Source organism: Micromonospora halophytica, assembly GCF_900090245.1.
GTDB lineage: Bacteria > Actinomycetota > Actinomycetes > Mycobacteriales > Micromonosporaceae > Micromonospora > Micromonospora halophytica.
On the sequence record NZ_FMDN01000023.1, the window covers coordinates 1 to 57,671 of the forward strand.

Annotated in this window: 50 protein-coding genes and 5 pseudogenes (1 of these 55 running past the window's edge); 26 read left to right on the forward strand and 29 right to left on the reverse strand. The window is 71.4% G+C overall.

Annotated features, from left to right (window positions below):
- The 4 genes and pseudogenes from GA0070560_RS28365 to GA0070560_RS28870 all read right to left on the reverse strand — a co-directional run.
- Positions 1-173, reverse strand: a pseudogene (locus GA0070560_RS28365) (IS1380 family transposase); the annotation flags it as partial.
- 1,127 nt (positions 174-1,300) lie between these two features.
- Positions 1,301-1,438, reverse strand: a complete 138-nt coding sequence (locus tag GA0070560_RS28865; protein ID WP_170839548.1) for a hypothetical protein — start codon at positions 1,436-1,438, stop codon at positions 1,301-1,303.
- A 277-nt stretch (positions 1,439-1,715) separates the two neighbouring features.
- Positions 1,716-2,540, reverse strand: coding sequence for a transposase family protein (locus GA0070560_RS23425; protein WP_091301505.1), 825 nt, complete (start codon positions 2,538-2,540; stop codon positions 1,716-1,718).
- Positions 2,541-2,966: 426 nt separating this feature from the next.
- Positions 2,967-3,257 (reverse strand): hypothetical protein, encoded by a 291-nt coding sequence (locus tag GA0070560_RS28870; RefSeq protein WP_170839549.1) that lies wholly within the window; start codon positions 3,255-3,257, stop codon positions 2,967-2,969.
- Between the two features lie 408 nt (positions 3,258-3,665).
- Here GA0070560_RS28870 and GA0070560_RS23435 point away from each other — a divergent pair, with 408 nt between their 5' ends.
- A complete protein-coding gene (locus tag GA0070560_RS23435; protein ID WP_139131577.1) occupies positions 3,666-4,067 on the forward strand; it encodes a hypothetical protein in 402 nt (133 codons plus the stop codon).
- A 225-nt stretch (positions 4,068-4,292) separates the two neighbouring features.
- Here GA0070560_RS23435 and GA0070560_RS23440 read toward each other — a convergent pair whose 3' ends face one another.
- The 5 genes from GA0070560_RS23440 to GA0070560_RS23460 form a co-directional block, all read right to left on the reverse strand.
- The gene (locus GA0070560_RS23440; RefSeq protein WP_091301511.1) at positions 4,293-5,756 is read right to left on the reverse strand and encodes a nitronate monooxygenase; all 1,464 of its coding nucleotides are present in this window, start codon (positions 5,754-5,756) and stop codon (positions 4,293-4,295) included.
- Positions 5,753-6,379: a biotin transporter BioY gene (locus GA0070560_RS23445; protein ID WP_091301513.1), complete on the reverse strand. Its 627-nt coding sequence runs from the start codon at positions 6,377-6,379 to the stop codon at positions 5,753-5,755. The genes GA0070560_RS23440 and GA0070560_RS23445 overlap by 4 nt, the downstream gene beginning before the upstream one ends.
- Positions 6,380-6,582: 203 nt before the next feature.
- On the reverse strand, positions 6,583-6,864 hold the full coding sequence (locus tag GA0070560_RS23450) for a sulfurtransferase TusA family protein (RefSeq protein ID WP_091301515.1): 282 nt from the start codon (positions 6,862-6,864) through the stop codon (positions 6,583-6,585).
- Positions 6,865-6,893: 29 nt separating this feature from the next.
- On the reverse strand, positions 6,894-7,823 hold the full coding sequence (locus GA0070560_RS23455) for a F510_1955 family glycosylhydrolase (RefSeq protein WP_091301518.1): 930 nt from the start codon (positions 7,821-7,823) through the stop codon (positions 6,894-6,896).
- A gap of 34 nt (positions 7,824-7,857) precedes the next feature.
- Positions 7,858-8,970: a multicopper oxidase domain-containing protein gene (locus tag GA0070560_RS23460; protein ID WP_091301520.1), complete on the reverse strand. Its 1,113-nt coding sequence runs from the start codon at positions 8,968-8,970 to the stop codon at positions 7,858-7,860.
- A 354-nt stretch (positions 8,971-9,324) separates the two neighbouring features.
- Between GA0070560_RS23460 and GA0070560_RS23465 the strand changes: the two genes are divergently transcribed.
- From GA0070560_RS23465 to GA0070560_RS23485, 5 genes are all read left to right on the forward strand, one after another.
- A complete protein-coding gene (locus GA0070560_RS23465; protein ID WP_245675680.1) occupies positions 9,325-12,957 on the forward strand; it encodes a nitrate reductase subunit alpha in 3,633 nt (1,210 codons plus the stop codon).
- The gene (narH, locus tag GA0070560_RS23470) at positions 12,957-14,576 is read left to right on the forward strand and encodes a nitrate reductase subunit beta (RefSeq protein WP_091301524.1); all 1,620 of its coding nucleotides are present in this window, start codon (positions 12,957-12,959) and stop codon (positions 14,574-14,576) included. The genes GA0070560_RS23465 and narH overlap by 1 nt, the downstream gene beginning before the upstream one ends.
- Complete coding sequence (gene narJ, locus GA0070560_RS23475) at positions 14,573-15,247, forward strand: nitrate reductase molybdenum cofactor assembly chaperone (protein ID WP_091301526.1); 675 nt, start codon at positions 14,573-14,575, stop codon at positions 15,245-15,247. The genes narH and narJ overlap by 4 nt, the downstream gene beginning before the upstream one ends.
- Complete coding sequence (gene narI, locus GA0070560_RS23480; protein WP_091301528.1) at positions 15,244-15,990, forward strand: respiratory nitrate reductase subunit gamma; 747 nt, start codon at positions 15,244-15,246, stop codon at positions 15,988-15,990. Before narJ ends, narI begins: the two co-directional genes overlap by 4 nt.
- A gap of 82 nt (positions 15,991-16,072) precedes the next feature.
- Entirely contained in the window at positions 16,073-16,402 is a 330-nt protein-coding gene (locus GA0070560_RS23485; protein ID WP_091301530.1) for a carboxymuconolactone decarboxylase family protein, read from the forward strand.
- A 65-nt stretch (positions 16,403-16,467) separates the two neighbouring features.
- Here GA0070560_RS23485 and GA0070560_RS29840 read toward each other — a convergent pair whose 3' ends face one another.
- Positions 16,468-16,953, reverse strand: coding sequence for a putative zinc-binding protein (locus tag GA0070560_RS29840; RefSeq protein ID WP_091301531.1), 486 nt, complete (start codon positions 16,951-16,953; stop codon positions 16,468-16,470).
- Positions 16,950-18,548: a benzoylformate decarboxylase gene (mdlC, locus tag GA0070560_RS23495; protein WP_091301533.1), complete on the reverse strand. Its 1,599-nt coding sequence runs from the start codon at positions 18,546-18,548 to the stop codon at positions 16,950-16,952. The genes GA0070560_RS29840 and mdlC overlap by 4 nt, the downstream gene beginning before the upstream one ends.
- Before the next feature lie 259 nt (positions 18,549-18,807).
- On the opposite strand from mdlC, the gene GA0070560_RS23500 reads away from it, so the two are divergent.
- From GA0070560_RS23500 to GA0070560_RS23535, 8 genes are all read left to right on the forward strand, one after another.
- The gene (locus tag GA0070560_RS23500) at positions 18,808-19,257 is read left to right on the forward strand and encodes a pyridoxamine 5'-phosphate oxidase family protein (RefSeq protein WP_091301535.1); all 450 of its coding nucleotides are present in this window, start codon (positions 18,808-18,810) and stop codon (positions 19,255-19,257) included.
- A gap of 146 nt (positions 19,258-19,403) precedes the next feature.
- Complete coding sequence (locus tag GA0070560_RS23505; RefSeq protein WP_091301537.1) at positions 19,404-19,688, forward strand: ArsR/SmtB family transcription factor; 285 nt, start codon at positions 19,404-19,406, stop codon at positions 19,686-19,688.
- On the forward strand, positions 19,685-20,782 hold the full coding sequence (gene arsB / locus GA0070560_RS23510) for an ACR3 family arsenite efflux transporter (protein WP_281185021.1): 1,098 nt from the start codon (positions 19,685-19,687) through the stop codon (positions 20,780-20,782). Before GA0070560_RS23505 ends, arsB begins: the two co-directional genes overlap by 4 nt.
- 67 nt (positions 20,783-20,849) lie before the next feature.
- Positions 20,850-21,260, forward strand: coding sequence for an arsenate reductase ArsC (locus tag GA0070560_RS23515; protein ID WP_091301540.1), 411 nt, complete (start codon positions 20,850-20,852; stop codon positions 21,258-21,260).
- A 284-nt stretch (positions 21,261-21,544) separates the two neighbouring features.
- Entirely contained in the window at positions 21,545-23,020 is a 1,476-nt protein-coding gene (locus GA0070560_RS23520; RefSeq protein ID WP_245675674.1) for a phenylacetate--CoA ligase family protein, read from the forward strand.
- A gap of 3 nt (positions 23,021-23,023) precedes the next feature.
- The gene (locus tag GA0070560_RS23525; protein ID WP_091301657.1) at positions 23,024-23,464 is read left to right on the forward strand and encodes a DUF4188 domain-containing protein; all 441 of its coding nucleotides are present in this window, start codon (positions 23,024-23,026) and stop codon (positions 23,462-23,464) included.
- Entirely contained in the window at positions 23,461-24,543 is a 1,083-nt protein-coding gene (locus GA0070560_RS23530; RefSeq protein ID WP_091301544.1) for a GNAT family N-acetyltransferase, read from the forward strand. The genes GA0070560_RS23525 and GA0070560_RS23530 overlap by 4 nt, the downstream gene beginning before the upstream one ends.
- The gene (locus GA0070560_RS23535; RefSeq protein WP_091301546.1) at positions 24,544-25,527 is read left to right on the forward strand and encodes a nitroreductase family protein; all 984 of its coding nucleotides are present in this window, start codon (positions 24,544-24,546) and stop codon (positions 25,525-25,527) included.
- 95 nt (positions 25,528-25,622) lie between these two features.
- Here GA0070560_RS23535 and GA0070560_RS23540 read toward each other — a convergent pair whose 3' ends face one another.
- Positions 25,623-28,490, reverse strand: a complete 2,868-nt coding sequence (locus tag GA0070560_RS23540) for an AfsR/SARP family transcriptional regulator (protein WP_091301548.1) — start codon at positions 28,488-28,490, stop codon at positions 25,623-25,625.
- Positions 28,491-28,745: 255 nt separating this feature from the next.
- Here GA0070560_RS23540 and GA0070560_RS23545 point away from each other — a divergent pair, with 255 nt between their 5' ends.
- Entirely contained in the window at positions 28,746-29,345 is a 600-nt protein-coding gene (locus GA0070560_RS23545; RefSeq protein WP_139131578.1) for a hypothetical protein, read from the forward strand.
- A 153-nt stretch (positions 29,346-29,498) separates the two neighbouring features.
- Here the strand turns inward: GA0070560_RS23545 and GA0070560_RS23550 are convergent, their stop codons facing one another.
- Entirely contained in the window at positions 29,499-29,933 is a 435-nt protein-coding gene (locus tag GA0070560_RS23550; protein WP_170839550.1) for a hypothetical protein, read from the reverse strand.
- Between the two features lie 90 nt (positions 29,934-30,023).
- Between GA0070560_RS23550 and GA0070560_RS23555 the strand changes: the two genes are divergently transcribed.
- Together GA0070560_RS23555 and GA0070560_RS23560 are read left to right on the forward strand one after the other, a co-directional pair.
- Positions 30,024-30,434, forward strand: coding sequence for a MerR family transcriptional regulator (locus tag GA0070560_RS23555; RefSeq protein ID WP_091301552.1), 411 nt, complete (start codon positions 30,024-30,026; stop codon positions 30,432-30,434).
- A 97-nt stretch (positions 30,435-30,531) separates the two neighbouring features.
- Positions 30,532-30,909 (forward strand): nuclear transport factor 2 family protein, encoded by a 378-nt coding sequence (locus tag GA0070560_RS23560; protein WP_091301554.1) that lies wholly within the window; start codon positions 30,532-30,534, stop codon positions 30,907-30,909.
- Positions 30,910-30,936: 27 nt separating this feature from the next.
- On the opposite strand, the gene GA0070560_RS23565 is transcribed toward GA0070560_RS23560, so the two are convergent.
- The 9 genes and pseudogenes from GA0070560_RS23565 to GA0070560_RS23600 all read right to left on the reverse strand — a co-directional run bounded on the left by GA0070560_RS23565 (position 30,937) and on the right by GA0070560_RS23600 (position 39,662).
- Positions 30,937-31,464, reverse strand: a complete 528-nt coding sequence (locus GA0070560_RS23565) for a dihydrofolate reductase family protein (protein WP_091301557.1) — start codon at positions 31,462-31,464, stop codon at positions 30,937-30,939.
- A gap of 109 nt (positions 31,465-31,573) precedes the next feature.
- A complete protein-coding gene (locus tag GA0070560_RS29620; RefSeq protein ID WP_245675675.1) occupies positions 31,574-31,840 on the reverse strand; it encodes a tetratricopeptide repeat protein in 267 nt (88 codons plus the stop codon).
- Between the two features lie 249 nt (positions 31,841-32,089).
- Positions 32,090-32,179: pseudogene (locus tag GA0070560_RS30130) on the reverse strand (hypothetical protein); the annotation flags it as partial.
- Positions 32,180-32,294: 115 nt separating this feature from the next.
- Positions 32,295-34,727, reverse strand: a pseudogene (locus tag GA0070560_RS29625) (tetratricopeptide repeat protein); the annotation flags it as partial.
- A gap of 20 nt (positions 34,728-34,747) precedes the next feature.
- Entirely contained in the window at positions 34,748-35,104 is a 357-nt protein-coding gene (locus tag GA0070560_RS29630) for a hypothetical protein (protein ID WP_170839552.1), read from the reverse strand.
- A 221-nt stretch (positions 35,105-35,325) separates the two neighbouring features.
- Positions 35,326-36,194, reverse strand: a pseudogene (locus tag GA0070560_RS23585) (DUF817 domain-containing protein); the annotation flags it as partial.
- A 66-nt stretch (positions 36,195-36,260) separates the two neighbouring features.
- Positions 36,261-37,112 carry a pyridoxal kinase PdxY gene (gene pdxY, locus GA0070560_RS23590; protein ID WP_091301561.1) on the reverse strand — a complete coding sequence of 284 codons (852 nt, stop codon included), beginning with the start codon at positions 37,110-37,112 and terminating at the stop codon, positions 36,261-36,263.
- Between the two features lie 95 nt (positions 37,113-37,207).
- On the reverse strand, positions 37,208-39,292 hold the full coding sequence (locus GA0070560_RS23595; RefSeq protein WP_091301665.1) for an amylo-alpha-1,6-glucosidase: 2,085 nt from the start codon (positions 39,290-39,292) through the stop codon (positions 37,208-37,210).
- A gap of 13 nt (positions 39,293-39,305) precedes the next feature.
- Positions 39,306-39,662 carry an SCP2 sterol-binding domain-containing protein gene (locus GA0070560_RS23600; RefSeq protein WP_170839553.1) on the reverse strand — a complete coding sequence of 119 codons (357 nt, stop codon included), beginning with the start codon at positions 39,660-39,662 and terminating at the stop codon, positions 39,306-39,308.
- Between the two features lie 241 nt (positions 39,663-39,903).
- On the opposite strand from GA0070560_RS23600, the gene GA0070560_RS23605 reads away from it, so the two are divergent.
- Entirely contained in the window at positions 39,904-40,452 is a 549-nt protein-coding gene (locus GA0070560_RS23605) for a hypothetical protein (RefSeq protein ID WP_139131580.1), read from the forward strand.
- Between the two features lie 35 nt (positions 40,453-40,487).
- On the opposite strand, the gene GA0070560_RS23610 is transcribed toward GA0070560_RS23605, so the two are convergent.
- A complete protein-coding gene (locus GA0070560_RS23610) occupies positions 40,488-41,444 on the reverse strand; it encodes a helix-turn-helix domain-containing protein (protein ID WP_091301567.1) in 957 nt (318 codons plus the stop codon).
- 106 nt (positions 41,445-41,550) lie between these two features.
- Between GA0070560_RS23610 and GA0070560_RS23615 the strand changes: the two genes are divergently transcribed.
- Positions 41,551-42,693: a saccharopine dehydrogenase family protein gene (locus tag GA0070560_RS23615; protein ID WP_091301569.1), complete on the forward strand. Its 1,143-nt coding sequence runs from the start codon at positions 41,551-41,553 to the stop codon at positions 42,691-42,693.
- On the opposite strand, the gene GA0070560_RS23620 is transcribed toward GA0070560_RS23615, so the two are convergent.
- Together GA0070560_RS23620 and GA0070560_RS23625 are read right to left on the reverse strand one after the other, a co-directional pair.
- Positions 42,608-43,033, reverse strand: coding sequence for a DUF6463 family protein (locus GA0070560_RS23620; RefSeq protein ID WP_211565965.1), 426 nt, complete (start codon positions 43,031-43,033; stop codon positions 42,608-42,610). The two genes, GA0070560_RS23615 and GA0070560_RS23620, sit on opposite strands and share 86 nt — an antisense overlap.
- Before the next feature lie 132 nt (positions 43,034-43,165).
- Positions 43,166-43,936, reverse strand: a complete 771-nt coding sequence (locus GA0070560_RS23625) for a TioE family transcriptional regulator (RefSeq protein ID WP_211565967.1) — start codon at positions 43,934-43,936, stop codon at positions 43,166-43,168.
- Positions 43,937-44,016: 80 nt separating this feature from the next.
- Here GA0070560_RS23625 and GA0070560_RS23630 point away from each other — a divergent pair, with 80 nt between their 5' ends.
- Positions 44,017-45,207, forward strand: a complete 1,191-nt coding sequence (locus GA0070560_RS23630) for an erythromycin esterase family protein (protein ID WP_091301575.1) — start codon at positions 44,017-44,019, stop codon at positions 45,205-45,207.
- 156 nt (positions 45,208-45,363) lie between these two features.
- Here GA0070560_RS23630 and GA0070560_RS23635 read toward each other — a convergent pair whose 3' ends face one another.
- Positions 45,364-45,807, reverse strand: coding sequence for a DUF6223 family protein (locus GA0070560_RS23635; RefSeq protein WP_091301577.1), 444 nt, complete (start codon positions 45,805-45,807; stop codon positions 45,364-45,366).
- Positions 45,808-46,034: 227 nt separating this feature from the next.
- Here GA0070560_RS23635 and GA0070560_RS23640 point away from each other — a divergent pair, with 227 nt between their 5' ends.
- From GA0070560_RS23640 to GA0070560_RS23665, 6 genes are all read left to right on the forward strand, one after another.
- Complete coding sequence (locus tag GA0070560_RS23640; RefSeq protein ID WP_091301580.1) at positions 46,035-47,159, forward strand: sensor histidine kinase; 1,125 nt, start codon at positions 46,035-46,037, stop codon at positions 47,157-47,159.
- Entirely contained in the window at positions 47,156-47,818 is a 663-nt protein-coding gene (locus tag GA0070560_RS23645) for a response regulator (protein WP_091301582.1), read from the forward strand. Before GA0070560_RS23640 ends, GA0070560_RS23645 begins: the two co-directional genes overlap by 4 nt.
- 190 nt (positions 47,819-48,008) lie before the next feature.
- Positions 48,009-49,934, forward strand: a complete 1,926-nt coding sequence (locus GA0070560_RS23650) for a hypothetical protein (protein ID WP_091301584.1) — start codon at positions 48,009-48,011, stop codon at positions 49,932-49,934.
- The gene (locus GA0070560_RS23655) at positions 49,931-52,978 is read left to right on the forward strand and encodes an ATP-binding protein (RefSeq protein ID WP_091301586.1); all 3,048 of its coding nucleotides are present in this window, start codon (positions 49,931-49,933) and stop codon (positions 52,976-52,978) included. Before GA0070560_RS23650 ends, GA0070560_RS23655 begins: the two co-directional genes overlap by 4 nt.
- A gap of 3 nt (positions 52,979-52,981) precedes the next feature.
- Positions 52,982-53,533 (forward strand): hypothetical protein, encoded by a 552-nt coding sequence (locus GA0070560_RS23660; protein ID WP_091301588.1) that lies wholly within the window; start codon positions 52,982-52,984, stop codon positions 53,531-53,533.
- Positions 53,534-53,731: 198 nt separating this feature from the next.
- A complete protein-coding gene (locus GA0070560_RS23665) occupies positions 53,732-55,054 on the forward strand; it encodes a low temperature requirement protein A (protein WP_245675677.1) in 1,323 nt (440 codons plus the stop codon).
- A gap of 62 nt (positions 55,055-55,116) precedes the next feature.
- On the opposite strand, the gene GA0070560_RS23670 is transcribed toward GA0070560_RS23665, so the two are convergent.
- The 3 genes and pseudogenes from GA0070560_RS23670 to GA0070560_RS23685 all read right to left on the reverse strand — a co-directional run.
- Positions 55,117-55,728: a TetR/AcrR family transcriptional regulator gene (locus GA0070560_RS23670; protein ID WP_091301592.1), complete on the reverse strand. Its 612-nt coding sequence runs from the start codon at positions 55,726-55,728 to the stop codon at positions 55,117-55,119.
- Positions 55,725-56,291 carry an SRPBCC family protein gene (locus tag GA0070560_RS23675; protein WP_245675678.1) on the reverse strand — a complete coding sequence of 189 codons (567 nt, stop codon included), beginning with the start codon at positions 56,289-56,291 and terminating at the stop codon, positions 55,725-55,727. Before GA0070560_RS23675 ends, GA0070560_RS23670 begins: the two co-directional genes overlap by 4 nt.
- A 54-nt stretch (positions 56,292-56,345) precedes the next feature.
- A pseudogene (locus GA0070560_RS23685) lies at positions 56,346-57,671 on the reverse strand (lanthionine synthetase LanC family protein) (it continues 1,050 nt past the right edge of the window).

The window sequence follows — 57,671 nt, forward strand, 5'->3', positions numbered from 1 at the left end:
AGCATCACCGCCAGATCCACGGCGATGCGGCCCGGGTCGTGGCCGCTCTGCCGTTGCCGCAACTTCGTCAACGCGAGGCTGAACGCGCTGGTCAACCCTGTTACGTCGGCCAGATCGGCGAGCAGGCGGGCGCCGACGTGCCCGACTACGCCCCGCCCGCCGCCGGTCACCATGATCTTCGGACGTGTTGCGGTAACCTTCACCCAGCAAGTGCCTTCCGTGACAGGAACATCGGACCCTCAGCAAGTCCCATTTTCCCTGATCAGAAGGCACTTCATTGCTTTCAGACCACTCCTTGGACAGCCCTTAACGAAGGGCCGAGGCTAGACGGCAAGAGATGGTGCTGGAAGGTCTGCGGGTGGGGGCGGAATTCGGTGTGGCGGATGACGTTCTACGGGGTCCGGATGGCTGCCCACATCGGCGGTTGGGTCGGCGGCTTCGGTCTTTTCCGTAGCGGTTACCGCTCGATCCGGTCGGCGCACAAAGTGTACAAATCGTACAAGAATAAGGGGATGAAGGCAACATTCCACCCTCTCAGGGGCAAGGGTAGGTGGAAGTTCATTGGTGGCGCGGTTTCCATGTGGATGGGCTACCACGACTTCAAGAACGACTCGGCTGGTTTCCGACGAGCAGCAGGCGACACTTGGAGAGCCGGGAATCGGAAGCTCTGTTCAGGAGTCCGCCACGTGAAACGCTGGGTCGAGGGCGTCTCCCAGGGAAGGTATTATGCGGGCCGTCACACCTGCAGGTAGAGGGGGTCGGGTGACTGATGGGAAGAGGATCAGGACGAAGGTGTCCGAATTTTTCGATCCGGGGGGTGTGAGTCCTGCCCTGGTCGTCATCTGGTTCCTCATCGCTGCCATGTTCTACGCAAACAACGAGGAATTGCACTTCCGAGTGTTGGCGGTAGCCATGATGCTGATGTCGGGGACGCAGCTGCTCCGGATCACCCGGGCACGTTGGGCCCAAAGGGGCGGACGGCGGGGCGCGGGCGTACCGGGAGACCAGAACGGCCTCCCGGTACGCCCGGATACCCGGGACGACAACCAGTAAGACCCGGCGGAGGGTGTGGGGGTGGGCCCGGTCCGGCGACTAGGCTCACCCGCTCCCGCCGTACGGCGGCGACCCGACAGCTCAGCCCTGTCGGGTCGCCGCCAGCGACCCCGTTCGGGTTCGTCGGCGCGAGGCACTGCTGGGCGGGGCGGGGCCACCGACCACCCCGGGCCGATGGTGAGCGTGGCCAGCAGCCCCGGATGGTCGGTCGCTCCATGCATATCCACCGGCCTGTGCGCGCCAGCGGTCACGAGTCGGTCGCCATGAGCTGTTGCAGGGCACCGTCGTCGACGCGCTGGTGGCCTGGTGGCACGCACGAGCGTACGTCGGGTGAGCCGCCGTGCCGGACGTTGAGGTCGCCGCTGACCACGGTGGGCGCGTACACCGCGCTCTGCGGATCGTCGGCACGACCGTGTCGAGTAGATGGCCGCACTGGGCGAGCGCGACGTGCACGCAGAGCCGGGCCCGCTGCTCGGGGTCGACGACGTCTGCGCCGGGGTGCACCCCGCTGTGCAGGGTGAGCCCGATGCGGCCCGGGAGGCGGATCAGCAACCCGGCCTCGGCTCGCGGGCCAGGCGTTCCCCCAGTCGACTGCGGCCGCTGTCACCGAGGCCGCGACGGCGGGCCAGCCGACAGACCTGAGTTTGGTCACTGAGCTGATCTCAGCGACTTTCGGGTAGGTATCGGTATTCGAAGTGGGTCAGGTGTAGAGCAGCGGCGACGATGTCACCGATCCCGCGGGGACTGCTGGTGGTGTGATGTAACGCTTTCCAGCGTCCGTGGAGGATGGCGAAGCCGCGTTCGCCTTGCCAGCGCAGGCCGCGTAGCAGTCGGTTGGTGGTGCGGTTGGCCAGGGCGAGCCGCCGGCCGTCGGTGGGTTGCTTGACCGGGGTCTTGATGCCGTGACCTGCGCCGTCGTAGCCGGCGTTGGCCAGGGCGGGTAGCTCAAGCTCGGCGGCGGACCAGTTCAGTGCGGCGGTGATGCCCTGCTGCTGGGCGCAGGTCAGGTCGTGCAGATGCCCCGGCATCGCGTCGGAGGTCCATATCGGCAGCCCGTCCGGGCGCATGATCGCTTGGATGTTTGCGCCGAAGTCGCGGTGCTTTCCAGAGTACCACGCGTCGATGGTGTCGCCCTTGACGCTGAGTGTGGTCTCCGCGAGGCGGTCACAGTCGAACAGCTTGCCGTCCAGAATCACGTACGACCAGCCGTCGTCGGCGACGCGCCGCAACGCCTCGTGCAGACCGGGCGTCTGCGCAGCGAGGACCGCGACGCCCTCGGCCACGTACCGGTAGGCGGTCGCCCGAGAGACGCCGAACCCAGCACCCAGCAGCGTCTTGTCCTCGGCCTTGCGGAACCAGATCAGCACCAGCAACGCCTGGTAGAAGCAGGACAACGCCCGTGTCCCGCGTCGGGTGCCCCGGGCGCGGCGCTCGGCGGCGAGCAGCCGGGCGAGGTAGCGCACCAGTTCCCTGGGCACGTCGACCATGGCACGATAGGCAACCACGTGGAGCCCTCTCGAAGACGGAATCTTGCCGCCTAGGACACAGGACATAGATCCGCAGCTCAGCAAAGTTATCCACAGACAGGCGTGTCACTAGGAGATTTCCGCGGCTTCCACCAGGACACAACGCGCTGACCTGCACCTTCAGGCCGACGTGCCGACTATATCGACGCGAAGCTGCGGAACGCGGGTTGCGCTGGTTGATCTGGGGCGCCTCGATCTTTGGCCTCATGTACCTTGCGCAGGTGCTGGGAGACTGGTTGAACAGCCGGGCAATTCAGTCTCTGGTGATGGCGCTGGTAATCGGACTGGCGTTCATGACTGCTCCCAGCCGTCGGAGGAGGGACGGCTATTGCGTCAGGAGCGGGCCGGCGCCGGGATGCGGAACCACCGAACCAACAGTGGCGCGGGTCAGGGTCGGCGACGTCCTGCGTCGGGTGCATCCCGCTGTGCACGGGGTGAGCCCGGTGCGGCCCGGGAAGGCGGATCAGCAAACCCGATCCCGTACGGCCGGCCGTTGCGGCACCGGGTGGCGTCGCCGCTCGGGCGGTTACCGGCGGCCGTGAACGCCGACGCGATGCTGCCGCCGCCGTGCACGTCGGCGAACGTGCGCTCCAGCACGGCTGCGTCGTCCTGACAGATCTCGTTGAGGGTGACCAGGCCGGGCGTCCCAGCGCGGATCACCTCGGCGGCCTCGGTCACCGACCGGACGGTGTAGCAGCTGGCGCGGCCGCTGTTGCAGAGGTTCATCTGGAGCACCCGCAGACTCGTCGACCCGGGTGGGTCGGCCACGGACGGACCGGCCGGCAACGCGGCGGCGGCCAGCCACGCGACGGCCAGGGCTCGACGCAGACCCCGCCTTCGGCCGGCACGGGTGTCGGCGCCGGATGGCTGCTCGGACATGAGGGCTCCGGGGTGGCGGAGGTGGCGGTGCCGCCGGCCGTGATCCTACTGCCCGCCGGACGGGCGCCGTCCATGATCTTGGTGGCCCTCCATTGTGGGATCATGGTGGCTCGACAGCGCGATCTTCGCGTCGGAGCATTGGGGGAATGTGTGCGCGGATCAGCACGACGACTGGCCGTCTCGACTCTCGCCGCGACCGTGGCGGCGGTGACGCTCGCGTCGCCCGCACAGGCGGCGACGAATCCGTTCACCGCGGCGCAGGCGTGCAACAACGACTTCGGTGGCTCGTGGGCCTACGCCAGTGACGGCCACCGGTCGATCTACGCGTCGAACGGCACGAAGGTGGGCGACGTCTACCTGATGTACAACAGCGCCACCGCGTACAACTGTGTCGCCACCCTCAAGCGGGTGGCCGTCGGCTCGACGACCGGGGTGTCCGCCGGGATCCGGGTGGAGGGTGGTTCCTGGGTCTACGACTCCGGCAGCTTCAAGTACTACGCCGCCATCCAGCGCTCCGCCCGGGACCGGTGCGTGATGTACAGCGGCGAGGTCCTGTACGGCACCAGTTGGCAGGGCGCCGGCCGGTACAGCTGGGGCAACTGCGGCTGAGCCGTCTCTCGACGGTGCGCTCACCGAAAGCCGCGGTGCCGGACCGGCCCGACCGCCCCGGTGACCTCGGCGGCGGCGTGCAAGGCGCACCCGAGCCGGCGGCCGTGACCAGCAGAATCGCCGGTCACGGCCGCCGCCCTCCGCGGGACCGCTGCCGCCTGCGCGGTGGGTGCGGGTTGGACACCGACCTGACTCGAACCGGGTGGGTCGCAACGCCTGCCGTGTTCAGGCGTGTGCCGCTGCCGACGCGCCGAGCAGGTAGCTGACGACGTCGGCGGCACTGTAGTCGTCCCCGCCGCCCATCAGCGGGGGCAGGAACGACAGATCCTGCCCCAGGGTCAACAGCGGTGGTTCGCGGTAGCCGTCCGGCCGGCGCTGTCCCAGACCGACGGCGGCGACCAGGCCGTTGCACAGGCACCGACTGCCCACGGTGTCCTCGACCGCCCCGCCCTTGCGCAGGTAGTCGTCCACCGGCTCGGCGGGACAGCGGTACCCGACCCTGCCGTCCGGGCGCTGGTACGGCGTCCGGAGGTAGCCGAGGTCGCAGTGGCGCGGCCGGTCGGCGTAGACGTCGTCGTCCGCGGCCGTGCCGGGCAGGTGCACCAGCTTGAAGGGAAAGCCGGTGGGCGACACACCGGCGTGGTTACGTACCACCAGGGCGCCGGGTGCCGCCCGGGCCAGCATGCGCCGGCGCAGCGCCGCGTCGAGGCCGGACTCCCGGCACAGCGCGAACGCCGTGCCCACCTGCACTCCGGCGGCGCCCGCGTCCCGAGCCGCGGCCAGTTGCTCCGGACCGCACTGACCGCCGGCGATCCAGAACGGCAGACCCAGCGCGGCCATCCTGGCCAGGTCGACACCGTCGCGGGGGCCGTACACGGGCTCGCCGTCGGCGCTGAGCCGCAACGCTCCCCGCGGACGGGCGCTGTGGCCGCCGGCCAGCGGTGACTCCACCACGAACCCGTCCGGTCGCGTGGTGTCGTCGCGGGCGAGGTAGGCGGCGAGCGTGGCCGACGAGACGATGGCCAGCAGCCGGGGACGTCGTACCGGTGCGGGCGTCGCCTGGAGCAGGTCGGCGGGGTCGAACGTGACGTCGAAACGCTGACCCGCCGTGGCCGCCTGCACGGCCACCGACAGCCGAGCCGGGCGGTGCTCGGCCAGGGTGTCGAGCAGGCCCGGGATCTCGGTCGGCAGTCCGGCGCCCATCAACACGTGGTCGACGCCGGCCAGCATCGCGCCGTACACCGCCGCGGGGGTGGCCAGCTGGATCTTCTCCAGGTAGTTCACTCCGACCGGCCCGTGGTGGCCTTCCTTGGCGAGGAACACCTCGACGAAGTTGCCCAGCACCGCCAGTTCCTGCCCGTGGCGGTGCGAGCGCAGCCCGAGCCGGGGCACCGGTCGGTACGGCTGGTTCCGGTCGGTGCCGCCGGACACGAAGTAGCGGCGCAGCGTCCGATGGACCAGCGTGGGGTCGGGGAAGTGTGCCAGCGCCCGTCGGACCTGCCCGTCCGGGTCGCCGTCCTGAAGGCGGCGGGCGAGCAGCGCGTCGAGGGCCACCCCGGAGACCACGCCCAGCTGGCCGGTGGACGCCACGGCCCGGGCCAGCCGCCACCCGGAGACGCCCACCCCCATGCCGCCCTGAATGATCGCGGGCGTGCCGAAGTCGCGCCCGGCGGCGTCCGGGCGGGTCATCGGGACGCCCGCGTCGGGTCCGGCCCGGCGGAGAGCCGGCCCACCAGGCGCCAGGACCCGGGCAGCAGGCCGGCCGCCAGCAGGGCCTTGAGGAGATCGCCGGCCAGGAAGGGCAGCACACCCACGGCCACCGCCCGGGACAACGGCATCCCCGTCGTGGCGGCCAGCCATCCCACACCGGTCAGATAGATCAGCGCGTTGCCGGCGGCCATCATGCCCAGCGCGCGGGTCGGTCGACGGTCGGCCCCGGCCGCGGCCAGCCGACCGACCAGCGCCGCGGCGAGCACGAAGCCCAGCAGGTAGCCCATGGTCGCGGTCGGCCAGCCGGCCGTACCGCCGGCGAACCACGGCACGCCGAGGCCGCCGGCCACGACGTACAGCAGCATGCTGGCCGTTCCCCGGGCCGGGCCCAGGGCCGCGCCGGCGAGCAGCACGGCGAACGTCTGTCCGGTGACCGGCACCGGCGAGCCGGGCACCGGCAGCGTCAACTGCGCGGCGACGCCGACACCGGCGGCGGCGCCGACGATCATGACCGTGTCGCGTGCCACGGAACGCCCCCACACGTCCGCCAGCACACCCCTGCCACGGCCGGGCACCGCTGCCTGCACGACCCCGTCTGTCATCTCGACCCTCCCTTGCCGGCGTGCGCCGATCAAGGCGCCGCCGGTGTACCGACGTGCTCCGACCGCCTGCCACTGTCCAGCGGTGATCGGGGCAAGCCTGTGCCCGTGCTTCGTGCCGGGACAGAGCCTTAGGTCCCGCCCCGGCGGCGCGGTACGGGTCATGGCCCGGCTGCCCGCCGCCGATCGCTGCCCGTTTCCCGGGGTCACCGGTGCGGGGCCGGACGCCACGGGTTGTCGGGGTCGGTGCCTGCGCCGGCGACCCGGTGGGTGCGGATGCCGTATGTGGGGGTGCCGCTGTGCGGGATCGGCCCGAGGTAGCTGTGGCCGGTCAGGTGGCACCAGGCGGGCAGGTCGAGCGGCGCGGCGGGGTCGGTGGTGCGCAGGTGGATGACGGTGCCCGGGGCGACGTCGGCCACCAGCGCGCGCAGTTCCAGCAGCAGCTGTACGCAGCCGCGGTCGCCCCCGTCGAGCATGACCGTCGACATCGTCGGCTCCTTACCGCACGGCAGGGGTGTCATACCGGCTCGTAGTGGGTTCGCCAGGAGGCGCCCGCGTCGTCGCTGACCAGGATCCGGTCGTCCGCGGTCGCGAGGTACAGCGACATAGCGTGCCAGGTCATCGCGTGTGCGGGTGCGCCGGCGTGGCCGCGTCGTTGCCAGGTCGTCCCGGCGTCGCCCGAGCGCCAGACGACGCCCTCGGCGTCGGCGCCGAACAGCTCCTGTCCGGCCTGCCAGGTGAGCACGACCAGCGGCGGTGTCTGCGCCAGCGGGTGCCAGCTGCGGCCACCGTCGGGGGAGCGTTGCAGCCCACCGCGCCCCACGGCGAGCACCTCGTCAGGGTTGGCGGGGTTGACGTCGAACGCCCCGATCGCGGTCAACGAGCGGTGTTCCCAGCTTCGGCGGTCGGCGCTGACCATGAACGCGCCGTCGGTGGAGTTGTACCCGTACAGCGCCCCGTGCGCGGCGCGCAGGCCGTGGAAGTCCGCCCTGCCGGACAGCGAGGTGGCCGTCCAGGTGGCGCCGGCGTCGGTGGACTCGACCAGGCCGAGGTTGCCGGGTCCGTCGTCGTTCCCGCCCGGGTGGCCGGAGGCGACGAAGTGCCCCGGGCCGGCCACGGCGAAGCCCATCAGGTCCGACGTGTGCGCCGACACCCGCACCGCCGAGGCGGCGCCGTCGACGCGGTACAGGCCGTGGTGGGTCGCGAGGTGCACGCGGCCGGTGCCCGGGTCGACGGCGAGGGCGTGGACGTGGCCGAAGTCCCCGGCGCGGGCCTGCCGGTCGTCGTCCGCGTCGGCGTCGGAGAGCAGGACCGTCGCGGCGACGACGGCGGCGATCACCGCGACCGCGGCCACCGCACCGACCGTCGCCCGCCGGCCGCGCGGGCGGGCCTGACCAGCGGTCGTCCGGGCCGACGGGGTGGTTCTGTTGCGTGTCCTGGCGGTCATCGGAGGGCTCCTGGGCGCTCGGGTGGTGGGGACGTCATCGGGGTGCCACCTGGAACAGGCCGCTGGCGCCGCGGGTGGCGTCGGCGAACCGGTGGGTGAGCATCGGGTACTCCCCGGGTGCGGGGAAGGCGAACTCGACGAAACCGCCCTGGGCGGGGGCCAGGTCCAGCGACTGCGCGCCGCCGCTGGTGTCGTCCGGGCGCAGGACGTAGGCGCCTTCCTTGTACACGGTGTCGAAGACGGTGCCGACCACATGGAACGAGGTCGGGGCCGACGGTCCGGCGTCGACGACCCAGATCCGGGTGCGGGAACCGGTGGTGGCGGTCAGCGGCGCGAAGCGGTACTGCCCGGCGTAGCCGTTGAAGGTCACCGCGTCGTATTCGGCCCGGTACAGCTTGCCCAGCCGGGCCAGCCCGTCCTGCGGGCCGAGCGCCAGCTCCGACTGCACCAGGACGAACTCCTGGTCCACGGGCGCGAGGCGGGGCGGGTCGATGATGATCGCACCGAACATGCCGTTGCCGATGTGGTGCACCGCCGGGGCGCTGCCGCAGTGGTACATGAACGCGCCGGCCCGCTGCGCGGTGAAGGTGTAGGTGAGCTGCTCACCCGGCTTGATGCTGCGCATCTGCGCGTTCGGGGCCACCTGGGAGGCGTGGAAGTCGACCGAGTGTCCGGTCGAGCCCTCGTTGACCAGCGTCACGACGAACCGGTCGCCGACCCGGCCGCGCAGCGTGGGACCCGGCAGCATGTCGTTGTACGTCCAGGTCCGCTGCCGTACGCCGGGGGCGACCTCGCGTACCGACTCCCGCACGGTCAGGGTGATCCGGTGCTCCCGCCCGGGCGGGGTGGGCGTCAGCGTCGCATCGCGGGCGCGGAACTGCGGGCCGGGTGCCGCGCCCGGGTCGTACACCGCCGGCTCGCCCTCGGTGCCCTCGTGGGCGCCGTGATCGTGCCCGTCCTCGGTGTCCAGGTGCGGATCTCCGGATGCTGTGGGTCCCGGGGCGTGTGCCGTCGCGGGTTCGCCTGCGAACCGGTCACCGGCGGCGTAGGCCGCCCCGAGCAGCAGGACGAGGGCCAGGCCGCCGGCGACCATGCGCCCGGGGCGGCGGGCACGGGGCGGTGGGTCCTGGGTCTGCTCATCTGTCATTCGTTCAGCGTTCGTGCGGAAAATGCGGTTTTGCAGGGACCGGGGACCTGCGTGGCGGCCCGATGGTCCTGTGCGGCGCGCGGTCGCCGGGGCAGCGATCTCCGCCGGCTCGGGCCGGCGTACCACACAACCCCGTTTCAGTACGGACTTTGGTCCCCCCAGCTCGGGACCGCCGCCTCCCGACCTGGGGACTTCGAGGGCGGAGGCTGAATGGGCCTGACGTGCCCCTGCGCGTCACCGACGGGGTGACCCGTCGACCCGCTCGACTTCGAAGGAGTGACCGCCGTGTCGCCACAGCGTTCGCCGGACGCCGCCAGGACTCCCGCGACGGACCAGGTGCCCGGGGCGGCGCCGCTGCTGGCCGCTCGCCGGTTCCTCACCAAGGAGACCGTGGGCGACCACGGCCGGACCCTGCACGAGGTCGACAGCAACGGGTGGGAGTCGTTCTACCGGGACCGGTGGCGCTACGACCGGGTCGTCCGGTCCACCCACGGGGTGAACTGCACCGGCTCGTGCTCGTGGAACGTGTTCGTCAAGGACGGGTTGATCACCTGGGAGCACCAGGCCACCGACTACCCGACCACCGGCCCCGACGCGCCCGACTACGAGCCACGCGGCTGCCCGCGAGGCGCGTCGTTCTCCTGGTACGAGTACTCGCCGTCGCGGGTGCGCCACCCCTACCTGCGGGGCGTGTTGGCGGAGATGTTCCGCGACGGGCTGCAGCGACTCGGCGACCCGGTGCTGGCCTGGGCCGAGATCGTGGAGAACCCGCTGAAGGCGCGCGCGTACAAGAGCCAGCGCGGCCGCGGCGGCTTCGTCCGGGCCAGCTGGGAGGAGGCGATCACGATCATGGCGGCGGCGCACGTCTACACCACCAAGACGTACGGGCCGGACCGGGTGGTCGGGTTCTCGCCGATCCCGGCGATGTCGATGGCGTCGTTCGCCGCCGGCACCCGCTACCACGCGCTGCTCGGCGGCACCCTGCTCAGCTTCTACGACTGGTACGCCGACCTGCCGATCGCCTCGCCGCAGATCTGGGGGGACCAGACCGACGTGCCGGAGGCCGGCGACTGGTGGAACGCCACCTACCTGATGATGTGGGGCTCCAACATCCCGGTGACCCGTACGCCGGACGCGCACTTCCTGGCCGAGGCCCGCTACAAGGGCACCAAGGTCGTCGCGGTCAGCCCGGACTACGCCGACAACGTCAAGTTCGCCGACGACTGGTTGGCCCCGCACCCCGGCACCGACGGCGCCCTGGCCATGGCCATGGGACACGTCGTGCTCACCGAGTTCTTCCGGGACCGGCAGGTGCCGTACTTCACCGACTATGTGCGCCGCTACACCGACCTGCCGTTCCTGGTCACGCTGCGCCGCGGCGCGGGCGGCGCCTGGGCGGCGGACCGTTTCCTCACCGCGGCCGACCTGGGCGAGGCCGACGGCGCGCACAAGACCGTCCTGCTCGACGAGCGCACCGGTGAGCCGGTCGTGCCGAACGGCTCACTGGGGTTCCGGTACGGCGACGCCGGTGAGGGCCGCTGGAACCTGGACCTCGGTGACGTGGTCCCGGCGCTGGGCCTGCTCGGTCACAGCGACGAGACGGTGGAGGTCGATCTGGCCCGGTTCGACGTGGGTGACACCGAGGGCGGGGCCACCATGCGCCGCGGCGTGCCGGTGCGGCGCGTCGGCGAGCACCTGGTCACCTCCGTGTTCGACCTGCTGATGGCGCAGTACGGGGTGCGCCGCGGTGACCTGCCGGGCGACTGGCCCACCGGCTACGACGACGCGGACGCGCCGAACACCCCCGCCTGGCAGGAGCGCATCACCGGGGTGCCGGCCGCGCTCGCCGCCCGGATCGGCCGTGAGTTCGCCCGCAACGCCGAGCGCAGCCGGGGCCGCTCGATGATCGTCCTGGGCGCCGGCGCCAACCAGTGGTTCCACTCGGACATGACGTACCGGGCGTTCATCGCGCTGGTCACCCTGACCGGCTGCCAGGGCGTCAACGGCGGCGGCTGGGCGCACTACGTCGGCCAGGAGAAGGCGCGGCCGATCACCGGGCAGCAGCACATGTCGTTCGCCTTCGACTGGCAGCGTCCGATGCGTCACCAGGCCAGCACCCCGTTCTGGTACCTGCACACCGACCAGTGGCGCTACGAGCGGGTGCCGGCCGACGAACTGTCCTCACCCCTGGGCACGGGCCGGTTCGCCGGCATGGCGTTCGCCGACACGGTCGCCGCCGCGCAGCGGATGGGTTGGAGCCCGGGCCATCCGGCGTTCAACCGCAACCCGCTGGACCTGACCGACGAGGCGGCCGCGGCCGGGATCACCGTGCAGGAGCACATCGTCGCCGAGTTGACGGCCGGCCGGTTGCGGGCGACGGCGGAGGACCCGGACGACCCGGCGAACTTCCCCCGCTGCCTGACCCTGTGGCGGGCCAATCTGCTCGGCTCGTCGGGCAAGGGCAACGAGTACTTCCTGCGCCACCTGCTCGGGGTGGACTCGTCGGCGACCGCGAGCGAGTGCGACCCGGAGCACCGGCCGCGGGACGTGGTGTGGCGCGACGAGGCGCCCACCGGCAAGCTCGACCTGCTCACCGCGATCGACTTCCGGATGACCAACACCGGCCTGCACGCCGACCTGGTCCTGCCCGCCGCCACCTGGTACGAGAAGCACGACATCTCCACCACCGACATGCATCCCTTCGTGCACGCGTTCAGCCCGGCCGTCGAGCCGCCCGGCGACGCGCACACCGACTACGACACGTTCCTGGCCCTGGCCGACCGGGTCAGCGAGCTGGCGGTGGAGCACCTGGGCGTGCGCCGCGACGTGCTCGCCGCGCCGTTGCAGCACGACACCCCGGACGAGCTGGCGATGCCGAGCGGCCGGGTGCGCGACTGGAAGGCCGGCGAGTGCGAGCCGGTGCCGGGACGGACCATGCCGAAGCTGGTCGAGATCGAGCGGGACTACACGTTGATCGGCGCGAAGATGCGCGCCGTCGGCCCGCTGCTGGACACGCTGGGCACCACCACCAAGGCGCTCACGGTCGACGTCACCGACGAGGTGGCGTACCTGCGGCACGAGAACGGGGTCATCACCGAGGGTCCGTTCGCGGGTCGGCCGTCGCTGGCCACGGCCGACCGGATGTGCGAGGCGATCCTGGCGCTGTCCGGCACGACCAACGGCCGGGTGGCCGCGGCCGGCTTCGCGGCCCTGGAGAGGCGCACCGGGCAGCGGTTCGCCGACCTGATCGAGGGACACGAGAGCGACCGGATCACCTACCCGGAGACGCAGGCCGCGCCGCAACCGGTCTTCACGAGCCCGGAGTGGTCGGGGTCGGAGAAGGGCGGGCGCCGCTACTCACCGTTCACGCTGAACGTGGAGCGGCTCAAGCCGTGGCACACGATCACCGGCCGCCAGCACTTCTTCGTCGAGCACGACTGGGTGGCCGAACTGGGTGAGCAGCTGCCGGCCTTCCGCCCGCCGCTGAACATGGCCCGGCACTTCGGCCGGCCGGGTGAGCTGGTCGACGGTGGGGTGACGGTGCGCTTCCTCACCCCGCACGCGAAGTGGTCGGTGCACTCGATGTACCACGACAACGAGCTGATGCTGGCGCTGTCGCGTGGTGGCCCGGTGATCTGGATGAGCGTCGAGGACGCGGCGAAGATCGGCGTCCGGGACAACGAGTGGATCGAGGCGCACAACCGCAACGGCGTCGTCGTGGCCCGCGCGGTGGTCAGCCACCGGATGCCCGAGGGCACGGTGTTCCAGTACCACTCGCCGGAACGCACGGTGAACGTGCCGAAGGCGGAGAAGAGCAACCGCCGCGGCGGCTACCACAACTCGATGACGCGGCTGCTGGTCAAGCCGACCCACCTGGCCGGTGGGCACGCCCAGTTCACGTACGCGTTCAACTACTACGGCCCGATCGGCAGCCAGCGCGACGAGATCACGGTGATCCGCCGCCGCACGCAGGAGGTGGAGTACTGATGCGAATCCGTGCGCAGGTCGCCATGGTGATGAACCTGGACAAGTGCATCGGCTGCCACACCTGCTCGGTCACCTGCAAGCAGACCTGGACCAACCGGGAGGGCACCGAGTACGTCTGGTTCAACAACGTCGAGACCAAGCCGGGTATCGGCTACCCGAAGCACTACGAGGACCAGGACCGCTGGCACGGTGGCTGGAAGCTGGACGGCAAGGGCCGGCTGGTCCTGCGCTCCGGTGGCCGGGTCAAGCGGCTCACCCGGCTGTTCGCCAACCCGGACCTGCCCTCGCTCGACGACTACTACGAGCCGGCCACTTTCGACAAGGACATCCTGGTCAACGCGCCCGCCGGTCTCAAGGACACCCCGGTCAAGCGGCCGCACTCGGCGCTGACCGGCGAGCCGATGGCCGTCACCTGGGGCGCCAACTGGGAGGACAGCCTGGGCGGGGCGCACGAGCACGCCGGCGCCGACCCCAACATCGCCCGGATGCCCGCCGAGGCCGCGGCGAAGGTGAAGTTCGAGTTCGAGAAGACCTTCATGTTCCACCTGCCGCGCATCTGCGAGCACTGCCTCAATCCGGCGTGCGTGTCGGCGTGCCCGTCCGGGGCGATGTACAAGCGGGCCGAGGACGGCATCGTGCTGGTCGATCAGGACAAGTGCCGGGGCTGGCGGATGTGCGTGTCGGCGTGCCCGTACAAGAAGGTCTACGTCAACCACGCCACCGGCAAGGCCGAGAAGTGCACCCTGTGCTTCCCGCGCATCGAGGCCGGGCAGCCCACCATCTGTTCGGAGACCTGCGTCGGGCGTCTGCGCTACCTGGGCATCGTCTTCTACGACGAGGACGCGGTGCTCGCCGCCGCGTCGGTGCCCGACGAGCGCGACCTGCTCGACGCGCAGCGCGCCGTGTTCCTCGACCCGAACGACCCGGCGGTGCAGCAGGCCGCCCGCGACGCCGGCATGCCGCAGGAGTGGCTGGACGCGGCCCGGCGCTCGCCGGTGTGGCGGCTGATCAGCGAGTACCGGATCGCGCTGCCGCTGCACCCGGAGTACCGCACGCTGCCGATGGTGTGGTACGTGCCGCCACTGTCGCCGGTGCTGGACGCGGTCGGTGCCGCCGGCCGCGACGACACCGACGCCGACGACGTCTTCCACACCATCCGCGACCTGCGCATCCCGGTGGAGTACCTCGCCGAGCTGTTCACCGCGGGCGACGCCGACGCCGCCGCCGGGGTGCTGATGAAGCTGGCCGTCATGCGCTCCTACATGCGGATGCGGACCCTGGACGGCACTGTCGCCCAGGAACTGCTGGACAGCATCGGCATGACCGCCGAGCAGGTCGAGGCGATGTACCGGCTGCTGGCCATCGCCAAGTACGACGAGCGGTACGTCATCCCGAAGGCCTACAGCAAGGACGCCGCGGCTCTCGAGGCGCAGGCCGCCACCCAGGAAGGCTGCTCGCTCGACTGCGAAGGGGGTCCGGGCATGAGCGCGGAGGCCACCGTGCAGAGTTTCCACCTCGTCGCCGGTGACGAGGTACGCCCCGGCCGGCCGGGGCTGTTGTCCCGACGGTCGGACGGTCGGCGAGGGCTGACCATCAACCCGCTGCGGAGCCGGTCGTGAGCGCCCCGCCGGTCGACCGGGCCCGCATCTTCGAGCTGGTCTCGGTGCTGCTGACCTACCCCGACGACGAACTGCTCGGCGCGGGCGCGGAACTGCGCGCGGCCGCCGACCGGATCGAGTACGAGCCGGCGCGGCAGCAGGTCGGGCAGTTCCTGGACTGGCTGTCGGGCACCGCGCCGGTCGACGTGCAGCGGCACTACGTGCAGACCTTCGACCTGCGCCGCCGCAGCGGGCTCTACCTGACGTACCACCTGCACGGCGACACGCGTAAGCGCGGCATGGCGCTGCTCGTGCTCAAGCAGCGCTACCGCGCGCACGGTCTGCGGCTGGCCGACGGTGAGCTGCCGGACCTGCTGCCGGTGGTGCTGGAGTTCGCCGCCACCGTCGGGGCCGGCGACGGCGAGGCGCCGCTGCGCCAGCACCGCAACGGCATCGAGCTGCTGCGCAGCGCGCTGGCGGAGTCGGGCACGCCGTACCGGCTGCTGCTCGACGCCGTCTGCGCCGTGCTGCCCGAACTCACCGATGCCGACCGGGCCGCCGTCGCCGCGCTCGCCATCGACGGACCGCCGGTGGAAACCGTCGGCCTGGAGTCGCTCGGGCACGGTCCCGATCTGCACGGTGCGACCCTCGCCCCGTACCCCGTCTGCTCCTCGTCGGAGGCTGTGCGATGAACACCCTCGTCTGGATCGTCCTGCCGTACCTGTGCCTGGCGGTGTTCGTCGCCGGCCACGTCTGGCGGTGGCGTCACGACCAGTTCGGCTGGACCACGCACACCAGTCAGCTCCTGGAGAGCCGGCTGCTGCGTCTCGGTTCGCCCCTGTTCCACCTCGGCGCGTTCGGGGTCATCGGCGGACACGCCATGGGTCTGCTCGTGCCGGCGTCGGTCACCGAGCGGATCGGGATCAGCGAACACGTCTACCACCTGACCGCGGTGTGGGGCGGCACGGTGACCGGTCTGATGCTGGTGGTCGGCCTGGTGCTGCTGATCGCGCGTCGGCTCGTCAGCGGCCGGGTCCGGCGGGTCACCACGACGATGGACAAGGTCCTGTACGTTGCGCTGGCCGCCATGGTGGCGCTGGGCATGACCGCCACGGTCGGCACCAACCTGCTCGGCGACGGGTACGACTACCGGGAGTCCGTCGCGGTCTGGTTTCGGGGGATCTTCTGGTTCCAGCCGCACACCGAGCTGATGACGGGTGCGCCGCTGGTCTACCAGCTGCACGCCATCGGCGGGTTCCTCTTCCTGGCGCTCTGGCCGTTCACCCGGCTGGTGCACGTCTGGTCGGCGCCGCTGGCGTACCTGTGGCGGCCGTACGTCGTCTACCGCAGCCGGCGGGGAGCGCCGCCGGCTGCGCAGCCCACCCCGGCGGCGGTCCGCGACGACGCCCGCCACCCGGTGTCGTCGGGGCGCTGACCGCGACGCCCGTACCGTGGTCAGGGCGCGACGGTCCCGACGCCCTGACTACGGTATGGGCATGACCGGTACTGGAGGGAAGATGGGCGAGGACTACCTGCCCGGCATCTATGTGCAGTTCCTGGAGCGTTTCCCGGACGTCGCGCAGGCCCAGGGCGCGCTGGCGCGCACGGTGCGCGAGTGCAACCCGTTCGACGACCGGACCGACCGGCTGATCAAGTTGGCGATGGCGATCGGCGCCGAGGCCGAGGGGGCGGTGCGCTCCAACGTACGCAAGGCGCTGCAGCACGGGGCGACCCTCGACGAGGTGCGCGCGGTCGCACTCGCTGCCATCACCACCTGCGGCTTCCCCACCGCGATCGCGGCGCTGGGCTGGATCGAGGAGGTCGCCGCGGCGTCACCGACCTCCTAGGTGGCAGGCGGGTGCCACGGCAGGACGGTGGCGGGCGGCGCGACGCGTCGCCCGCCACCGTGGCGTCACCGCCGGGCCGTCACCGGGCCGCCCGAGGTGGGTGTGGCGCCGGAGGCCGCCGGGTCGTGGCCGCCGGCACGACGCGTCGACCGCGCGGCCTCGACCGCCAGCGGCAGCAGCCGGCGGACGTCGCCGTCGTCGTGGTCGGCGTGCCGGCGCTTGCGTACGCCGTGCTCGCTGAGGACCACGTGGGCGTCCGGGGTCAGCCCGTGACGGCGGAGCGTGGCGACGACGCACACCAGCGGGCAGCCGTCCAGCGCGACGATCGGGCGGCCGGAGCGGGCCAGCCGCAGCAGCGGCGCCACGTCGCCGCCGAGTCCGGCGATGCACGACATCTCGGCCTCACCCAGCCGGTCGAGCTTCAGCGCCAGCGCGTTGGCGGTCTGGGCGGCGCTGGAGCACCCGGAGCAGGAGTAGACGACGGGCTGATCCGCCCGCGCGCTGCGACGCTCCCGCGTCGGGGCGGGCGTGCCGGCCTCGTCCCCCCTCACCAGTGGCTCCCGGAGCAGCCGCCCACCGGCACCTCGATCAGTGTCGGCCCCGGGCGGGCGAGGCTGTCCCGCAGCGCCGTGGCCAGCTCGTCGGCTCCCTCGACCCGCAGCGCCGTCACCCCGTAGCCGCGGGCCAGCGCCACCGTGTCGATGCCGGGCACCCGCAGCCCCGGCACTTCGGCCAGCCCGAGGAAGTCGCGGTAGTCCTCCAGGACCGCGTACCGGTCGTTGCGCAGTACGACCACCGTCAGCCCCACCTCGTAGCGGGCGGCGCTCCACAGCGCGGGCACGGCGTACTGGAAGGCGCCGTCACCGACGACCGCCACCACCGGCCGGTCAGGTTCGGCCATTCGTACCCCGATCGCCGCCGGGACACCGAAGCCGAGGCTGGCCCCGGCCGGGCTGTAGTACCCGCCGGGCCGGGCGATGCGGATCTGGTCCTGGCAGTCCCGCATGCTCGACACTGCCTCGCAGACCAGGGCCGCATCGGGCGGCAGCACCCGGGCGATCGTCGCGTACGCGGCCGCCGTGGTCATCGGCCGCCTGCTCAGGTCGACCGGTTCGGGTCGGGGCCCCGGTGCGGGTGTCGGCCGCCGCGTCGTCGTAACCTCGTCGGCCAGCCCGGCGAGGGCGGCCACCGGGTCGGTCAGCACCGCTTCCCCGATCTCCGCCCGGGCCGCCTCGTCCGGGTCGTCGGTCAGCAGCACCAGCTCCGCCTCGCTGCCGAGGAGTTGTCCCGGCACGTACGGGTACCAGCGGAAGGCGGTGGCGCCGGCCACCAGGATCAGGTCGTGGCCTCGCAGGGCCTTGCCGACCCGTTCCTGGCTCGGCGGCAGCACTCCCTGGAAGGCCGGGTGGGTGGTCGGGAATCCGCATCGCGGCTCCAGCGGCGCCCAGTACACCGGCAGCCGGCACCGCTCGGCCACCGCCACCGCCGCGGCCCAGCCCGCCGGGTTGTCCAGTCCCGCGCCGACCAGCAGCACCGGGGAGCGGGCGGCGGCGATCCGGGCGGCCAGCCTCGCGACCACCTGCGCGGTGGGCGCGGCGCTGACGGCGACCCGCCGCGCGGCGAGCGACCGTACGCTGTCCTCGTCGACCTCGGCGGCCCAGTCGTCCATGGGCAGTGAGACCAGTACCGGCCCGCGCGGCGGCAGCGTGGCCAGGTGCACCGCCCGGGCGAGGGCGGCCGGCACGTCCTGTGGCCGCGGGGGTTCGACGCTCCACTTCACCAGCGGGCGGGGCAGCACCGTCGGCTCGGGGTTGGTCAGCATCGCCGGACCGGTCAGCAGGGCGCGGACCTGTTGACCGGCGGTGAGCACGAGCGGGCTGCGGGCGGCCGCGGCGTTGACCAGCGCCCCCATGGCGGTCGCCACGCCCGGAGCGCTGTGCAGGTTGACCAGGGCCGGGCGGCCGGTGGCCTGGGCGTACCCGTCGGCCATTCCGACCACCACGCCCTCCTGGAGCCCGAGGACGTAGCGGAAGTCGGTGGGAAAGTCGGCCAGCATCGGCAGCTCCGTCGACCCGGGGTTGCCGAACACGGTGGTGAGTTGGTGCGACCGGAAGATGTCGAAGGCCGCCTGGCGTACCGAGATCATGGTTGAGCGTGACCCGGGGAAACCCGTGGCGGCAGCCCGGAAGGTCCTGTCGGATCGGGGCCGGTCGGCCGTGGCAGATCAGATTTCGGTGCCCTCCCGGGCGGGGCGCCGGGCACGCAACTGGCCGCAGGGTCCCGCCGCCGGTCGGGCCCCGGGTCGGGGTGACAGAGGACCTTAGGCCCTACCCGGGCCGAGTGAGCGTCGGCATCGTGGCCTTGACCTGCTGATCGCACACCTGAGTTGCCGAGGAGGAACCGGCGTGGAGGACCGACGCAGTCTGCGGGAGTTGTCCCGGTCCGATGCGCTGCGCCTGTTGGCCTCGGTGGCGGTGGGCCGGGTGGTCTTCACCCAGCGGGCGCTGCCCGCCATCCGTCCCGTCAACCATGTGGTGACCGACGGCCTGGTCGTGTTCGGCACCCACGACGACTCCGCGGTGTCGGCGGAGGTCGGCCGGGCCCGGGGGATCGTGATCGCCTACGAGGCCGACGAGATCGATGTCGCGAGCCGTACCGGCTGGAGCGTGGTCGTGACGGGGTTGGCGACGAGGGTCGGCGAGTCCGCCCTGGCCGACCGGTACCGGCAGCTGTTGCATCCGTGGGTGGGTACGCCGAACCACGTGATCACGCTCCAGCCGCGCCTGGTCACGGGTTTCCGGTTGGTGCCGGATCTGCCGCCGGCGGCTCTGTCGGCGCCGCGCCCGACCTCGTAGCGACCTGCCGGTAGGCAGTGGGCCCGCTGCCCGGGGCTGTCCGGACGAGGTGCCTGTCGCATCTCGTGTGACTTGTCCCGGCCGGTTGGACGGGCCCCGGCTCGGCGTGGTTTCATCATGCCGTGCTGATATCACCGTCGCCTGATGTGATCAGGTTGCTGGCGGACCCGTTGCGGGCGCAGATCGTGGCGCTGCTCGCCGAGGGGCCTGCCTGCACCTGCCACCTGGTGGAGGACACCGGGGCGAAGCAGCCGAACATCTCCAACCACCTTCGGTTGCTGCGCGACGCTGGCCTGGTGGTCAGCGAGCCGCACGGCCGGTTCACCTACTACCGCCTGGTCCCCGAGGCGCTCGAAGCCGCGGCCGGACACCTGGCCGACATGGCGAGACTGGCTCGCGCCCGATCCGAGGCTCGCAGGGAGTGCCCATGACCCACATCGACCAGCGCGGGGCCGAGTCGTCCGCCGTGATGGCCCGGCTGTCCCGCCTCGACCAGTTCCTGCCGATCTGGATCGGCCTGGCGATGGTGGCCGGCCTGCTTCTCGGACGTCTCATTCCCGGCCTGAACAGCGCCCTGGAGGCGGTGAAGATCGGCGGCATCTCCCTGCCGATCGCCCTCGGCCTGCTGATCATGATGTACCCGGTGCTGGCCAAGGTGCGCTACGACCGCCTCGACACCGTCACCGGTGACCGGCGGCTGCTGTTCTCGTCGCTGCTGCTCAACTGGATCGTCGGCCCCGCGCTGATGTTCGCCCTGGCGTGGATCTTCCTGGCCGACCAGCCCGAGTACCGCACCGGCCTGATCATCGTCGGGCTGGCCCGCTGCATCGCCATGGTGATCATCTGGAACGACCTGGCGTGCGGGGACCGGGAGGCCGCCGCGGTGCTGGTCGCCCTCAACTCGGTGTTCCAGGTCCTCGCGTTCGGCCTGCTCGGCTGGTTCTACCTGACCCTGCTGCCGCAGTGGCTCGACCTGCCCGGCGCCGAGCTGGCCGTCTCCGGCTGGGACATCGCGGTCAACGTCCTGATCTTCCTGGGGATCCCGCTGCTCGCCGGTTACCTGACCCGGCGGCTCGGGGAGCGGGCCAAGGGCCGCCAGTGGTACGAGGCGACGTTCCTGCCGAGGATCGGCCCCGTCGCCCTGTACGGCCTGCTGTTCACCATCGTGATCCTCTTCGCCCTGCAGGGCGACGCCATCACCTCCCGGCCCTGGGACGTGGTGCTGATCGCGGTGCCGCTGCTGGCCTACTTCGCCATCATGTGGGCCGGCTCGTACGCGCTGGGTCGGGCCATCGGGCTGAACTACGAGCGGACCACCACCCTCGCGTTCACCGCCGCCGGGAACAACTTCGAACTGGCGATCGCCGTGGCCATCGGCACGTTCGGGGTGACCAGCGGGCAGGCCCTGGCCGGTGTGGTCGGCCCGCTCATCGAGGTGCCGGTGCTGGTCGCACTGGTCTACGTCAGCCTCGGCCTGCGGCGTCGGCTGTTCCCCGGCGTCATCCCGCCGTCGGCCGTGCGATGAAGCGCCCCGACCGGACCGTCCGCCCAGCCGCCGCCCACCCGGCCACTCGCTGAGAAGGAGCCTGAGAATGAGCGACAAGCCCAGCGTCCTGTTCGTCTGCGTCCACAATGCCGGCCGTTCCCAGATGGCCGCCGGCTGGCTGCGACACCTCGCCGGCGACGCGGTCGAGGTGCGTAGCGCCGGCTCCGCCCCCGCCGAGACGGTCAACCCGGCCGCCGTGGAGGCGATGCGGGAAGTCGGCATCGACATCACCGACCAGACCCCCAAGCTGCTGGAGTACGAGACGGCGGAGTCCTCCGACGTCATCGTCACGATGGGCTGCGGCGACGCCTGCCCGGTCTTCCCGGGCAAGCGCTACGAGGACTGGAAGCTCGAAGACCCGGCCGGGAAGGGCGTCGAGGCCGTGCGACCCATCCGCGACGACATCCGCGACCGGGTGCAGCAGCTGGTCCGCGAACTCGTTCCCGGGAGGGCGTGACGATCGGTCGTCGTCGTCGGCGGTGCCGCCGGGATCCGCGCGCCCCACGGGCCGGCCGAGAATCCCGGCGGCACCCCGCTGCTGATCGCCGTCGACCTGTCCACCTAGGTCCGGATACTCAGCACGGGATCGGTGTGACGGCTCAGGTGCACCCGGCCTGACCCGTCGAGGATCGTGGCATGGCCGAGACGTCGCATCGACACTCCGATCCCTCAACGGTCGCGTCACCGGGCCCGACAGCCGGTGACCGCTGGCGTCGGGCACACCTGTCGATCCTCACCAGGGTGTGTGGCGCGGCGGTCCGGCTGGCCGGTCGCCGCCCGGCGGTATGGCGGTGGTCGGCCAGGCTCCACCACCCGCTGCTGGACCGGCTCGCCGCGGCGAACGCGCGTGCGGTCTGCGCGCTCGCCGCCCTGGACGTCCCGGCGTACCGCGACTTCCTGCACACCCGGCCGGGACGGGTTCGCCGTCGACTCGGCGACTTCCCGGAGACCGACAAGGAAAACTACGTCGTCGCCTACAGCGCCGCCCTTCGCTGCCGGGCGGGACGACTGCCGGCGCGGGGCGTGGTGGTCGACGAGTCGGCCGGCTCGTCGGGCCGCCCGTTCAACTGGCCGCGCGGCGAGCGGGAACTGCGTGCGGTGCACCAGGACATCGCCGGCTACACCAGCCTGGTATTTCCGATGCGTCGGCCGTTCGTCATCAACGCCTACTCGATGGGCGCGTGGGCGACCGGCACGACGACGGGTACCGCGATGGCGCGGGTCGCGGTGGTGAAGAACACCGGCCCGGACCTCGGCAAGATCGTCGACACGCTACGCGAGTTCGGCCCGGACTTCGACTACCTGGTGACCGCGTACCCGCCGTTCCTGAAGCATCTGCGCGACCGGCTCGACGCCGAGGGCTTCGCCTGGTCGCGCTACCGCATCTTCGCCAGCTGCGGGGGAGAGGGGATGACCGAGGCGCTGCGCGGCTACCTGGAGGAGCGGTTCCTGCGGGTACGGTCGGCCTACGGCGCCTCGGATCTGACCATCGGCGTCGGCGCGGAGACCCGGTTCACCGTGTGGTTGCGGCGACGCCTGCGCACCGATGCCGCGCTACGGGCGGCGCTGCTCGGCGCGGACGAGCAACGGCTGCCGATGGTGTTCCAGTACAACCCGTTGACCACGTACCTGGAGACCAACGAGCGGCGGGAGTTGCTCTGCACGGTCACCGGTCCCGACGTGCTGCAGCCGCGGCTTCGCTACAACGTCGGCGACGAGGCGCTGCTCGTCAGCTATGCGCGGATCCTCGAACTGGCCCGGGCCGAGGCGGGACGCTGGGCCGAGTGTCGCGCCGCAATGGCCAGCGAGCGGATGACCCTGCCGGTGCTGCTGCTGTTCGGCCGACGCGACTCGACGGTGTCGTACCTCGGTGCCAACCTCTACCCGCAGGACGTCGAGTATGGCCTGTACACCGGCAACCCGTACGCCGCCGAGATCAGCCGGTTCTGCCTGACGCTGGTCGAGGACGCCGCGTTGGAGACCCGACCGGTGATCCACCTCGAACTGCGACGCCCGCTGCCCGAGGCGGACCGCGACGCCCTCGCCGCCGCCTGCCGGACCGGGGTGCGGCGGCACCTCGCGGCGGTCTCCCGTGACTTCGCGCAGTCGCTGACCGAGGACCCGACCGCCGGCGACCTTCGTGTCGAGCTGCACGAGCCGGGCAGCGGCCCGTTCGCCGGACAGCAGAAGATCAAGAACGTCTACCTGGTGGGCTGAGTGATGCGTACCCGTGATTTCTCCCAGGCCCCGGCGCAGGCCCGGGCCGGCGCCATGTTCGTCGGCGCGACCCGCTACCGCGGCCCACTGGCGATCCTGCGGCTTCTCCCGGCCTGGCTGCGGATGGTCCGCGACCTGCGCCGCATGCGCGGATACCGCTGGCACACGGTCTACTGGCAGTTCCCGTTCACCCTCGGCACGATCGCGTTCTTCGCCGACCGCGACGCCATGCTGCGGTTCGCGCGGTCCCGGCAGCACCGCAGGCTGATGGTCTGGGTCACCGACGGCAACCGCAATGCGACCGGCGGCTTCATCCGGCTCTACACCGCCGAACCCGACGGCTACTCCAACGGGGTGTGGCGGGCCGAGTCCCCCGACATGGCGCACATTCCGACCTTCACCCCGCTGGCCTCGGAGACCACCGGACCGGCGGTGCGGCGATGACCACCCACCGCTTCGAGCGGGTCGTCGACCGGCGCGGCCTGCGCGAATTCGTCGCGCTCACCGACCGGGTGTACGCCGGCGAGCCGCGCCACGTGCCCACCCCGCGCCAGCAGATCCGGCGGTGGTGGCGCGACGGCGTGCCGATGTACGTGCTGCGGGACGCCTCCGGTGCGGTGGTGGGCCGCAGCACGCTGCACACCGACGCCGCCTTCGACGCGAAACTCGGCCGCCGCTGCCAGTTGTTCGGGCTCACCGAGTTCACCGCGCCGGCGGCGCGGCCGCTGTTCGAGGCGCTCACCGCCCGCGCCGCCGACGACCGCCAGGCGCTCTTCGGTCCGGTGGCGTTGCTGCCCAACCAGGCCGGCGGAGTCATCACCTCCGGGTACGCCGACCGGGGCTTCATCGACAGCGCCTGGAACCCGCCGCGGTACGTGCCCGCCTACGAGTCGTACGGATTCCACCGGCGGTTCGAGTCGGACACCTGGATCTGCCCGGTCCCCGCCGACGGCGGCGAGGACTCCGTCGGGCGAACCGAGCCGGACGGTGCGGAACTACGGGTGCACCGGGGCGACGTCCGTCGGCTCGACGAGCAGCTCGACCTGTTGCGGGAGCTGCTGAACGCGTCGTTCGCCCAGCTCGGCTACTACACCGAGATCTCCGCCCGGCAGCTGCGCCGGCAGACCGACGGGCTGGCGTACCTGTTGGACGAGTCGTTGCTGCTCTACCTGACCAGGGCGGGACAGCCGGTGGCGTTCGTGTTGTGCGTCCCGGACATCAGCGAGTACGTGGTCGGTGTCCGGGGCGACCTGCACCCGGTCAACCAGCTGCGGCTGCTGGCGACCCGGCGTCGCTACCGGCGGGAGGCGGTGCTGATCGTCAAGGGTGTGTCGCCGCGGTACCAGGGGCGCGGATACCAGCGGCTGCTCTCGGCCGAGCTGCGTCGCAACCTGCACACCGGTGGCTACACCACGCTGCGCAGCACCTACGTCGGGCGGGACAACCCGGCCTCGGCCGCGCAGTACCGGGCGCTGGGCGGCCGACCGTTGCACGGGTACACCTTCTACGAGAAGGCGCTGTAGGTGGACGTCGACGCACTGCGCATCCTGGAGCCGCTGTGCTGGCGGGCGCCGAGCGCACACAACACCCAGCCCTGGCGGCTCGACTACCGGCCCGGGACTGTTCGGGTCGGGTGGGACCCGGCGGACACCCTGCCGGCTGCCGATCCCACCGGCCGGGACCTGAGACTGTCCCTCGGCGCGTTCGTCGAGACCTGTCTGATCGTCGCCGCCGACCTCGCAGTGCCGATGGAGTTCGTCGCGGACCACTGCGCCCAGGACCGCTGGGTCGGCTGGCTGCGCGCTGCCCGGCGCCGCTACGACAGTCCCTTCAGCGCGGCGCAGGTGCAGGCCCGGCGCACCCACCGGGGCCGATTCTCGGCCGGCCCGGACGCCCAGGTGATCGAGACCGTCGACGCCGTCGCCCGGCAGGCGGGCGGATCGGTCCGGGTCGTCCCGGACGCCGACCTGCTGGCGCGGCTGCTCAGAGTCGCGGACCAGCAACTGTACGCCGATCCGGCGGTGGTCGGCGAGCTGCGGTCGTGGCTGCGGCTCACCCCGGCGCACCCGGACTACCGGGCCGACGGGCTGACCGGACGGTGCCTCGGCCTGTCCCCGGTCGAGGCGACCGGACTGCGGGCGGCGTTGGCGGCGTACCCGGCGCTGCGCCGGCTGGGGTTGCCCCGGCTGCTCGCCGCAGCCGCCGGCAACCCGCTCGCGCTCGGCGGCGCGGCGATCGTCCTGGTCGGGCCGCCCGGGATGGACGACGCGGCGCAGATCGGGTTCGGCCGGGTGTTGATGCGGGTCTGGCTGACCCTGCACGCGGCCGGGCTGGCGGCGCATCCGCTGAGCCAGCTCATCGACGCGCCCGCCACCCGTACCGCGTTGGGCGCTCTGCTGGACGTGGCGCCGCAGCGTCTGCTCCACATCGCCCGCGTCGGCCGGCCGACGGGCCCGGCGGCGCGCTCGGCACGCCGGATCGGCGGGTTCGGATACAGCGGTCGCTGAAGAGCACGTAGGCCTCGACGTCGGGGCCGCAGGAGTTCGCGGCCACCACCAGAGATGTGAAGGGCCGACAGCACAACGTGCGGCCGGGGCGGCTGTCAGGACCGGTTCACCACGGTCGTCCTGCCGGAGTCGTCCGTCGGCCGGGTTGCCACCGCGAGCTGGTGAAGTTTGGTGCGGACCGCGGCGGCGTCCTGGTGCTGGAGCTCGTCGAGGATGGTCAGAGCGTGTCGCCAGGCGAGGCGGGCCCCGGGGACGTCCCCCGCGGCGTGGCGTGAGTCGCCGAGGTGGGTCAGCACGATGGTCTCGTCATAGCGGATACGCAGTTGTCGGATCAGGTCGAGTGCCCGCTGATAGCAGTCGGCTGCCTGATCGAACTCGCTGAGGTTGGTGTGGACGTAGCCGAGACTGTCCCAGGCCTGGGTGATTCCGCGCTGGTCGCCGGTCTCCTCGTGCAGGGTGAGTGACTGCCGACAGTAGGTGAGCGCCTGCTCATGCTCGCCGAGGTGGGTCAGGTACCAGCCGATGGCGTTGTGACCGTCCGCCTGCCCGGCCAGGTCGCCGATGGCCTCGTAGAGCGCGGTCGCCTCCCGTGCGTGAAGAAGTGCCTGCGCGTAGCGGCCCTCCCGGTCGTTGGCCCAGGCGAGGTTGAGCTGGGTGTGTGCCTGACTGGTCCGGTCGCCGGTCTGCTCGAACAGTGCCAGGGCGTGCTGGAAGTGGGTGAGGGCCTCGTCGTTGCCGGTCAGTTGCGCGTGGGCGCGGGCGAGCCCCCAGTGGGCGTGCGCCTGCCCGCGGCCGTCGGCCAGACGTCGGGCGGAGGCGAGCGCGACGCTCTGGACCGTGATCAGGTCGTGCCAGTAGCCGTGGATGTCGAGGAAGTCGAACAGGGTCCAGGCCAGCCGCCAACTGTGTCCGTCGAAGCCGCAGCGGGCGGCCTGCTCGATGGTGGCGGTCAGGATCGCCTTCTCCGCGGTGTACCAGGCGAGTGCGGGCCCGTAGCCGGCGAACGTCTCCGCAAGCACGTCCGGGTGGGGCGGGCCGGGGATGATCGTTTCCCGGTGCGGGTCCAGCCGGCGGGCGGCGGAGTCGGCGCTGTGCAGGTAGTGGTCGAACATCCGGTGCTGGGCGTGGTGGCGGTCCTCGGCGCTGTCGCGGATGCCGGCCAGTTCCCGCGCGTACGCGCGGAGCAGGTCGTGGAAGGTGTACCGGCCGGGCGCGTGTTCGGTGAGCAGGTGTGTCCGGGTCAGCTCGGTCAGCAGCTCCCGGATCTGCGCCGTGGGAAGTCCGGCCAGGCTGGCCACGGCGGGAACGGTGATGTCCGGTCCAGGGTGCAGACCCAGGAGTCGGAACAGCCGGGCTGCCCGAGGGGACAGGGTGCGGTAGGACCAGGAGAAGACGGCCCTCATGTCGGTGGCCGGGTCACCGGCGTGGAAGGGGCCGAGATCGGTGTCCGGGCCGTCCGCGGCCTGGCGGAGTTCGGCGGCCAGGGCAGCGAGTGGGAAGGCGGGCCGGGTGGCGGCGCGCGCGGCGACGATGGCCAGTGCCAGGGGCAGCCGCGCCGACTGGGCGATGATGTCGTCGACGGTGGCCGGCTCGGCGGCGACCCGGGCCGCGCCGATGCGCCGGGCCAGCAGGTCCCGCGCGTCCTGCGGGGGCAGCAGGTCCAGGACCAGCGGATGGGCGCCCTCGCTGGCGACCAGAGGGGTGAGCTGATTACGGCTGGTGATCAGCACCAGGCACCCGGGCGCGGCGGGCAGCAGGGGACGGACCTGTTCGGCGTCGCGCGCGTTGTCGAGGACGACGAGGGTCCGTTTGCCGGCCAGCACGCTGCGGTAGAGGGCGGATTGAGCGGCCAGCCCGGCGGGGATCTGCTGCGCCGGCACCCCGTACGCGTCCAGGAACCCGCGGATCGCGGCGGCCGGAGAGGTCAACGCTCCGTTGGCGTCGAATCCGTGAAGGTTGACGTACAGCTGCCCGTCGGGGAACCGCCCGGCTGTCTGGTGTGCCCAGTGCGTGGCGAAGGTGGTCTTACCGACGCCGGCGGTGCCGGACAGCACGACGACGACCGTGGTGGCGGACCCGGTTCGGTGTGCTGCCTGCGCGGCCCCGAGCAGTTCGTCGAGTTGGGCGAGCTCGCGACGGCGCCCGGTGAAGCCCCGTGCCGGCACCGGAAGCTGTGCCGGCACCGGACCTGCCGTCGGCGTGGAGGTGAGGCGCACCGGTGCCGCCGGCGGGTCGAGGGTGGCGTCCTGCCGGAGGATGGCGGCGGCGAGCTCGCGCAGCTCCCGGCTCGGATGGATGCCCAGCTCGTCGGCGAGTGTGGTGCGCAGCCGCTGGTAGGTGTTCAGGGCCTCCGCCTGGCGTCCGCTGCGGTACAGCGCCAGCATCAGCTTGTGGTGTATCTGCTCGTGGTACGGATGCCGGCCGGCCAGGCGCTCCAGGTCGGGTACGAGCGGTGCGTGCTCACCCAGTGCGAGGCGGGCGTCGACGAGTGCCTGGACGGCTTCCAGCTCGATGCGGGTCAGGCGTTCGGCCTGTTCGTTCATCCAGCTGAGGCTGCTGACATCCGCCAGTGGCCGACCCCGCCACAGTGCGAGAGCCGTGCGTAGCCGGGCGGCGTTGCCGGCCGGGTCCCCGGGGTCTCTGCTCTCGCGCACGAGGCGCTCGGCGACGTCGACATCGGTGCCCTCGCCGGGCAGGTCGAGGACGTAGCCGTGCAGGGAGGCCGTGATCGTCTCCCGGGCGCCGAGGTCGCCACGCAGGTAGGACACGTGGCGTTGCAGGGAGTTCGACGCTGTCGAGGGCGGCCTGCCGTCCCAGACGATCTCGATGAGCCGGTCGGCGTCGACGGGGTGACCGGCGTGCAGCGCCAGTGCGGCGAGCAGTGCCTTGCGTCGCAGGCCGCGCACCGGTCGGACGACGTCGCGCACGGTCACGTCGACCGGTCCAAGCAGCCGTACCTGCATCCAGCCACCCCCCTGACCTGGCCGCGGGAGCAGAGGCTACCGACATCGCCTGCGGGCAGGTGTCGAGAATCCGGGCCAGAACTGTCGGATTTCCGACGTTTCCGTCTGGGCCTGCGGGTTCGGACGAGTGACGGCGACCCCGGTCCGGCCGGGCGTGTGTGCGCGTCTCAGGTCGACATCAGCTTCACCTCAGGCCGTGCGGTGATGGTGGCCGCAGCGGCCGGGCGTCGCCCGGTCATGAGCAGAGGAGGCAACATGGTCGGTAGGCTGAGAGCAGGACTGGTGGCGCTCGGCGTGGTCGCTGCGGTGCTGTTGTCCGCGCCGGGCGTGGCGTTGGCTCAGGACGACAAGCCCACGCCACCGAACCCGGGCGACTGTGCCGTGGAGAACACCGACGACAAGGGCAACGTCACCATCACCTACGTGCCCGAGGGCAGCACGTTCGGGCTGTTCCACTGCCGCGACGGGGAGTGGCGCTTCGGGTGGTTTCCCTTCGACTCCGAGGCCGACGCCGTCGCCGACGTGATCAGTGTCGACGCCGCCGGCGTGGCCACGGTCGACGAGGCGGTGATCGACGGACGGGCGGGGGACCTGCGGACCGGGGAGGTCAAGTACATCCTCGAGGCGGCCGGCATGTCCGAGCCGGTGGCCCCGGACCAGGCCGCGGTCTCCGTGGACGGCAAGCCGCTCTACGTGACGGAGGACCTGACCGACGAGACGACCATCGCCGACCTCGCCGATAAGGCCGGCACCGAGACGCCCACGGTGGAGTTCACGAGCCGGAAGAGCTCGGTCACCATCACCTTCAGGTGCAAGCTGTGGCCGCCGTCGTGCACGATCACGATCCGGTGGTGACCCTCTCCGCGTGAGGGACGCCGGCTCGTCCCCGTCGCGTGGCCGGACGGATCGGCATCGGTGACGATCGGCCATGGCGTGTCCCGCTGGTGATGTCTCGCGGGAACGCCATGGCCGGTCGTTCGTCCCAGGCCGCGGCAGCGACCGGACCGGTCAGCTCGTCCGACGGGCCGGTCGCCGGAACCTCCACCAGGGCAGGAGTTGGACGAGGCCGAATGCCGCCTCGACGACGAGGAACAGCCACAGCATCCGGGTGGCGCCGTGCGCCAGCGCGTACGCCTGCCACATCGCGAACAGCGCACGCGCGATGCCATCGAACAGTCCGTGCACGGGCTGCGTATGGAGGATGCGCAACAACGCCCAGACGACCACGACCGATCCCATCAGGTTCGCGTACAGGGTCTGCATCGGATCAGGGGTGGGCAGGGCGCCCAGTCCGAGTGCGTCACCCAGGTGGGACAGCGCGTCGTGCAGCAGTACGTACGTCCACGGTGTCACGAAACCTGCCGTGACGACGAGGTCGTACCAGGCGCTCGCGCGGACGAGGCGCAGGTAGGCGGGGCGGGAGGGGAGGAGACGTGGAATCACGACGAGGGCTCCTGGTGTCCGACTGCGGGGCGCCTGACGGTAAACCTTGGAGTAAGCTCCAAGGTCAAGCCCACGAGCCTGCGGAGCGTCATGCGTATCGGGGATCTGGCCGCGCAAGCGGGCATGAGCACGGACACCATCCGGTTCTACGAGAAACTCGGCCTCGTCGAGGGCCGACGGCTACCCAACGGCTATCGCGACTTTCCACCCGAGGTGGTGGCGTGGCTGCACTACATCCGCACGGCGCAGACGCTCGGCTTCTCGCTGGCGGAGATCGCGGCCAACTGCGCGCGCCTGCGCGACGCGCCCGACACCGCGCAGGCGCTGTCGGCGCTGTTCAGGGAGAAGATCGACGTGATCGACGCCCGGATGGCCGAACTCGCCGCGCTGCGGGCCGACCTTGTCGCGCGCGTCGACACGGGCTGCCCGTTGCGGGTGGCGAGCCGAGACGGGAACAGTGAGGCACCCGTCGGGTCGTCCGCGTTCCCGGCGACGGGGTGAGGCGCACGCCGGTCAAGCCGGATGTGTCACCTGCCTCCGGCAACCGGCCTGCCACGCAGGGCCGCGCCTTGTCGGTGGGCCCTGCCACGATGCGCTCATGGAACCGACGAAGATCGTTCAGGAGTTCTGGGATCGTATGCAGGCCCGTGACTGGGTAGGGCTCGGCGAGTTGCTGGCGGACGACCTGGCGGTGGAATGGCCGGTCAGCGCTGAGCGGATCGTGGGTCGCGACAACTACGTGACGATCAATGCCGAGTATCCGGAGGGGTGGGCGATCAGAGTGCTCCGGATCGTGGCAGACGGCGAAACCGTGGTGTCCGAGGTGGAAGTCCCCCACGACACGATGGGGGTCCACCGAGTGGCCTCGTTCTGGACGGTGCGCGACGGGAAGATCGTCGACGGTCGGGAGTACTGGACGGCTCTGGGTTCGGACCCCTCGCCGCAGTGGCGGGCTGCCTACGTGCAGCGGTGGTGAGCAGGAGCCGCCGACCAGGTTGTGTACTCAGTAGATGACGCGGTACCAGTGCGCCGTCTCGTCGGCCACCGGTGCCAGCCGCACCCTGGTGCCGCCGGGGTGGTCGAAGATGCGCACCCCGTCGCCGAGCAGCACCGGGGCGAAGAAGATCAGGATCTCGTCGAGCAGTCCGGCCCGGATGCACTGCTGGGCGACGTTCGCGCCGAGGATGTTCACGTACCTGTCGCCGGCGGCTTCCTTGGCCTGGGCGACGGCGCTGTGCAGGTCGCTGACGAAGGTGACGCCCTTCGGTGGCTCGGCCGGTGGCCGGTGGGTGAGAACGAACGTCGGGCCGTGGTACCGGCCGCCGAACGCGCCCTCGCTGTCGGTGCCGCGGTTCGGGTCGTCGCCGCCGAAGGTGGCGTTGCCGGCCAGGATCGCGCCGACGGCGGCCAGCAGACGCTCCGCCGTCGGGTTGTCGCCCGTGAGGTGCTCGGTCAGCCAGGACATGTCGCCGCCCGGGCCGGCGAGGTAACCGTCGAGTGACGCCGTCGCCGAGTACAGCAGCTTGGCCATGGGCCTCCTTCAGCTGAGGATCAGTCTGGTAGACCGCCGACGAGCCGAAGAGTCATCGGCACGTCCGGGAGGGGAGGTGGGTCTGAAGAGTTCCACCTGCGGGCACGTCTCACCTCTCTGACGTGCTGCTGGGCGGCCCGTTCAGCGCAGCGCGCCACTCGGCGAGGTAGGTCCGGGTCACCTCGGTGTCGCGATGGTCAGGGCCGAGGAGGCGGACCTGGTCCTTCAGCACCTCGGTCAGGATGGTCACAGCGGTCGCGGGGGCGCCGGCCTTGCCGTGGAAGAAGCCCAGGTTGCGGCGGGAGGTGAGGACGCGGGGGTGATCAGGGCCGAGAACCCGTTCCAGGTCGCGCAGAAGGTCGGTGAAGGCGGTCACGGCGCCTGCGGCGTCCCCGGAGCGCCCCCGCCAGTGGGCGAGTTCCTTGCGCGCCTGCAGCGTGTCGAGGTGATCGGGACCGTTGACGGCGATGCGGTCGTCCACCAGGTCGGCCATGGTCTTCAACGCGGCGGCGATGTCGCCGCTGCGGGCCTGCCAGTGGCCGAGGTCCTTGCGTGTCTTCATGGTGTCGCGGTGCCGGGGCCCGAGCAGGTCTAGCTGGAGTCGCAGGAGTTCCTCGAGGACTGTGACCGCTGCCCGGCCGTCGCCCGCGCGTCCGAGCCAGTCGGCGAGGTTCCTCTGGGTGGACAGGGTGGTGCGATGTCTGGGTCCCAGCACGCGCTGCTGATCGGAGAGAACGTCGGCGTAGGCGTCCGCCGCGCCGCGCGCGTCCCGTGCCCGGCCGCGCCAGTAGGCCAGGCTCGCACGACTGGACAGCGTCGTCGGGTGATCGCGGGCCGAGGGTCCGCGTCCGGCTGTCCACCACGTCCGCGAGCGCGGCGGCCGCGCCTCGTGAGTCGCCGGCCTTACCCCGCCACGACGCCAGGTTGTTGCGTGCGGTGAGCGTGTCGGGGTGGTCCGGCCCGAACAGGACGACCAGGTCGGAGACGAGATCGGCAAGCTGCTCCGCCGCAGCCGAGGCGTCCCCGGACTTGCCGCGCCAGTGAGCCGCGGCGCTACGAGTGCCCAGGGTGTCCGGGTGGTCGGCACCGAGTACCGCTTCCTGGTTCGCGGCCAGGTCGGCGAGCGTGGCCGCGGCGCCTGCGGCGTCGCCGGAACGACCGGTCCACATCGCCTGGGTGCCTCGCACCGACAGGGTACGCGGATGGTCCGGGCCGAGCACGCGGGCGCTGACCGCCGCCAGCTCGGCAAGTGTGGACGCCGCAGCTCCGGCGTCGCCGACCATGCCCTGCCAGTGCGCCAACTCGATCCGGGCGATCAACGTGCGGGGGTCGTCCGGGCCCCACACGCGTGACCGGTCGGCGACGAGGCTGCGGAGGGTCGCGATCGCGCCGGCCGCGTCGCCTGCGCGGCCCTGCCATCGGGCGAGGTTGCCCCGAGTGGTCAGGATGTCGGGGCGGTCCGCGCCAAGCACACGGACCTGGTCGGCCAGCAACTCCTCCAGCGCGTCCCGGGCGCCGGCGGCATCACCTGCGAGCCCTTGCCAACGGGCCAGTTCGTGACGGGTGGCCAGGGTGTCGGGGTGGTCAGGGCCCTGCACCCGGACGCGGTCGGCCAGCAGGGCGCGGAACGCTTCGCGGGTCACACCGGCGTCTCGCAGGCCACGTCCCTGCCAGCGGATCAACTCGTGCCGGGCGGTGAAGGTGTCGGGGTGGTCCGGTCCCAGTGCCGCGGCGGCCCGCGCGGCCACTCGTTCGAAGTACGCGCGGGCGGAGTCGCTGAGTCGGGCCTCACCGAGCGCGCGGCCGGAGCTGAGCACCGCCGGGTGTACGCCGTCCACGTACAGCGCGCTCTCGCTGTGCTCGGCAAGCGCGTCGAGGTTGGCCCGCAGTACGTGGGCCAGGGGCAGGTCGAGACCCGGCTGCGGCCACGCGTGTGCCAGGGCGTCGGCCGTGGCTCGGGCGAGCCGGACGCGGTTCTGGGCGCCGACACCGTCGCGCACGGATCTCTGAAGGACCCGGTGGACGCGTAGGGTGTGCCGGACCGAGCCCGGCGAGTACTCCACCAGACTGAGCTGATGCAGGTTCAACAACGCGTCGGACAGGTCGTCGACCGGCAGGTCCGGACCGTCCAGGTACCGCAGAACGGGCTCGCTGGTCAGAACGGCAGCCGGGATCCCGTCCGGGCTGAGCATGGCGGCCACATCGAGCAAGGGTCGGGCGAGACCGGCCGGCTCCAGTTCGTCGGCGAGTTCGATCGACAGCGACCACGCCGCCGCGAGGGTGATCTTCTGGTCGTCGGGCAGGGCGCGTGGGCCGGGCAGCAGCCGGGTGAGGGTGCGTCCGTGGTCGGCGAGGCGCGCGCGGTAGGCCGTGCAGTCCAGTCGCTTGTTCACCATGTAGGGCACGGCCTGCGCCAGGGCGAGCGGCAGGTAGCCGAAGTCAGCCGCGAGCAGAGCGACCTGGTGGAGGTCGTCGGTGCGGCCGTAGTACGCGAGGCGTGACCGCAGATAGGACACCGCCTCGTCCGGGCTGTACACGCTGAGGTCGATGCGCTGGCGGCCGGGACCCAGCAGGGCTGCGTCCCGGTTGCGGGTGGTGAGCACCGTCTGGCCGAGCGGGGTGGACGGCGGCCACAACGCGGACAGGTCCGACGGGTGGGTGACGTCGTCCAGGACGATCAGCCACCGCTTGCCGTGGTCCTCGCTCAGCCAGCGGAGGAACCGGGTCGCGGCCTCCGCCAGGTCCATGCCCGGGGCTGCGTCGTCGATGTCGAGCCACGCGTTGGCGTACGCGGACTGGATCCACTCGGCGCGCCCGGCCGGCACCCAGACGAGCAGGTCGAGTTCGCCCGCATCCCAGCGCTGTCGGGCGTAGCGGGCAGCCAGTTGGGACTTGCCCACACCGCCCATGCCGGTGACGATCCGTACCCGGTCAGGAGCCGACCCGAGTTCGGTCAAGGCCGCACGGGCCTGGAAGAAGTCGGCCTCGCGGGGCAGGTCACCGACGCGGAGCGGCCAGGTGACCGGAGTGCGGGGACGTTGGTGGACCAGAGTCAGACTCTCGATGTGTGCGTAGCCGCTGACCGCCAGGCCGCCGTCGAGCGCGATGGCGGGTCCGGTGTCGGACACCTCCACCCGGGCCACGGGTGGCTGTGCCCGGCGGCCGAGGAACCCGGTCACCGCCCTGCCGCCGTCACGAGCCTCGGCGTCACCTGTCTCCGCGACATGCACCGTAGGCTCCGGCGTACCGTCCATGTGGGCCATACGTGGTGTCCGAAAGCCGTTCAGTCGCCGTAGTCGATGCCGGTCGTGGCGCTGCTGCCCTTGCCGACCGCAGTCGCCTTGCCCGTCCGGCTGGCCCGGCTTGAGCCCGTGCCCTTGCCGCCGGGCCTGCGTACGCCGGTGACGACACGGCCACCTGACCGGCCGGTGCCTTCGCCGGTCCGGGATGCCCGATCGTTCGGGCCGCCGGCGGTCCGCTGGAACAGCCCCCACAGCAGTGCCAGGACCCCGGCCCCGGCCTGGACCGATGCGCCCACCATCTGGCCCTTGTCGGGATTTCCCAACAGCCAGACCAGTGGCGTGGAGAGAATGACAGCCGTCGCGATGATGATGGTGGCGGTCTTCCATGCCTGGGACACGATATCCCTCCCATCTCTGTGGATGGTCGCTACCGGAAGTGCGGGGTGACTCGCCTTGGTGACAGCTGGTATCCAGGCTACGTCAATTCTGCGCAGGCCGGTTCGTTCCTCTGCGCGGCGGCTGTCCTGGCCGGGCGATTCGCGCCCGACACATCAGGAATCTGATATTTGATGTGGGTGGCCGGCCACTCCGATGTGTCCTGTTTCCGTCACTCGGCCAGATGACCGTCGGGCGGCTGGGGCGGCGAGATCCAGGTGACCATCACGACCGAGATGATCATGAGGAGGAACCACGACGCGAGCTTCTCCGGTGACACCGGGTGCCAACCGTCGAGCTGGCTCGGGTAGAGCCACGCGTTCGACCAGGTGGCGATGTTCTCGGCCAGCCAGATGAAGAAGGCGACCAGGAGGAAGGCCAGCAGGAGCGGCATGCGCCACCGGAACCGGAATATCCGGAAGTGCATGACGCAGCGTCCGAACACGAGCGCGACGACGGTGACGAGCAGCCACCGGGCGTCGAAGAGGTAGTGGTTGGTGAAGAAGTTGGCGTAGATCGCCGCGGCGACCACGGCTGTCGTCCAGCGCTTCGGGTAGCGCGCGAAACGCAGGTCGAACAACGGTTGACCCGCACCATGTAGGAGCCGACCGCGGCGTACATGAAGCCGCTGAACAGGGGCACCCCACCGAGCCGCAGCACGCCGTCGGAGGCGTACGACCACGAGCCGACGTGAGTCTTGAACACCTCCATCACCGTGCCGACGAGGTGGAACAGAATCACCACCCGCAGTTCGCGTAGTGTTTCCAGGCGTCCGGCGACCATGGCGATCTGGATGGCGACCGCGGCGAGAGTCAGCACGTCGTTGCGGGCGAGTGCCGCGTCTTGCGGGTACCAGAGATGCGCCGCGAGGATGACCGCCAGCATCGCGGCGCCGAACACGCACGCCCAGGCCTGTTTGAGCCCGAAGACCGCGAACTCGGTCAGCCAGCCGGCCGCTCCGCGCCGGGGCAGCCGTGCCAGGATCGCGCGGAAGCGGGCGTCGACCGCCCGTTCGGTCGTGGTCAGGGCGGCGGGTCCGGAGGGAGTACGCACCGCCTGGACGCTATCCTGCCGACGCAGGTCGACCTGGCCCGGCGTGGGTCCAGGGGCTGCGATGTCTCAGCGCAGCCGCCGGGCGGCGAACCGCGCCGGCGGGTCGGCGATCACGTCCTGGGCGGCGATCAGCTGGAGCTCCCGTGTGCCCGCCGCCAGGGTGGCCTCGAAGACCGCGAAGATCGAGGCGGTGGTGCGCTCCAGCGCCAAGGCAGGCGAGCCGGTCGTGAACAGGTGAGCCAGGTACAGCGCCGCGGTGACGTCGCCGCCACCGTTCGGGCTGATCGGCAGCAGGGGGGTGGTCACCACCCAGGCGCCCTGGTCGGAGACGGCCACCACCTCCAGCGACCCCTGCGGGACGTCACCGTGGAGCACACTGGTGACCAGAACGTGGCACGGCCCCGTGGCGCGGACGACGTCGACCGCCTCCAGCAGTTCCGCGAGCGACGTCGTCGTACGGCCGGCGAGGAAGTCCAGCTCGAACTGGTTGGGGGTGATGATGTCGGCTCGCGGGACGACCTCGTCGCGCAGGTACTCCGGGATGCCCGGTCGGACGAACATGCCCCGGCCGACGTCGCCCATCACCGGGTCGCAGCAGTAGACCGCGTCCGGGTTGGCCGCCTTCACCTTCTCCACCGCGTCGAGGATCACCGCACCCATCGCCGGGTCGCCCTGATAGCCCGAGAGCACGGCGTCGGCACTGCCGAGGACCCCACGCTCGGCGATGCCGGCGATCACCTCGGCGACGTCGGCCGGCGCCAGCAGCGGCCCGCGCCACGCGCCGTACCCGGTGTGGTTGGAGAAATGGACGGTCAGCACCGGCCAGACATCGTGGCCGAGGCGCTGGAGAGGGAACACGGCCGCCGAGTTGCCGACGTGGCCGTAGGCGACCGACGACTGGATGGACAGGATCTGCACCCCGTCATCATGACGGTTGCGCAGGCCAGTGCCTCCACCGGAAGCCGCGAATCGCCGGGGGACCGGCTCTTACGCCATGATCACTCGGTCGGCCGCTACTCCAGTGACGGGGAGGGGAAGGAGTCGGTGCCGTCGGTCGGTGGTCGGACGGGGCGATGGCGGGCGAAGGCGTCGACCTTTCCCCAGCGGCCGGGAATGTCGAGGAGCGCGATCCGCCCGAAGCCGGGCGGTAGGGCCGGACTGACGGCGAGGTGCCCTTCGTGCGGGTCCATCCCGAGCATGGTGCGGATGAGGAGCAGGGACGCCCCGCTGGACCAGGCCTGAGGGCTGCCGGCGGTGGGGTAGCGCACCGGGTACCGGGTCGTCTGGCGGTCGAACCCGCCGAAGGCTTCGGGGAGGCGGCCGTGGAAGTAGGTGGCGGCGTCGATGATGCCCTTGGCGATGCGTCCGGCTTCGGTGGCGAACCCGTATCGGCGCAGGCCCCAGGCGATGAACGAGTTGTCGAACGGCCAGACGGTGCCGTTGTGGTAGCCGAGTGGGTTGTAGCGGCTCTGGCCCTCGGCGAGGGTGCGTACTCCCCAACCGGAGAACAACGCGGGGCTCATCAGGTGCTCGACAACCCGTGGTGCCCGGTCCGGGGGCACGATGCCGCTCCACAGCAGGTGCCCGATGTTGGAGGACAGGGCGTCCACGGGTGTGCCGTCGTGGTCGAGGGCGAGGGCGTAGTAGCCGCGCTCGTCGAGCCAGAAGTCCCGGTTGAAGCGGTCCTTCAACGCCGCCGCCTCCTGTTCGAGGCGGTCGGCGCAGGCGGGGTCGTCCCAGAACGTACGCGCGAGGCGGGCCCCACGGGTCTTGGCGTCGTAGGCGTAGCCCTGCACCTCGCAGGTGGCCCGGGGGAAGCCCGGCAGTCTGCCGTCGGAATAGGAGATGCTGTCCCAGGAGTCCTTCCAGCACTGGTTCTCCAGGCCGGTGGCCTGGTTGCGTCGTTCGTACCAGACGTAGCCGGTGGAGGTGAGGTCCGCGTGCTGGTCGATCCAGTCCAGGGCCGCCCGGGCCTCCTGCTCGAGTTCTCTCACCAGCGCCGCGTCGCCGGTCCACCGTTCGTACTCGTCGAGCAGCACCACGAACAGCGGTGAGGCGTCCACGGTGCCGTAGTACGGCGAGTGGGGCTGTTCCTCGAAGGCGGCCGATTCGCCGTAGCGCAGCTCGTGCAGGATTCGGCCGGGATCCGCGTCCAGGATGTCGTCTCGGCGGACGCCCTGCAGCGCGCCGAGGATCCGCAGTGTCGGTGGGGTCAGCGACGGCGTGACATGCAGGGTCTGCAGGCAGGTCAGCAGGCTGTCGCGGCCGAACAGGGTCATGAACCAGGGCAGCCCGGCCGCCGGCACGGTCGCGCCGCCGAGGGACAGCGGTGCGAAGCGCAGCGCTGCCAGGTCCACGAGGCTGCGGTGGTACACCTGCTGCAACGCGGTGTTGTCGGTGTCCAACTGCGGGTCCGCCGCGATCCACGCGCGTACGGTGTCCGGCAGGGTCGACTCGTCCGGGCGCAGCTTGCGTACCGCGTCACGCCAGTCGCGGCCGTCCGGACGCGGCGCGCGCATGGTGGCCCGTAGTTGTGTGGACCAGTGCTGTCCGGGCGGCAGCCGAAGCTGGAACCGCATGCCGTGCGGATCGACGGTGGCCGGCTCGCTCGCCGTCACGGACACTTCCCGCTGGAATGTGCCGCGCCGGTAGCCCAACGTGAGTTCATTGGCCTCGATCTGGGTGTAGTGGCTGCCGGCCTTCTCGCGGATGTCGAACTTGATGTCGAAGATGTCGGCGAAGTCTGCGGCCACTTCCAGCCGTACGTCGAGGTCGGCGTCCCGCACGCCGTAGTTGAACACCGTCAGCGACTCGCTCAGCTCCGGGCCGATCCGGCGGCGGCGGATCGCCGAGACGTCAGCCTCCACGTAGTCGACCTGCCCACCTGGCACCAGGAAGAACGCCACCTCGTAGTACTGGCTGTCGTCCACCGACAGCGCGGTCATCCGTTCCCCGTTGATGGTGAGGACCCACCGGGACAGGTAGCGGGTGTCGGCGGTGAACAGACCCACCGGGGTGGCGGGCGCGGCGTCCACGTCACCGCTGGGATCCGACACGATGAACGTGTTGCCGTCGATGCACGACACGGTGCCCGGGATGTCCCTCATTTCGTCACCTCCGGGCCCAGGGGTGCCCGACCTCGCGTGCGGCGGCCGGTGAGGGGAACAGCCGCCCCATCCGGAGTGCCAGCGCAAGATCCCCGTCGACCAGGATCTCGCCGCGCAGCATCGCCGACAGGCCGTTGAGCTCGCCCCGGACCATCGCCTCCGCGACCTCCGTGGAAAGCTTGAGGACAGCCTGCGCGGGACCGTCACCAGGTGTCACCCGCAACTGGCCATGATCAATGCTTAGCAGCCACTGCCGCAGTCGATCGCCGTCACGGATGTCGAACCGGACGCTGCCGTGCACCTTGCAGAGTCGCGGATCGTGCCCCACGTCCGCCAGTTGCTCGAAGAACGCGTCGGTCACCGGCATACGACCTCCAGCCCTTCTGCCGAGCGTGCAGACCGCCGCATACCCGCCCGAACCGGAGGGCTAACCCGTGGCACCTGGTCGGTGCAGAGGATCAAGGGTTGACACCCGCCCCACAATTTCGAACTCGGGGCGGCGATCGACCGGGCTTACCGCTTCCCCGCCACCTCACCGGTGCGGGTATCGCCGAACTGGCCGCGGTTCCGGAACCCTCGCCGAGGTTCGTACTCTCGTGGCCGTGAAGACACGAGTGCCTGTGCTGATGGCCGTACTCGGTGCGTCCGTCGCGATGCTGCTGGTCGTCGGGTGCGCCGCCGCCATCCTGTCCGTCCGCGACGATCCGGACGACGTGAGCGCGTGTCAGGACTCGGTGCGCGCCGGGGAAGCGAAGGTCCGCACCGACCGCTGGAATCCGCCGCAGGAGATGCCGGGCCTCGGCGACTACCCGGAGATCCACTGGCAGGTACGCGCCCTGGGCAACCCCTGCACCAGAGCGCCGGGTCCGACGGACTGGGTGTACCAGGGTGTGGTCAGGCTGCGGTCGGAGGACGCGCGGCGGTTGGCGGAGCGATACGAGTTCGTGCCGTACGCGTCTGCCGATCCGGGTGGACTTCCGTACTCGGGCAGCCCTGCGGACGCATGGCCGGCTCTCGTACCGTTCCTGCCGCCGCAGCCGCGGTGGCTGCACAGCAGGTCGTACAACGAGGGGAGTCCGTCCACCCGGTGGCGGGTCGCGTTCCTGGATGTCGAGCAGCGGACGCTCTTCTTCATGCTGCGCGACCACTAGTGTCGCGGGTCCGCCACAGCCACCCCGACCGACCGTCACGTTTCTGATGCGGGCCAGGCGCTGCGGAAGGTGCGACGGTAGGCGTCCGGAGGTACACCGACGGTGCGGTTGAAGTGTCGGCGCAGCGTCGTGGCGGTTCCCATGCCGGCCGCCTCGGCGATGGCGTCGATGCTGTCGTCGGTGTTCTCCAGCAACTCCTGGGCGCGGCGGATCCGCTGCGTCGACAGCCACTGCAACGGGGTGACGCCTGTTGCCGACCTGAAGTGGCGGGCCAGGTTGCGCGAACTCATGTTCGCCCGGCGGGCCAGGTCCTCCACGGTCAGCGGACGGTTCAGCCGTTGCATCGCCCAGGGGAACAGGTCGGCGAGGGGATGGTCGTCGCGGGCGGGCACCGGGGTGGTGACGAACTGGGCCTGGCCGCCGGCGCGATGCGGCGGCACGACCAGGCGGCGGGCGACGGCGTTGGCGACCGTCGAGCCGTGGTCACGGCGGATCAGGTGCAGGCACAGGTCGATCGCGGCGGCTTTGCCGGCGGAGGCGAGCACGTCGCCGTTGTCGACGTAGAGCACGTCCGGGTCGACCTTCACTCGGGGATGGCGGGCGGCCAGCGCCTCGGTGTGGGCCCAGTGCGTGGTCGCGTGCCGCCCGTCCAGCACCCCGGCGGCGGCCAGCACAAACGCGCCGGTGCACAGCGAGACCATCCGGGCGCCCGCCTCGTGGGCCGCGCGGACGGCGTCGAGCAGGTCGGGTGGCAACTTCGCGTCGATGTCTGCCACGGCAGGGACGATCACGGTGTCGGCGTGGGCGAGCCGGTCCAACCCGTCGTCAGGTTCCATCCGGAATCTGCCGATCCGAACCGGGCCCGGGCCACAGACCACGAGGTCGTACCACGGGTCTGCCAGGCCGGAGGGGTCCCGCGCGAAGACCTCGCAGGCCAGGGCGAGCTCGAAGTGCAGCATCCCGTCGGTGGCGGCGAGCGCGACAGTGGCCATGTCCGAAATTGTACGGGGCATGGCATTCCAGACACTGGTCCGGCGCTGGTCGCTGCTGGGAGGGTCTCCTCAGCCGATCTTTCGAGCAGCACGGGAGGAACCGCAGATGGGTTCGGGTCAGATCGTGGCGGTGTTCGGTGCGTACGGACACACCGGGCGGTTCGTGGTGACGGAGTTGCGCGACCGCGGGTTCGTCCCGCTTCTCCTCGGTCGCGACGCGGGCAAGCTCCGAGCGCTGGCGGCGTCGCATCCGGGGCTCGAACACCGGGTGGCGTCGGTCGACGAGCCGACCTCGCTCGACCGGGCGTTGACCGGCGCGGCGGCGGTCATCAACTGCGCCGGCCCGTTCGCCTCGACTGCGGCCCCCGTGATCGAGGCCGCCCTGCGCACCGGGGTCCCGTACGTGGATGTGGCGGCCGAGATCGAGGCCAACCTCGACACGTTCGCGCACTTCACCGATCGTGCTCGGAGCGCAGGCGTCGCGGTGGTCCCGGCGATGGCCTTCTTCGGCGGGCTCGGCGATCTGCTGGTCACGACGGCGATGGGCGACTGGACGGCGGCCGACGAGGCGCACGTCGCGTACGGACTGAGCAGTTGGCACCCCACGGGCGGGACCCTCGCCTCCGGCACCGTCTCCCGGGAACGGCGCGACGGCCGACGTGTCCGCTACACCGGTGGCCGGCTGGAGTACCACGTCGACGAGTGCGACCTGCCGACCCTGGAATGGGACTTTCCCGCTCCGACGGGCCGCCGGACCGTCCTGGCCGGATTCACGATGGCCGAGGTCGTCACCGTCCCCAGCCACCTGGCCATCCCCGAGGTGCGCACGTACATGACCACCGACGCGGCCAGGGACCTGGCCGCTCCGGACACACCCGCACCGACTGCGGCCGACGAACTCGGCCGGTCCGCGCAGACGTTCACCGTCGACGTCATCGTGCGCTCCGGTGACACGCAACGGCGCGTCGTCGCCCGCGGCCAGGACATCTACGCCTTCAGCGCGCCGCTGGCGGTCGAAGCGGTCCATCGCATTCTCGGCAGTCGGACGAGGACCAGCGGCGTCGCCTCGGCCGGTGAGATGTTCGACGCGCCCGACTTCCTCCGCGCGCTGACCGCGTACATCTCACTCGAACCGCGCCGCGAGTTCCGCGTGCCAGCGGCGATCAGCGCTGTGGCCGGAGGTCTTCCTCCCGCCGGGCCACCGGGCCCGCCGCGTTCCTGCGACGTGCCAGCAGGTCTTCGGCGATGAGCAGCCCGGCCGGGACGAAGCCCAGCAAGAAGCCGCTGGGACCGATGAGCAGTACGCACCCGGCCACCCAGCCGCCCAGTGCCCAACCGACGTAGGCGGGCGCACGCTCGCCGCGGCGCCCCAGCCGCACCACCAGGAGTCCGAGCAGGACCAGGGGAATGACGAAGCTTCCGGGCAGCGCCCAGAACACGGACAGGGACGCGTCATCGCCGTCGCCCGAGCGCAGCCCGCCGGTGAGCCACTCGCCCCAGTAGGGGTGGGGCAGGAAGACTGCGGTGTGCAGGATGCCGATGGTCGCCATCGACCATCCGGCGCCGACTGTCAATCGCTTCTTGATCATGCCTCCAGCCTCTGCCTCCTGCCGGGGCCGCGCCTCCCCCACGAGAGCGGCCCCGTCCCTCGCAGGAGCGAACACTCCTACGGGCGCGACGGTGCGGCAGAACGACGACCGGTTGAGGGACGACGGCGACGATCAGCGGGAGCTACCTGGTGGCTGAACCGGATCCGTGGTTGACGGGGCGGTGGTGCGGGCGCTCGGTCCCTCTCCGGGCGGGACCGGTCGGCGGTTGAGGTAGGCGTCCAGTGCGGCAGCGCCGGTGAGCATGGCGCGGCTGCGGGCCGAGAGGCGGGCACGCCAGTCGTGCAGCATCGCCTCCAGCGGTGCGACGCCTCCGGCGGAGCGGACCTGGGCGATCAGCGGGGCGATCTGCTCCAGCAGGTAGCCACCCCGTCTGAGCTGGTGGGCCAGTAGGGCGTCGCGCACGTCGGCCGCGCTGTAGACCCGGTAACCCGTCTGCGGGTCGCGGCGCGGCCGGACCAGGCCGGCGCGTTCCCACTTGCGGAGGGTGGCTGGGCGGATGCCGAGCCTTCTGGCCAGGGGGCCGACGTACGTGTCGCCGCGTTCCTGCGGCACCGGCTCGAGGTCGACGAGCGCGGCTTCGACGGCCTGGAGGGTGCGGCGGTCGTCGAGAAGCTGGGTGTGGCTCTCGTCGATGAGCCGGAGCGCGTCCTCGGTCGCGTCCCGGTTGACCGCCTGCATGATCGACGTGGCCGTCTGGTGGCCGTGTCCGGGCACGAGGGCGAGGAACGCGCGCAGGGCTTGCGCGTGCAGTGGCGTGTAGGTGCGGTATCCGTGCGGGGTGCGTTCGGCGCTCGGCAGGATGCCGGCCGCCTCGTAGTTCCTGATCGCCTGTGTGGACAGGCCGTGCCCACGCGCCAGGTCAACCGGCCTGAGCCGTCCCACGTCTTGAAGGTTTCGTCCCACTGGCCTGCCATCGTCGCGGACAAGTTTGAACCGAGGGTTCAACGATACAGTTGAGGGGCATGAGTGCTGTCACCAAGGACACCGTCCATGCGGTCGAGGCCGCGACCGTCATGCGGCTGCTCCCTTCCCGGCCACGGCTGCTCGCCCTGGGTGAGCCCACCCACGGCGAGGACGTTCTGCTCGACCTGCGCAACGGGCTCTTCCGGCAGCTCGTCGAGCAGGGCTACCGGACGTTCGCTGTCGAGAGCGACTGCATGATGGGCCTGGTCGTGGACGACTACGTCACGTCCGGCACGGGCAGCCTCGACGAGGTCATGGAGCGCGGCTTCAGCCACCAGTGGGGCGCCTTCCCGGCCAACCGCGAGCTGGTGCGCTGGATGCGCGCGTACAACGAGAGCCGGTCCGGGCCCGAGCGGCTGCGGTTCGCCGGGTTCGACGGCCCGCTGGAGATCACCGGCGCCGCGAGCCCGCGGCAGGCCCTCACCACACTGCACGCCTACCTCACCGCCTGGGCCGACGCCGAACTGCTCCCCTGTGCCGCCGATACGCTCGACCGCCTGCTCGGCGCCGACGACCGGTGGACGAACCCTGCCGCCATGATGGGCCCGTCCCAGTCCGTGGGGCAGACACCCGAGGCCGCGCAGTTGCGGCTGCTCGCCGACGACCTTGTGACGCTCCTCGACGCGCAGACACCACAGCTGATCGCGGCGTCCTCGCGGGACGACTGGCACCGGGCACGCCTGTACGGGCGCACCGCCACCGGCCTGCTGCGCTACCACTTCTGGATGGCCGACACGTCACCGGGCCGCATGGCGCGGCTGCTGGCGGTGCGGGACTCGATGATGGCCGCCAACCTGCTCGCCATCGCCGAGCAGGGCCCGGCGGTGGTGTCCGCGCACAACGGCCACCTCCAGCGGAACAAGAGCACGATGCGGATGGGTGACCTGCCGCTGCAATGGTGGAGCGCCGGCGCGATCGTCAACGCCCACCTGGGCGAGGGATACGCCTTCCTCGCCACAGCCCTCGGCACGATCCGTCACCAGGGAGTCGACACCCCGCCGCCGGACACCGTCGAAGGGCTGCTGTACGCGCTGCCGGAGAAGCGCTGCCTCGTCGATGCCCGCCGACTGGCCACTGCCCTCGCCGACATGTCGCCCGCTGCCCGGGTGTCCCCGTGGTTCGGCTACTCCCCGCTTGATCCGGCCCAGGTCGGCAGCACCGACGCGATCGTGTTCGTCAAGGACGCCTAGCTCGGTCCGTGTCACCGGCGGGCGCTGGAGCTGTACCGGGAGGTCGGGGACCTGCGAGTCGTGGCAGGAGGCACTGCGTATCTTCGACGGGCCGGGGCATCCGGACGCGGAGACGCTCCACGCCGAGCTCGGGTGCCCGACCGGGTGGTGGCCGGGTCAGCCGGTGCGGCGGGAGCGGGCCAGAGCCAGCCCACCGAGGACCATGGCGATCAGCCCCACCACCAGGGCCACGTACGCCCCGCCACGCCCGTTGCCGGTGCCGATGCCACTGTCGGAGGTGGCCACGACCAGCCCGCCGACAGCCATGCCGATGAGGCCCGCCGCGAGGGCCGTGGTGGCGCCGCCTCGCCCGTTGCCGGTGCCGATCCGACTGGTGGGGCGGGCCAGCGCCAGCCCGCCGATGATCACGCCGGTCAGCCCCAGCACAGCTGCCACGGTCGACCCGAGTCGCCCGGCGCTCATGGTGTAGACACTGGCGGCGGTGGGCTGGGCCGCGACGTGTGCGGCCGCCGGTGCGGCGAGCCCGAACCCACCGATCAGGGCGGCTGCGGCGGCGGCAAGCACCAGTCGGACTGACGTCAGAGTTCCTGACGAGTTCATGTCCATCTCCTCTTTCGTGCCCCGTTTCCGAGGCGTGGATGTCAACTGATCCTGCCGCCGGGCACGCCGCCGGTCGTCCCGCAGACGAAGGCAGTTCGCGCTGCCGTAGGTGGCGCATCCGGCTGCTGCGGCCGCCGCAGAAGCAGGGGAGGTACTGCGTTCGTGGTAGGCGGCCGGTCGTCTGCGCGGAGGAGTCGTCCGCGGCAGGATCCGGTTAGGGTGCGCGGGTGCACACAGGACGGTTCGGCGTTCCGGCCGGTGTCGGAGATGGGGCGATCGCCGTTGGCGTGGCGGTGACGCTGCTGGTCGCCGGGCTGTCCGGGAACCGCCCGGATGTGGACCTGCCCGGCTACGCGCTGCTGGTGGCCGGTGGCCTGGCGTTGGCCGTGCGCCGGCGGGCCCCGGTTTTCGTCCTGGCCGTCACTGGGCTGTGCGCGGTGGGTTACCAGGCGGTCGGCTTCGATGTGCCCGCCGTCGCGTTCCTCTTCGCGGTGTACGCCGCCGTGCGGGCGGGCCACCGCGTCGTCACGGTCGTGGCGGCGGTGATGATGCTGGCCGCTCTCCCGCTCGCCGCCCTCGCCCCGCCCCAGGACATGTCCGTGAGCGAGGCGCTCGCGCGGGCCCGGGGCGCCCTCGAATTGGCGTGGCTGGTCGCTGCGGGTGCCGCTGGTGAAGCGCTGCGCCAGGCCGAGCGGCGCGCGGACGAGGCCGAGCGCACCCGGGAGGAGACCGCGCTGCGTCGCGCCAACGAGGAGCGGCTGCACATCGCGCGGGAGTTGCACGATTCGCTCACTCACCAGATCTCGGTCATCACCGTGCAGGCCGGAGTCGCCGTCCACCTGGCCCGCAGGCGGGGGGAACGGGTGCCGGACGCCCTGCTGGCGATCCAGGAGGCCGGTCGTGAGGCGAGCCGGGAACTGCGAGCGACCCTGGAGGCGTTGCGTGACGACGGCAAGACACCGCCGCGTGGGCTCGCCGACGTCCCGGAGTTGGTGGAGCGGGCCCGGATAACGGGCCTGGACGCGACGTTGACGATCGAAGGGCAACGACGCGACGTGCCGGCCGCGGTGGACCGGACCGCCTACCGGATCGTTCAGGAGTCGCTCACCAACATCGCCCGTCATGCCCGCGCCGCCAAGGCGTCGGTCCTGATCGACTACCGTCCCGACGCCCTCGTCGTCCAGGTCGACGACGATGGCAGGGCTACCCGGGACACCGCTGTGCCGGCCGGTGTCGGGCTGCTCGGGATGCGCGAACGAACCACCGCCCTCGGCGGTCGGCTGCGCGCGGAACCACGCGACGAGGGCGGCTTCACCGTCCGGGCTGAACTCCCCGTGGATCGAACGTCGTGATCCGTGTCCTGCTGGTCGACGACCAGCCGCTCCTGCGCAGCGGATTCCGCGCGCTCCTCGACGTCGAGGACGACATCGAGGTGGTGGCCGAGGCCGCCGACGGGAAGGATGCCGTGGCACTCGCCAAGGCACACCTGCCCGACGTCGCTCTCATCGACATCCAGATGCCGGTGATGGACGGCATCGAGGCGACCCGGCGCATCGCCGTGGACCCGGCCCTGGCCGGGGTGCACGTCGTCATGCTGACCAACTACGGATTCGACGAATACGTATTCCACGCGCTGCGGGCCGGTGCCGCCGGGTTCCTCGTCAAGGACATCGAGCCGGAGGACCTCCTGCACGCCGTACGAGTCGCCGCGCGCGGCGACGCCCTGCTCGCGCCGTCGATCACCCGCAAACTGATCGACCGGTACGTCACCGAGCCGCTGCACGAGGCTGTCGACACGGTCCTGAACGGGTTGACCAACCGCGAACGCGAGGCCGTCGTTCTGGTCGCGCGGGGCCTGTCCAACGACGAGATCGCCGACCGCATGGTGATCAGCCCGCTGACCGCGAAGACCCACGTCAACCGGGCGATGGTCAAGCTCCGTGCCCGGGACCGCGCCCAACTCGTGGTCCTCGCCTACGAATCCGGCCTGGTGGCCGCTCGCCACCGCTGACGTACCCATCATCCGCGTACGCCGTCACCGTGACCCGGGGTGAGGGTACGTGGCAGCAGACGGCTGCGGGGCATGACGCATGTCGCGTCGGTGGTCGACGCTGACCGATCGTGCCCCTGACGACTATAGATATCGGTCCATCGGGCCGGGATACTGATTCGAGCTGTACCCGACCAGCCGGGGTGGGATTATGACCGATTCCGCGAGTGGATCGCAGCACCTGGACTTCCTCTATGTCGAGGGCGAACGCCTCGGCTGGGTCTTCCGCGACCGGAATCGCTTTCGCCACCGCTATCGCGAGCCGTACCCGACCATCGAGCCCGTACGGGACGAGGTCTTCTTCGACGCGGCGACGGCGGGCGTGGACAAGTGGCGCCGTCTGCGGCGGTGGGTGGGCATCGGCGTCGGCGTGACGGTGGTTCTCCTCTGTCTCGGGATCGTCGGCAAGGGGCCCTCCAACCTGATCGTCATCCTCGCGACAGGGCTCGCGGTGATGGTGGGTGGCGGGTGGCTGAGCTGGTCCAACAGTCGCTCCGCGGAGGAGGGGCCGCAGCGGGAGCGGGAGAAGCAGCTGCGGCGCTACGAGGCCGAGTGCGCGTGGTGGGAGCAGCGTCGCGAGTATTTCGACGCCCGGGAGCGGGAGCGGGTCAGCGGCTATCTCGAATGGGGTGCCGCGCTGCTGCCGCCCACGACCCGCCGGGTCGACATCGTCGGTGGCAGCGTCTGGGGCTGGGAGGCGGTGTTGACCGTGATGGGGGCCTCCATGCTGCGTACCCACGGTGCGATGACCGTCGTGGACTTCTCCGGCGAGGCCGCCTGTCACGAACTGGTCTGGCTCGCCCGGGAAGTCGATGTCGACGTCACCGCCGTCCGATTGCCCGACCAGGTCGGCGAGACCACCCTCTTCTCCGACCTGGACGGACGGGGCCTGGTCGACAGCCTCGTCGAGGCGATGCACGGGGACGCACCCGCCGGCCGCCGGGCCGACCGCGCCCAGGACGACCGCATCCTGTCGGCCGTCTGCCGGGCGCTCGGTGAGGATGTCACGATCCACCGGATCGCCGCGGCGGTCAGCGTCCTGCTCGACGAGCCGGGTAGCTTTCCGGAGCTGAGCGAGGCCGAGCGGGAGCACATCAGCGGCTCGCTCTTCTCGGACGAGTTTCGGCGCCAGGCCCATCCGAACCTGCAGCGGATCGAATCCCACCTGTACCCGCTGCGCGAACTGTTCGCCGCGACCGACCAGGGGCAGGACCGGCACGATCTGGGGATGCCCGGGTTGACCTGCCTCGTCTACGAGAACGCCGCGCACAACGCGCGGGAGGAACTGGTCAAGGAGTTGGTGTTCCAGGGGCTGGTGCAGCGGCTCTCCTCACCGAGGTCGTTCGTCGGCCCGTTGGTCGTCGCCGGCGCGGACGACCTCAGCCACCGGCACATCGAGCGGCTGACCGACCTGTGCACACGTCGCGGGGTTCGGCTCGTGCTGATGTTCCGTCACCTGCGGGACTCAGCAGTGCGCGCCGTCGGCGCGGACGTGGTCGCGTTCATGCGCCTGAGCAACCACGAGGAGGCCGCGCGGGCGGCCGACTTCATCGGCCGGCAACACACCTTCGTCCTCAGCCAGCTCACCCGTACGCTCGGCGGCAGCCAGACGCACTCTGAGGGCAACAGCCTCGGATTCTCGGACCAGACCAGCGGCGCGTGGCCACGGCACGTCAGCGTCGGCCGGAGTTGGACCCACACCAGGTCGGTCGCCGACAGCGCGAACTGGAACGACTCGCAGAGCGAGCAACGAGTGTACGAGTACGTGGTCGAGCCACGTACTCTTCAGGATCTGCCGGACTATGCGCTGATCGAGGTCACGCAGGGCACGGGGAGCCTGTCGGTACGCAGTGTGGAGTGCAACCCGGACATCGTCTCTCTTCCCCGGGTCACCACCGGTCCACTGCCCGACCTGCCGTTCCCGCACCCGTCGCAGGCGGCGGCACAGCCGTCCGGGGAGCAGAGCGGACCGCAGCTGAACCTGCCCGGACAGCCGGGCCCGGCCGGACGACCACGCCCCGGCTACGACGACGAGTTCGAGTGGGCCGAGGAGCACCGCCCGGAGGACTGGCGGTGACATCTGCCGCCGACCCCCGGTGGGGCGTACGCGGCTGGCTCGACCACGCGACGGCGTACCGGATCGTGGAGCTGCCTCGGGTGCCCCCGCTGGTGGACCGGGCACGCGGTGACGCGGGGCGCCGGCAGCGGCTGGCCGCCGTCGTCGCGGCCTACCACGCGGCCGGCGTGACCGGTGGCGGCGGCCGCACGGTCGTCGGCTGGTGTCGGCCGCACGAGCAGAGCGGCGTGCACGTCTTCACCGGCGGCGGGGTCGAGGCCGCGGGTGCTGCCGCGGCGGCGGATGCCGCCGGCCGGCACCGGTCCAGCCTCTTCGCCGGCGCGGTCGGCCTGGCCTACCCCGCCGGAGGGTTGGCCGGGCTGCTCGACGCGTTGCCCTGCTGGACACGGATCGCAGGGATGACCGACGGCCTGGTCGAGGATCGCGACGACCGGGAGCAGGCCGCCGAGCTGCGCCCAAGGCTCGACGAAGGTCTGCTCGGCGTCTGGCAGGGCGCCTTCGCGTGGCTGCTGCTCGCCGACCCGGTCCCCGCCGACGAGGTCGCGGAGCAGGCCCGTCGGCTGGCCGCCCAGGAACGCGACGCCAAGGCCCGGGGTTCGTCGCCCACCCAGGCGGTACGCGCCCTGCGCCTCGGCCGCCGGCACCGGGAACTGGCCACCGCCGAGACACTCGGGTGGTGGCGGATCGACCTGTTGGCCGCCGGCACGACCCCGCAGGCAGCCGCGGCCGTGGCGGGCCTGCTCTGCGCGTCGGTCGACCTGCACGGCCTGCCGTACGCGCTGGCGCCCACCCGAGCCTCGGGCGACCTGACCGGCCTGCTCGAGCGGGCCGAACTGGCCACCGTGGCCGATGAGCCGCCCCGGTCCCCGGGGCCCTCTCCGGCGTTGTCGAACGGCTCGTTCCTCGGCAGTTCGTCGCTGCTCGCCGCGCTGGCGGTCCCTCCGACGGAGGAGGCGCCCGGAGTGCGCCTGACCCTACGGTCGGACTTCGACGTCGCTCCGGAGACCACCGCCGTCGAGGTGTCCCCCCGGCCCTCCGCACAGGAGGTGGATGACACCGTGGCCGACCGGGGACGGGCCGGGGTCCGCGCCGAGTCGGTGGCGATCGGCGCGGTGCTCGACCGGCACGGCAACGCGGGTGACCAGTTGCGGATACCGCTGAGCAGTCTCAACCGGCACACCTTCGTCTGTGGCGCGACCGGGGCGGGCAAGTCGCAGACCGTACGGCACCTGCTCGAACAGGCCGTCGAGGCGGGGCTGCCCTGGCTGGTGATCGAACCGGCCAAGGCCGAGTACCGGCGGATGGCCAACCGGCTGCCGCCGGCGAGCGTCGTCGCGATCCGCCCCGGCGAGGCCTCGGCGCCCCCCGCGGGGTTCAACCCGCTGCGGCCGGTGCCCGGCTTCCCGCTGCAGACCCACGCGGACCTCGTCCGTGCCCTCTTCCTCGCCGCCTTCGACGCCGACGAGCCCTTCCCGCAGGTGCTCGGCGCCGCCCTGGCCCGCTCGTACGAACAGCTCGGGTGGGACCTGGCCCTGGGTGAGCCGCGGCTGCCCGGGCACCGGCCCCGCTATCCCGACCTGAGCGACCTGCAACACGTCGCCGAGGAGGTGGTGGACCAGATCGGGTACGGCCGTGAGGTCGCCGACAACGTCCGCGGATTCATCCGGGTCAGGCTGGCCAGCCTGCGGCTGGGCACGACCGGCAGCTTCTTCGAAGGCGGCCACCCCATCGACATCGGACGCCTGCTGGACTCGAACGTGGTCTTCGAGATCGAGGACGTCGGTGACGACCGGGACAAGGCCTTCCTCATGGGAGCCCTGCTCATCCAGCTGACCGAGCACCTGAGGGTGCGGGTTCGCCGCCAGGACCGCACGACCGCGTCCACCCTGCGACACCTGAGTGTCTTCGAGGAGTCGCACCGGCTGTTGCGGCGTGCCGACCGGCCGGGACCGGCCGCGCACGCCGTGGAGCTGTTCGCCGGTCTGCTGGCCGAGATCCGTGCGTACGGCGAGGGCCTGGTGATCGCCGAGCAGATCCCGGAGAAGCTCACCCCGGACGTCGTCAAGAACACCGCCGTGAAGATCATCCACAGGTTGCCCGCGCGCGACGACCGGGACGTCGTCGGCGCGACGGTCAACCTCACCGAACGGCAGTCGCAGTTCGTCGTGACGCTTCCGGCCGGCGTCGGCGCGGTCTTCACCGACGGCATGGACCACCCGGTGCTGGTACGCGTACCCGACGGCAGCGATCGGGAGAACGCCGCGCCGGCCGTGACCGCCGACCCGGCGCAGATCATCGGCCGGCGCAGCGCCAGCTGCGGCGCTGCCTGCCTGGCCCGGCCCTGCACCCTGCGGGACATGCGCCGGGCGCAGCTGCTGCTGGCGGACCAGCCCTGGTTGCGGCTCTGGGGCGAACTGGCGGTGCTGGGGCACCTCACCGGCTGGCCCACCCCGGCCATCCGTGCCGAACTGATCCAGGTCCTGCGGCGGATGCCGGTACGGCTGCGCGAGTGCGCCCTCTCGCACGCGGTCGACGGTGCGGTCGCCGCGCGGTCCGCGCACCTGTCGAGCCGGTGCGACCCCGACGAGCTGGCCGAGCACGTCGTCGACTCGCTGCACTGGACGGCCTTCGGCGGCGGGCACTGCGCGCAGCAGGAAACCGAATATCTCGCCCACCGGTACCGCTGGGCGGTGCTGCGCGACGACCTCCGGGCCGAGGTGGACGCGGCGCCGGCCGGAGCCGGACGCTCCGCGCGAAGCGCCGAGTGGGCGCGACGGTACGGCGTGGAGATTCCCGGCCGTACCGTGCGCGAGCAGTTCGACGCCGTCTCGGCGTTGTTCGACGTCGACCAGCGCGACCGGGCAGCCTGCCGGGTCGTGGCCCTCGGGTCCCGTACGCCGTCGTTGATCGAGACGGCAGTCGGGGCGGCGTACGACACGCCGTCCTGGCCCGACCGGCTCACCGAGGCCGTCGACACCCACTTCGCCGACTGCCGATGGCCGACGCGCGTCCTCGCGGCCGGCCGGTACGCCAGGGAGGTGTGACGGATGAGTCCACGCGGGGACGACCCCCTGTACACGGCCGACGGGCCGGACGACGACCGCCGCGACACGCGACGCTCCGAGAGCACCGGGCGAGGCGAGGATCATGACCGGGCGGAGCAGTTGCCTGAGCAGGGCGACGAGCGCGACGCCGGAGAGCCGGACACGTGGGCGGAGACGCGGGACCGGGCCGAGGAGCAGGCGGCGACCGCCGACGCGTCGCTGCGAGAGCGGATGCAGGCGGGGGTGCACCGGGCCGGCGAGGTCGCGGCGGGCTCTGCCGGGGTGCTGCTGGTCTCGCTGACCAGCTTCTTCACCACGGACGACAAGCTGCCCGAGGCCGCCCGGATCGCGACGGCGGCCTCGGATGTCGTCGAGGAGGTGGCATCGGATACCAGGAAGAGGAAGGAGCACGAGGGGGAGGCGGAGGAGCCCGACCAGGGCGACGATGGGCAGGAGCAACTGCCGCCGGGCCGCGAGGGCGACCGGCCGGCGGCGGACCGGGCAGCTGGCCCCGCTGACGGTGTCGACGTGGATTCCTCAGGCCGAGGCGGGTGAGCCCTCCTTCCGCAGCCCGTCTCCGGCCAAGATCACGAACTGTCGCTGCGGCGTCAGGAGACGTCGATTCGAGGGGCGCTGTCGCGGTTGCGGCGGCGGCCGGCTGTCGCGCCTACGCCCCGTGCTCGGGGCGGTTCACCGTACGCCTCTTTCGCGGTTCCCGGGCCTGGGCACATGTTCCGCTGGGAGACTCGCCGGGTGAACGGCGGATGGGAGCGGCGCCTGGGGCCGATCGTCCAGGGGGCACCCGGTGCGCGGGTGGACCGGTTCGAGATCTACTTCGACCTGGTCTACGTCTTCTCCTTCTTCATCATCGCCCGGGCCACCGCCGCCGACCTCTCCGGCCGGGGCCTGCTGCACGCCGTGCTGCTCCTGGCCGTGCTCTGGTGGTGCTGGGTCATCCACAGCCTGGTCGCCAATCGGATCCGCCTGGGTGAAGGCTTCGTGCCGGTGGTCATGGTGGTGGCCATCGTGGCGCTCTTCGCCTTCGCCCTAGCCAGCCCTCAGGCGTTCCGAGAGCATGGTGAGGGGATCTCCGGTCCACTTCTGATCGCTTCGAGTTACTTGGTGATCCGCCTTGTGCACATCGGGGTCTACTGGTATTCGATCCGGCATGACCGCCGTGAGGTGGGGCAGATCCGTCCCTATGCGTTCGAGTTGGCGGGCAGCGTCGCGCTGCTGTTCTCGGCCGCCCTGATACCGCCACAGCTGGATGATCCACAAGTCGGTGCGCTGGTGCGGGAGGCGATCTGGATCGCCTTGGTGCTCGGCCAGTACGGGGTTCCCCTGGTGACCGGGACCCAGGGTTGGGTGGTCGTCTCCGCCGAGCACTGGACCGAGCGATACGACCTCATCCTCATGATTGCCCTCGGTGAATCGCTGATCTCGATTGGTGTTGGCAGCGACGTGGTCGGCGGCCCCATCACCTGGCCGATGCTGTTGGCGGCCACGATGGGCATTGTTGGCGTCTCCTGCCTGTGGTGGGCGCACTTCGACCTCATCGCTCCCGCCGCCCGCCTCGCTCTGCACGGCACGCACGGCGATGCCCGGACCCGGATGGTCCGGGACGCGTATCACGACTTCTACCTGATCATGCTCGTCGGTATCGTGATGTTCGCGCTTGGCGGCGAGGAGTTGCTACACCACGTGGGCAGCGACGCCCGGCTGGACGAGCCGCTGCGGGGCCCGGGAATGGCGCTGCTCTGCGGGGGCGTCGCCTGCTACCTGCTCGGCAGTCTGCTGTTCCAGCTCCGCACCCTGCACACCATCTCCTGGACCAGGGTAGGCGTGGTGTTGGTACTGGCGGCGTTCACGCCGCTGGCCGTGCACCTGCCGGTCCTGGTGGCGCTGGCGCTCATCCTGGCGACCCAACTCGTGATGGTCACCGTGGAGATGTTCCTGTTCGCAGGCTCCCGGCACGCGTTGCGCGCCGCCGTGCTGGAGGAACGGACGGCGCACGAAGCGTACGAGACGGCCTGGCGGCGACCACGCACGAACGAGCTTCCTCCGGGCGGCTCATGAGGGGACCTCGACCCCTAGCTCACCGGGCGCGGGCGTCTGCCTGAGGGTGGGCCGTCGAAGCTTCACGTCTGTTCTTCGGCACGGAGGGTGGCGGTCGACCCGGCACCGGACCCGGTGGCGCGCGTAGGCTGAACCAGCAACTCGGACAGTAGGTCACCGGCGGCGTCGAGGATCTCTCGCTCGCCGGTGACCAGCAGGTCCAGGATCAGCCCTCGGGTGGCGGCCAGTCCCAGCCTGGCCCGCTGCCGCGCTTCGGCCGGATCGAAGCCCCGCTGCACCAGCAGTTCGGCGAGTGGCTCGGCCCAGGCGTCGACGACGGTGGCCCGAAACGAGTCCGTCCACGGGCGCCGGTAGATGGCGTGCGAGTAGATCTCGAAGAACAGCCGGGTGGCCGGCGCCAGCGTCGGATCGCTGACCCGGCGCCAGAACTGTCGGCCCACCTCGGTCAGGTCGCCCTCCGGCGAGACAAGGTCGGCCAGGGCCGTGCGCTGGGCCGCCTCGATCCGCTCCACGATGGCGACGAGCAACTGCTCTCGGGTGCCGAAGTGGTAGATGAGCATGCGGTGGCTGGTTCCGACACCCGCAGCGATCTCCCGGATGCTCAGGTCACTGAAGCCGCTGTCCTGCAGGTACGCCATGCACCGGTCGAGGAGTGCCTCGCGGGCGGCACTCACTGCTCGCTAGCCGCCTTGAGCCCGGCCGCCTCCAGCGCCAGGAACCGGCGGGTCTTGCCACCCATCAGCACGTTGAGCAGTCCGGCGAGCGGGCCGGTCTGGTCCACGCCGATGGTGATCTGAGTCGTGCCGTCCGGGTTCGTGGCGAGCCGGTGGAAGCCGGAGGTGCGCACGCCGGGGGAGCGGGTCTCCCAGGTGAATGACTCGCCATCCCGAACTGCGCTGACCCGCCAGACCAGGGGTGGCATACCGGGCTGCTTGATCCGGAACCGGTGCCCGAGCGTGAGATCGCGGCCGTCGAGTGGCCGTACCTCCTCTATGGACTTGGTCCACAGCGGCCAGGTGGTCACCGCGGTCAGCGCATCCCAGGCCCGTGCCTGCGCCGCCCTCGTCGCAATCGTCTGCTCATAACGTATGTACCGAATGGTACATACTGCAGCGCGGGGTGGGTGATCCCGACCCGGCCCGCGCCGTCCCAGCCGCCGATCGTGCAGGAACGCGAAGATCGAGTTCGCCGGCAACACCTCGCCGCAGAACCGGCTCACCGGATCCAGCAGGTCCAAGATAGAAGTCGATGGCCGCCACGCCGGCGGCAGCCATCGTTCAACACCAGCCACCTAGGCTGGCCATCCTTCGCTGTCGTAGAGCGGCATGGTGACCGGGTCGGGCGAGTCCAGCTCGCACAGGAGCAAGGCCGGTCCGACCTCGCCCTTGTAGAGGCTGTCGGGCCGTAGCGAGGTTTCGAGCGCTTTGCTCTCTGCGGACCGGGCCAGCAGCTTGGCGCGGGCGAGCCACACCGGCTCGGCGGTGTTGGCGTGGTGGCGCAGCAGGGCGTAGGCGCGCCCGGCGAGGCCGCAGCAGAGCTCGCCGGGCGCGTCGAGGGGGCCTTCGTAGGCCGCCCAAGCGGCGCCTTGGGCCAGCTGCGCGAAGTGTGGCTCGCCGGTGAGGGCGTGCGCGAGCCACCACAGGGGCAGGTGACCGGCTGCGCCGTTGCACTAGCTGGCGCCCATGAGGGTGTCGGTGCGTGGGCTGCTGCTGTCGAAGGGCCACAGCAGGCCGCGGCCGGCCGGCTGGGCGAGGGAGGCGAGCTGGTCGAGGCGGTCGGCGATGCCTTCCGGGGCGGGGGACTTCGACGCCTGTGCCCAGCGGAGCACGGCGAAAAGGTAACCGGACCAGCCGTGGGCGGCTCCGTGGACCCAACGGCGAGGTCCCTCGCCGATGGGGTCGGCATCGGCGAGGTCGGACCAGACCGAGTCGCGAAGCGTTGTCCCGAGCGCAAGCAGGGCCGGGTGTCGCGAGCTTCCCGAGCAGGCTTCGAGCAGCATGGCGCAACCCAGGAGCAGACCCGACCGTCCGAAAGCGACATCCAGCTCGGGGCTGGGTGCGCTGGCGGTCCGCAGGAACGCCTCGATCGCCTTGTCCCGTGCGGGGTGGTCGCCTCGCGTTTCGGCGATCAGCGCCTGAACCCAGTGGACGCCGCTGATGTGATGGTAGAAGGAGTTGTCGCCCACGACCTCGCGGGTGATGCCGAGCTCGCGGTTGACAAATGCCCCCTCGGCCGCCGACCTGTGTTCGGCCTGCTGCGCCCACAGGTCGGCCTGGGCGAGCAGCTGCCGGTCGCCGCGGCTTCGCGCGATGCGCAGCAGCGCGTAGGCGAGCCCGGCACCGCCGTTCATGGCGGAGGAGGTCGGCGGGGCCAGCCCGCCGTCGAAGAGCGGCCCCGGCGCGGCGAGGCGGGCGAGAACCTTGTCGAGCAGTCCCTTTGTCCGCGACGGCGGAGCCGTGCGTGGCGCGGCGCGGTCCGATGCCGCTGCGGTGCGCAGGGACTCCAGCAGGTGCGCCAGCGACGGGTAGCGGCGGTCCGGGTCCTTGTCGAGCGCCCGCCGCAGGGCCTCTTCGGTTGCGGGAAGCTTCGGCCCGACATGGGCGTCGAAGGGCAGTAC

Coding starts and splice junctions, on each gene's coding strand:
- GA0070560_RS23610 (WP_091301567.1), bottom strand. CDS start 41,444: ATGGCCACTGTCGCGCTCGCCGCCACCGACGGGATGCTGCACTTCGAG.
- GA0070560_RS23425 (WP_091301505.1), bottom strand. CDS start 2,540: ATGGTCGACGTGCCCAGGGAACTGGTGCGCTACCTCGCCCGGCTGCTC.
- narH (WP_091301524.1), top strand. CDS start 12,957: ATGCGAATCCGTGCGCAGGTCGCCATGGTGATGAACCTGGACAAGTGC.
- GA0070560_RS23635 (WP_091301577.1), bottom strand. CDS start 45,807: ATGAACTCGTCAGGAACTCTGACGTCAGTCCGACTGGTGCTTGCCGCC.
- GA0070560_RS23560 (WP_091301554.1), top strand. CDS start 30,532: ATGGAACCGACGAAGATCGTTCAGGAGTTCTGGGATCGTATGCAGGCC.
- GA0070560_RS23450 (WP_091301515.1), bottom strand. CDS start 6,864: ATGTCGACGGTCATGCTCGACGGGGGCGACCGCGGCTGCGTACAGCTG.
- GA0070560_RS23440 (WP_091301511.1), bottom strand. CDS start 5,756: ATGACCCGCCCGGACGCCGCCGGGCGCGACTTCGGCACGCCCGCGATC.
- GA0070560_RS23540 (WP_091301548.1), bottom strand. CDS start 28,490: ATGCAGGTACGGCTGCTTGGACCGGTCGACGTGACCGTGCGCGACGTC.
- mdlC (WP_091301533.1), bottom strand. CDS start 18,548: ATGATCTCGGTACGCCAGGCGGCCTTCGACATCTTCCGGTCGCACCAA.
- GA0070560_RS23650 (WP_091301584.1), top strand. CDS start 48,009: ATGACCGATTCCGCGAGTGGATCGCAGCACCTGGACTTCCTCTATGTC.
- GA0070560_RS23660 (WP_091301588.1), top strand. CDS start 52,982: ATGAGTCCACGCGGGGACGACCCCCTGTACACGGCCGACGGGCCGGAC.
- GA0070560_RS23555 (WP_091301552.1), top strand. CDS start 30,024: ATGCGTATCGGGGATCTGGCCGCGCAAGCGGGCATGAGCACGGACACC.
- GA0070560_RS23545 (WP_139131578.1), top strand. CDS start 28,746: ATGGTCGGTAGGCTGAGAGCAGGACTGGTGGCGCTCGGCGTGGTCGCT.
- GA0070560_RS23615 (WP_091301569.1), top strand. CDS start 41,551: ATGGGTTCGGGTCAGATCGTGGCGGTGTTCGGTGCGTACGGACACACC.
- GA0070560_RS23620 (WP_211565965.1), bottom strand. CDS start 43,033: ATGATCAAGAAGCGATTGACAGTCGGCGCCGGATGGTCGATGGCGACC.
- GA0070560_RS23530 (WP_091301544.1), top strand. CDS start 23,461: ATGACCACCCACCGCTTCGAGCGGGTCGTCGACCGGCGCGGCCTGCGC.
- GA0070560_RS23445 (WP_091301513.1), bottom strand. CDS start 6,379: ATGACAGACGGGGTCGTGCAGGCAGCGGTGCCCGGCCGTGGCAGGGGT.
- GA0070560_RS23460 (WP_091301520.1), bottom strand. CDS start 8,970: ATGACAGATGAGCAGACCCAGGACCCACCGCCCCGTGCCCGCCGCCCC.
- narI (WP_091301528.1), top strand. CDS start 15,244: ATGAACACCCTCGTCTGGATCGTCCTGCCGTACCTGTGCCTGGCGGTG.
- arsB (WP_281185021.1), top strand. CDS start 19,685: ATGACCCACATCGACCAGCGCGGGGCCGAGTCGTCCGCCGTGATGGCC.
- GA0070560_RS23525 (WP_091301657.1), top strand. CDS start 23,024: ATGCGTACCCGTGATTTCTCCCAGGCCCCGGCGCAGGCCCGGGCCGGC.
- GA0070560_RS23630 (WP_091301575.1), top strand. CDS start 44,017: ATGAGTGCTGTCACCAAGGACACCGTCCATGCGGTCGAGGCCGCGACC.
- GA0070560_RS23515 (WP_091301540.1), top strand. CDS start 20,850: ATGAGCGACAAGCCCAGCGTCCTGTTCGTCTGCGTCCACAATGCCGGC.
- GA0070560_RS23455 (WP_091301518.1), bottom strand. CDS start 7,823: ATGACCGCCAGGACACGCAACAGAACCACCCCGTCGGCCCGGACGACC.
- GA0070560_RS23565 (WP_091301557.1), bottom strand. CDS start 31,464: ATGGCCAAGCTGCTGTACTCGGCGACGGCGTCACTCGACGGTTACCTC.
- GA0070560_RS23485 (WP_091301530.1), top strand. CDS start 16,073: ATGGGCGAGGACTACCTGCCCGGCATCTATGTGCAGTTCCTGGAGCGT.